We start from the raw sequence: 57,671 nt of genomic DNA, 5'->3' as shown, positions 1-57,671 counted from the left end.
TGCAGGATGCCTACAATCCAATCGTCGCATCCGTGTCGAGCGTGGTTATTTTCATATCAGTCCTTCTGATTGTCATCCTTGAAAAAATTCAAGGTGTAGGCAAAGTTTTTGGCGGTTCGCATCATACAAACGGTTAAAAAACGGTATATATGATGTGACATACGATCATGCTGGCAAAGTTATGATTTTTTCGAAGAAAACTCATGTGTACATTCCATTCAAATGGGCCAAACACCTTTTCGCAGCCAATAACGGCGCCGTTAGGACAGGGACAGAGGGATTAACCTGCTTTGCGATATGTTCCATACTATATTGTGAAAGCAAAATCACTTCTGTCTTTCCATCCAATTGTTCCACCATCTTTTTAACCCGATCGTCATGTTCCTTTCTTTTTCCTTGTGATAATAAATGGATGATACCGGGATCAACCAATGATTCGATCATACAGTCCGGATTCTTATTTAATAGGTAGTTCTGAAGGGCGATCGGCGTTTCTTTTACGGTGGAAACCAGGCCAATGCGAGTATAGCGAAGAGCTTCATCAAGCATGGCCTCATCTGAACGAAATAACTTTACAGAGTATAAAGGCTGTAAAATTGCAGTGATGTCATTAAAGGCAGAGCAAGTAAGTTGGATGCATGAAACATCAGAATCAAAAGCTAAATTCACTAATGCAGAAAAGCGGCGGATGATTTCAGGAGTTAACTTGCCGCTCTTTTCCATCAAGGAGAGAAGAGACGTGTCCATGAAATGAAGGAGTTCAATGTTCGGTGCAACGGTCTGAAAGGCAATTTCAATTGGTTTTAGTGCAGTTGTGGTTGCATGAATCAGTGCGATTTTCAAAAAAAAACCTCCTTTTCTTTCATCATTATATCTAGCAGAATCTTAAAATGCCATTATATTACATACGGATAGACCTTTTCCAAATTTCTATTAAGAAAGGAAGTGGGAAGCATGGAGAAAGAAGCCTTGGTCGATCTTCGACAGGTAATTCCAGGTGACAGAATGTTTCTTGATTTGGCAGAAAGGTATTGTTATAGCTATGACGCTTCTTTTGGGGAATATTTACCCGAAATCGTCATCCAGCCCAAAAACGCGGAGGAAATCAGTGAAGTGGTTAAATTGGCTAATACTCACAAAATACCTGTTTATCCTAGAGGATCAGGAACCTCGCTAAGCGGCGGCCCTTTACCTGTTAAAGGGGGGATGGTTCTTGATATGACCCTTTTGCGGGATAAATTGATCATTGATCGGGAAAATATGCTTGCCATAGTCTCTCCAGGGGTGATTACGGCAGATATTCATAAAAAGGCTGAAGAAGCTGGCTTATTCTATCCGCCGGATCCAAGCAGTTCCAATGTAGCCACTATAGGCGGGAATCTATTAGAAAACTCCAGCGGGCCAAAGGGATTGAAATACGGAACGACAAAAGAATACGTGATAGGTCTGGAGGTGGTCACCCCGACGGGAGAAATCATTCGTACTGGCGGAAAGACCGTAAAAAATGTAACTGGGTATGATTTGACCCGATTGATTGTAGGATCGGAAGGTACTCTGGGCATCGTAACTGAGGCAATCATCCGCTTAATACCAAAACCTCAATCTAAACAAACATTTGTCGCCCACTTCAATCATTTGATAGACTCTGGACATGCAATTACCAGCATTTTATCATCAGGAATTCTACCCTCTGCCCTGGAATTAATGGATAATGCGTGCATCCGTGCTGTTGAAAGCTACCATCCTTCCGGGTTGCCTCTTCAGGCAGAAGCCATTCTGATCATAGAAATAGATGGACACCCATTGGCGATTGAGGAAGAAATCAATAAATGCGCCGATATATGCAGGGCAGAGGGTGCTTCCTACGTCAAGATAGCGGAGACAGAGGAAGAGCGCCAAACGATTTGGAGGGCGCGTAAATTGGTTTCCCCGGCCATTACACAAATGGGCCCTACAAAAATTTCCGAAGACGCGACCGTTCCACGTAGTCAAATACCGGCAATGATGGAGAGATTAAACAATATCCGGGAGAAATACGGGTTGAACTTGGTTGTATTCGGTCATGCAGGGGATGGGAATTTACATCCGAACATCATTACTGATAAACGAAATATTACGGAAATGAAAAAAGTGGAGCTTGCTGTCAGTGAAATTTTTGAAGCGGCAATCGAATTAGGCGGAACACTCTCAGGGGAACATGGAATCGGTACTTTAAAGTCACCATATATGGAAATGGAATTAGGAATTACTGGAGTGAATATGATGAAAAAAATTAAAGAAGTATGGGATCCCAATAATATCCTGAATCCAGGGAAGATTTTTCCTGATAAGGGACAGACAAGGGTCGTGTTGGTTCCATGAATCTACCCGCCAAACCGAATGAGTCAAATGCTGCGGTCCAAAATTTATATTCAGATGCCTATGATTGGACAAACCAATGCGTAAAATGCGGATACTGTTTACCGGCATGCCCTACATATGAATCAATGGGTGTGGAATCCGCCTCTCCACGCGGTCGTATCAATCTAGTGAAAATGGCAGCCGAAGGAAAAATAGATTTCCAAAAAGATTTAGCTGAACCAATCGACTTATGCTTAGGCTGTCGTGCTTGTGAAACAGCATGTCCTGTTGGTGTGCCATACGGACATATACTGGAAGCAGCTAAAGAAGCCATTGAAAACTCCCCGTCAGCAAACAAAAAAAACAAAATGACAAGAATCAAAAAACTGGCATTGGTTCATCTTTTTCCATATCCAAAACGAATGAACAGGATTGGAAGTGCAGTGCAGCTCTATCAAAAAACCGGCTTATCCAAGCTTATCCGTTCATCAAATATATTGCAGAAGGTTTCCCCTGCCCTTGCACATTTAGAACAGGCACTTCCAGTCATCGAGACTTCTTCCAAACGTATCCCGCCAGGTACGATTATGCCGGCAAAAGGGGAAATGAAATTAAAAGTGGCATTTTTTACTGGGTGTATCATGGATTCCATGATGTCACGAATTAACCGTCTTTCCATTGAGCTGCTTACCATAGCAGGTTGTGAGGTCATTCTCCCTGAAAATCAGAATTGCTGCGGTGCTCTGCATTCCCATCAAGGTGAAACAAAACAAGCGAAAGCATTGGCAAAGAGGAATATCCAAACCTTCATGCAAACGGATGCTGATGTAATCGTAAATAACGCAGGAGGCTGCGGTGCTTCGCTTCTTGAATATGGACATCTATTGGCAGAGGATCAAGAATGGGCTGCGGCTGCAAGGGCTTTCTCGGAAAAATCAAAAGATATCAGTCAAATTCTTCATCAATTGGGACCGCTCCCCTTCACTGAAGGATGGCAAGGCATCGTTTCCTATCAAGATTCATGTCATTTACGCAATGTACAAAAGGTCCAAAAGGAACCTCGTTTATTATTGCAATCCATACCAGGAGTTTCCTATGTCGAAATGGAAGGGTTTGACCGTTGCTGTGCATCTGGAGGCATTTACAATCTTCTCCACTTTGATGAATCCATGAAAATTCTTGATGAGAAAATGAAGAATCTTAACGAAACGAAAGCAACTACCATTGTTACGGTTAACCCAGGATGCCAAATGCAAATGAGCATTGGCATCCAAAGGGAGGGAGCGGCGAACCAAATGAACAGTTTGCACCTTGTTGAAGTACTTGCCAAGGCTTGCGGCTTGGATTGACAAAAAGGGATACTTCAAACTTCATAGGACATTACTTCGTCAGTATTTCCTGCACTTATGGGAAAATACTGACGTTTTTGTTTTAGGCTCTTTTCGTAAAGATTGTTGTTTTTAAAGCGAAACTATTTTAGGTTGATTGGAGCGGAAGTGCGAGACTCCTGCGGGAGCAGCGGGACAGGTAAGACCCCACAGGCGTTTACGCCGAGGAGGCTCACCGCCCGCACCAAGGAAAGCGAGCACCTGGAGGGGAAATCAACCACACTGCACTACTTCGTAAATAGCAACAAAGTATGCAAAAACAGCCTTGTTTTAAATGATGAAGACGTAAAAATCTTTGCAGTCAATAATGCAGTGCCATATGTATAATTAAAAGGATATCGGTGCCGGTTCGTAAATGAAAAAACCGTTCAATTATCTGAACGGAATGTGTGAGTAAATGAATTTAAATTCCTGTTTTTATCCCAAAACCGATTAAAATTAAGCCAGTTGATTTTTGGAATGCTTTCTGGAATTTGGAATTGTTCATCCATTTTTTTGCGTAATCAATTAGATAAACAAGAAATAGAAACCACAGTACAGCGAGCAAGGTTAAGATGAAGGCTAATATAATCAATTGCTGGTTTACATTTCCGTTTAAATCGATAAATTGTGGCATGATTGTTATATAAACTAAAACGGTCTTTGGATTAAGAATATTATTAAGTAATGCTTGCATGAAGGAATCTTTATTGTGCCGGTTTGAATACTTAACAGGTGTATTTGCTTGTGCTTGAATTTCTTTTAAGGAAAAAACGCTTTTAGCAAAAAAACTTTTTATCCCTAAGTAAATTAAGTAGGCGGCTCCCAAATATTTGATTGTACTGAAAAGAATCACAGACTTTGCAATGACAACAGATAGTCCAAGAATGGCTATAAGCGTCCAAAAAGAAAGTCCCGTTGCCATTCCGAGAACGGTATAACGTCCCGCTTTCGGACCATGGCTAAGCGTATTTTTCACTAAGAGCATTGTATCTGCTCCCGGTATAATAACCATCATTGCCACGATTGAAATGTATGTAAGTAAGCTGTCCAAACTAATTCCCCCTCCCGTTTTCATAGTGGTTACTAAAGTAACTACTTAGTAAGTATATTAGATGAAAATGGAAAACGTCAACAGATTTTGCTAAAATATTAGTTACAAAGGTAGCGACTAAGGTTGTGTTGGAGGGTTTATGAAAGAAACCATTTTAGAAACATTAAAAAATCTGAATTTCACCGAATATGAAGCGAAAGCATATCTTGCCTTATTGGAAGAATCGCCATTAACAGGCTATGCAGTAGCAAAAAACTCCGGTGTACCACGTTCAAGAATATATGAAATTCTGGATAGTCTCGCCATACGCGGAGATATTCTGGTCAGTCCTGGAAACACACCACAGTATACTCCTGTTCCTGCAAAGGAGCTAATAAAAAACCGTCGGATGAAAGCGGAAGAGAATTTTGAACTGGCAGAAAAATCATTAGCGGAGTTCGAACGGTCTGCAAATGATCGTGAAAATATCTGGAATATCATGGGGCGCAATGAAATACTTGATAAGGTTAAAGCTTGTATATTATCTGCTAAAAAAAGAATACTCTTAGAGATTTGGGAAGACGAATTCGAAGAATTAGAACCTGAACTAAGACAGGCCGCAAATGGTGGGGTCAATGTAACAATTATTGCCTACGGGGAAATCGTCTGTGATTTTGCAAATGTTTACCTCCATTATATGGGTTATGAAATTACAGAAGAGTATGGTGGACGATGGCTTGTTATCAGTGGAGATGATTCAGAAGTAGTCGCAGGTATAGTCTCTCTTGGTAAAGATAGCCGTGCAGCATGGACCATGCATGTAGGTTTAGTGATGCCCATTACAGAAGTCATGATTCATGATTTGTATCTCATGGAAATCATGGAGAAACATAGGGAACTTTTAGAAGAAAGTTTTGGTGTAAACCTCGTCAATTTACGTAAAAAATTTTCTATTCATCCAGATAATAAAAAACATTACGTGGACTAGATTTGTACATGTTCAATAATAAAAGCATCCTTCAAAGCGGCATGAATCCAGGCAGGATTTATGCCTTTTAAAGTTGAAGTTAATAGGCGCAGGTAAATTGAAGACAAACAAAGCATCTCGTCCCGGAACCCGGGTGTTTGACGATACGGCAGATAAATTTAACTATATTAAAATATGGAAAAGGGTATAATGAAGAAGGAATAAGCCATTTTGGTAATGGGATTATCATATCGGATTACATGTTTGATATCCGGATCACTAAGACAGAAGGAGAAATGATTCATTTGAATAACAAGGAAACAACGGGTATCGAGTTACCTGCCAACTATGAGGAATTAAAAAAGTCTGCCAATCGCAAATCTAATTGGAGAGAACGTTTAGATGCAATCGAAGAATTGGGTCAAGCAAAAAATAAACAAGTAATCGACATTCTCACACATATCATGAATAATGATTCTGTATATAAAGTTCAAGAGGCAGCCTACCGTCAATTGAAAGGTTTAGGCGAAGATGTGCAATTGCCAGCAAGGAAAAAGGGCGAGTTGATCAAAGGTTTGACCAAAATCTTAGTGAGGATCAAGAAGAGTTTACCTGAAAATCACACATATCACGAATTCAAAGACAAACTCCAGAAGATGAGAATGGATATATATGATACATATGAGGGTGAAAAAGGAGCAGACTTTGATAAATGGCTTGAAAATACGTGGTCAGCTTTATCGAAAAGATAAAAGTTTTTAGAAAAATAAGCAATATGGATACAGGAGCAAAGTTTTTGCTCCTTTTTCTTATGTGTAAAACAAAGTTTTAGCTATGGTATGCTAATATATTTAATAGAGGAAGTATTTGGCTGTTTGCTTTAATTTGAAAACCGATAACTACATACGAATTCAGGGGAGAAAAGATGACAGATTATATTGAACTTTGGAAACAGGCAATGACAGATCATACAGGGAAGATACCTAACAGGCTAAAAGATGATGCTGCAGAAGAAGCTTTTTGGGCTTCCAAGGTCGCAGCGAAAAAACAACATAAAGCGGACCCTTATGCAAAAATTGTGCAGCAAGAGTTATTGGCATTATTAAAACAGGATGATCATGTTTTGGAAATCGGCCCTGGATGGGGCAATTATACATTTGATATTGCAAAAGAAGTCAGGAAGCTAACTTGTATAGATAGTTCCAAAAGCATTATCAGTTTTTTGGAAGCCCAGGCAAACGAAAAAGGTTTCGAAAACATGGAGTTAATTCATGATAAGTGGGAAAGTGATAACAAAAAAGTCAAATATGATGTAGTATTTGGTTTTAATTGTTATTACCGAATGAGTGAAATCGGTCATACCTTATTAAAAATGAATGATTCTGCAGCTCGTTTAGCGATAGTAGGTATGACAACCGGACCAGAAAAACCTCATTATATGGAATTGAAGCAACGAGGATATACGATCAATTTAAGGAGACGGGATTACATACACATCTTGAATGTTTTGTATCAACTTGGTATACTGGCGGACTGTAAGATCGTTAAATTGAAAAGTAAAAAAATCTATTCCACTTATGAAGAAGCAATCCGAGATAATACAACAAAAATTCTTGATGAACATTTTTCCTATGATGAAGTAAAAACGATCCTAAATAAATATGTGGTGGAAAAAGAAGGAGTTTTCGAATACGAATATCCGTTTCATGCAGCTTTGATGTATTGGAATCCAAGGTTAAATTAATAATTTTAGTACCTTTTTCTCTGGCCCTTCAGGAAAAAGGTATTTTTTCGGTGGGATATTCGCAAAATAATAGTAACAAGGCTACAAATAAGTTGAAAAAAACGGAGTGTGGATGATAATGAAAGAAATATCCGAAAAGAGATTTTGTGAAACTTGTAAAAAAGAGACAGTTCATACAGTAACTGAAGATGCATTGGAAATAGAATATTCATGTAATGAGTGCGGTAAGCACCAAGATATTTTCAAGACATTTTTTTAGATACACAAATTTCACTTGAAAATGGTCAGTAAAGTGAAGAAGTATCCAAATCACTCGCGAAAAATACCCAATATTTGTTAATTCTGAAAGCAATAAACTACAAATGCCATTAGTCTCAATCTAATGTACTAGGAATTTTAAAATACATACAATGGTATACAAAAAAATAGAACTTTATTTTTAATCAGTGAATCGTTGTAAATTTAAAGCTCGAGGACTCATGATAGAAGGATTTCTTTCACCATCGTAAAAAAGTGTTTTTACTAAGGAAGGATTCCCTTTTATTATGTGAAAAGATGCTTGATGTATTATAAAAGGGACTCAGATTTCAAATGTTCTATAATTTCTTCCAACGGAATGCAATATGTGATATATTGCATATTATATATACCTGTATTTTAAGGAGGTAAAGCAGTTGAAGCATTCAAATTCTTCACAAAAAATTATACGTACGTCTGTACGTGAAGAAGCATACATGATATTGCGGGATTGGATTGTCCAGGGAATCCTGACGCCAGGCCAACAATTACGCGACAAAGAATTAGCCGAACAATTGGGAGTAAGCAGAACCCCTATTAGAGAAGCACTTTTAAGGCTTGAGGATGAGGGATTTGTCGAGACCAAGCCGAGCCGTTCAACTATTGTTTCACCTATTCGATTCGAAGGGGGATTAAACATATATTCCCTTGTTTGGACACTGGAAAAGCTGGCTATGGAACAGGCTTTTGATTTCATTGAAGAAAGACACTTAATGGAAATGGAAGCCATCAATCATGAAGTTAAAAACGCAATCGACGAGGGAAATCAAATAGTGGCCGTCCAGAAAGATAATGACTTTCATTCCATTTACATCAATCTTTCTACAAATGATGAGTTGAAGCGGATTTTATCGGGACTCAAACAAAAACTTATACGAATGGAACTGTTTTATTTCAATCAGGTAAGTGATGTTCACATTTCCGTTGATGAGCATGATCAGATCATACAGGCTATTAGGGGGGGAAATCTCACTATGGTGCTTAAGGAGATAGAAAAGAATTGGAAAGAAAGTTACTTTAGAATACAAGCCCATACGGAACGTGTAAAAAGTGGGAAAGAAAAAAATGAATAATGATACTTTAGTTGCTATATCACCTTCAAGAAATAAAGGGATTGCACTGGTACTGACTGGCGCTGCGTTATGGGGAGTGTCAGGAACGGCAGCTCAATATCTATTTCAGCAGCAAGGTTTCAGTCCTGAGTGGCTCACTGTTGTACGCTTGTTGCTTTCTGGAATCATCTTATTGGGGATCGCTTATAAGAATGAAAGACTGAAAGTTTTTGAGATTTGGAAAACTAAAAATGATGCGCTTCAAATTATCCTTTTTGCCATTTTTGGAATGCTCGCAGTTCAATACACATATTTTGCAGCAATTGAACATGGCAACGCAGCCACTGCTACTGTCCTTCAATACTTGGCCCCGGCACTGATCACTTGTTATTTAGCCATTTGCTCCAAACGTTTGCCAAGCATTACGGTGAGCGTAGCTGTGATCATAGCGATTTTAGGCACTTTTTTACTTGTGACGGGAGGAAGCATACGTACACTGTCCATTTCCGGGTGGGCAGTATTTTGGGGAGTAACATCAGCCTTTGCCTTGGCATTCTATACATTGCAGCCTTTCAAACTCCTTTCAAGATGGGGTTCAATGATTGTTGTCGGTTGGGGCATGTTGATTGGAGGCATATGCTTTAGCATGATCCATCCCCCATGGGCATTTGAAGGCAAATGGACGTTACCATCATTTTCAGCGGTTTTATTCATCATCATTTTCGGTACGATCATTGCTTTTTATTTTTATTTGGAAAGTACAAAATTCATCTCGGCTTCAGAGGTAAGTTTATTGGCTTCCGTTGAGCCATTATCCGCAACCTTAATATCCGTTTTCTGGCTGAATGTAACATTCGGTTTCGCCGAGTGGCTCGGCACACTCTGCATTATAAGCACCATTACGATACTATCCATCGTAAAGAACAAGTAAGGTCATTGTAAACCGGGGAAAATCTGCAGGAGTTTATTTTTACTTGGCGATTAAAACCATAGTCTACCTGTTAGGGGATAGCTCGAATATTAACGAAAGCTAAATTAGCATGAGTTATATCCATACACTTCTTTAAAAAGCAATTACACTGCATGTGTATTGCTTTTTTTGTATCGCTTGCCGAAGAAAAGGAATCCTCAGCAACAAATGGGACGAGGGCTGAGGTCGTTCAACAAATGGAAAAAGAACTATTTGAATTGTATAGAGATCCTGAACTGAATGTTAAACCGACTCAACTAGAAAAGCCCGGTGGAGCGTATTACAGAGAAGCGGCCTGCAGCCTCATCAATTCGATTTACAATGATAAGCGGGATATTCAGCCAGTCAATACACATAATAACGGAGCGATAGCGAGTATTCCAGATGAATCAGCCATTGAAATTAACTGTGTGATCACCAAAGAAGGCCCTAGACCAATCGCCATAGGCGACCTGCCTGTAGCAGTCCGGGGGTTGGTCCAGCAAATTAAATCATTTGAAAGAATGGCTGCTGAAGCGGCTGTCACAGGAGATTATCATAAAGCTTTGGTAGCGATGACGATAAACCTTTTAGTACCATCAGACACCATCGCAAAAAAAAAGCTGGATGAAATGCTCGAAGCGCATAAAGAAGACCTGCCGCAATTTTTCAATGAAGTGAAATCATGACTTAATTCAATGAATGCAGAATGGGCATATTAAATAGCAATTGGCTTTAAGACTAAAATAGATCACCCCTTGTCAGCTTTCAATCAGGGTGTGATCTATTTTATTGACCTGCAATTTATTCAAAACTTTTATCGATTAAGGCTGTTGTCGAGATGGTCTTACAATAAACTCATTAACGGTAGCATCTAGAATCGCCCTTTCAAGTCTGTATCAGCAATTGTTTGAGTTAATTCTGTTGTGATAGCTCCTGGAGAAACAATCGACACCCGAACAATACTTCCAACCACAGCTTCCTCTTGACGTAACGTTTCACTATCATATTTACAGCTGCTTTCGTTGCGCTTTAAACAGCTCCAATTAAATTTATCGTTTACATCAGGAGGCAGGTAATGCAAAAAAATACAAAGATAACTGTTTACCTTATACAACGGATGACAAAGCCTCAAAGAAGGAAAAATCCCACAGAAAATTGAAAGATCTGGGTGGCTAGATAAGTCTTAAGAAACCACCAAAATTAATTAGGCGATAGGGCAGGGGGGGATAGTAACTTTAAAATTACTTATCTCATATGTGTCGAATCTTTATGTGTACCCGGTATGAACTTCTGTTTGGCGGTACAATGCTATGGGAGTTGGGATATAGATATACGCAGCCAGAAAGAAAAAGTAATTCGATGATCAAGTTGTTCACATGGTGATGATGGCAAAGTGTGCAATGAAAAATATTCAATCTCTTAAACAAAGTAGAAATACAAAAAGAGCAACTCGGATTAAAGTTGCCCTTTGTATCTTACCCTTGGTCTAATGTACAAACAATGGGTGAAATGTAATTGAGATTGAGAAGGGTTACCGTATATCTATATAATGTTGCAGAACCTTTGACGGGAAGAATTTGAGGGGCAATGGTCGTAAGGATACGATAATGGCAGGGGGCATAGTTAAGTTCCGTTGTGCTTGCTTTAAACAGTTGTACATCGCTTTACCTCCAACTGAATTGGCAGAGTGAATAGTAATGCGATTAGCAAATAGTTTTTCTTTCACCATCTCTTGAACAAGCATAAAACCATTCCTGGTTTTATTTAATAAATCATGATCCAAAGAGAGATGTTCAATATCAAAGTTTTGCAATAGCTCTAAACATTCGTCAATAGTCTCGACTAACACATAGCCATCGGGTGCTTTCCGATAGTCATCCAAAAAAACGCTGATTTTCTCCATTTCCTTCACTCCTTTGCTTATGCAAGTGTGACTAAGAAAAGTCAATTAAAACCAAGAAAATATGGTTTTATCTATTAAGTCTAACACAACAAGGTAAGAAGGGGGGATATTCGACGTTTAATACTACTATACGACAGCCTTTTTTAGATCGTCGTGCTACTTCAACTAATGGATCTTTACTATAAGAAGGAATTGTTACTGAGCAATACCTTGTGAAATATAGTACAAAACATCCGCTTACAAGTTAATGATTGTAATAATTTGGGTAAAAGGTAATATCTTGATTAAAAGGAGAAGTGATATGTTACATCCAGACGAGATTTACCTTATATTAAGGGACAAAACGCTGCTGTTGGAGTTAAAGGAACAAATTAATGACAATCATATTTCCTACTTATCAATGATTAATGAAGAGCTTTCATTGATTGATAATGCTCTAAAAGTATGTAACATTGATTCCTACACTATGTCAAAAGGATAAAACCAACATTTACTTATATAGGGGATCAATTTTTTAACTATAATTAACCAGCTTAGCGCCCTCTGAGAAAGGCGCTTTTTTTATTGGGCAAAGTAGTATCAATTAATAGGCCAAGGTTAAAAAATCACTTAGTTGATAATTTTAGAGGTGTAGTTTCATATTGGGTTAATCATATTGCAAGCAGAACTTTATTTTTCACCTACAGCATTGTGAGGCTGGTCTTTTTTATTTGGATAAGCAGCAATTTTTGCATCTTCTCCAATGCTTTCAAGTGTAGCCGCAGCCATCTGCTCTCTAATGCGAATGATATGGGCATTCATTAGTTGCTTGGCTTTATCCGCGTCCTTTAATGCGATGGAATAGTAGATTTCTTTATGTTCTTGAAGCGTTTCTTGAAAATGACCTGGTTTTGCGAAACGATGCCGTCTGGTGGCACGAATCGTATTTTTCATTTGGTCACTTAAAGTATGAACCAATCCAGCATATATGGAATTATTTGTGGCTTGTGCAATACTATGGTGAAAAAGCAGATCTGCTCGCAAGCCTAATTCTTCATCATGTTCCGAGCGTGCCATTTCTTCTAGAGCCTTAAGGATATTTTGTAAATCAAGAGAGTTTGCTCTCTGCGCAGCAAGAAAAGCACACTCCGTTTCAATTACTCGACGGACTTCAAGCATTTCATAGACCATGTTGTCCTCAGATTTAATGATTGAGGTGGATAGCTGTTCAATCAGGGATTGAACATCAGATTGTCTGATAAATGTTCCATCACCTGGTCTAATCTCAATGACTCCGTTTATCTCCAATACTCGAAGGGCTTCCCTGATTGATGTTCGACTCACTTTAAAAAGGTTCGATAATTCGCGTTCAGGCGGTAATTTATCTCCAGGTTTCAATTCACCGCTAATAAAAGATTCCTTAATTTGATTGAAGATGACTTCGTACACTTTGGGAGATTTAACTGGTATTGAATCCATTACTTTCTTCACATCCTTCCATGACAACCCTAACAACTTGCTGGTTCGACTATTAGTGAAATCATTCTAACAAGCATTCATTTATGAAGCAAGGGGATAATCCGCAATATTAAAATTAAAATAAATAACTGTTGAAAAAATCTGATATTTTAATTGGTTAGACCAATATTGTCAAAATATTATGGTCTAGATTCAGTCAAATTACGTTCACATGGCTATTAAAGATCGTTTGGGTTTTTGTTATAAGGATGGAAAATTAACTATAAATATTGAGAATAAAGCATATTTTTATGGAGAAAAGTATAAAACGGATAATTGTTGAAAAAGTCAAAAAATTTAGTATAATGAAAATTGGTTAGACCAATTATCCGGTAAATGGAAACGGTATCATATAAAGCCATTTAAGGAGGGGGAAACCATCTCTTGTTACTCAGTTGAAGAATAGAAGAAGAAACTAAATAAGTTTTTGATATGACAAAAACGGATGCTATAGCAGAAAGAAGGAGAATAGAATGGAAGCGGCTAGTGTAAATTTAATCAACGATTTAAAGCAAATCCTTTCGGGAAGCCAAGTAACGGAAAACCAGACAGTAAGAGAATTGCATGCCAGAGATGAATCCTATCATGCTGTAAGTCTTCCAGATATTGTTGTATTTCCGGAAACAGCACAGCAAGTTAGTGAAGTTGTGAAATTGGCAAATAAGTACAAAATCCCGATGGTTCCTTTTGGGTTGGGATCAAGCCTCGAGGGACATGTCATACCATACAACCATGGCATAACAATTGATTTTTCACTAATGAATAAAATCCTGGAAGTGCGTGAAAACGATTTTCTCGTAAAAGTTCAGCCTGGCGTAACGCGTTCGCAACTAAACAAAGAATTGAAAAAATACGGTTTGTTTTTTTCCGTTGACCCGGGAGCTGATGCTACTCTTGGCGGAATGGCGGCAACAAATGCCAGTGGAACGACATCAGTTAAATATGGTGTGATGCGTGATCAAGTCCGTGATCTTGAAGTGGTACTTGCAGATGGTTCGATTATACATACTGGCAATTTGGCGGCTAAATCGTCATCAGGCTACCATCTAAACGGCCTTTTTGTTGGATCAGAGGGAACGCTTGGCTGCTTTACGGAATTGACGTTAAGAGTTTACGGAATTCCTGAGCACGTTATGGCGGCAAGGGCATCATTTCCGACATTGACCCATGCGGTGGAAGCTGTTGTATCCATTTTGCAGTCAGGTGTTCCAATAGCAAGGGTGGAACTTGTCGATGAACCCTCGATGAAGCAGGTTAACCTTTATAGTGATACAAGCTATAACGAAGCGCCTACACTATTTTTGGAGTTTCATGGCAATGAAGCCGGGTTAAAGCAAGACATAGAGTTCACTAAGGAAATAGTAGCTGAACATAATTGTTTCGATATTGAATTTGAAACAGATAATGCTGCCAGGAACCGCCTATGGGAAGCTCGCCATAATCTTGCTTATGCTTATATTCATGGCAATCCTGGAAAAAAACTGATGGTGACTGATGTCTGCCTTCCGATTTCAGAGCTGTCCGGTGCCATTCACCATGCAAGGGAAGCTATTGATTTCCTTGGCCTTACCGGTGGGATCGTCGGCCATGTAGGCGACGGGAACTATCACGTACTTTTAATGATTGATAACAATAATCAAGAAGAGATTAAAAGAGCAGAACAGCTAAATGAACAAATTGTCCTGTATGCCTTAGAACGTAAGGGAACATGTACTGGCGAACATGGTGTTGGGGTCGGTAAACAAAAATATCAGGAAAAAGAACATGGGAACTCATTGTTTGTGATGGAAAAAATCAAAGTGGCCCTTGATCCAAATAATTTATTAAATCCCAATAAAATATTAATGCTAGAAAGAGTGTGATGGAATGAAAGTATTAGAAGCATTAAGCGCAGTAGCCGGAAAATATTTTGCTGTTTGGGTTATCTTAATATCCGTCATTGCTTTTATATTTCCTGAGCCATTTTTGGGATTGGGGGGATTCATTACAATATTGCTTGGCGTTGTCATGTTTGGAATGGGGCTCACTTTGAAAGCAGTTGATTTTAAAATCATCATTACTAAACCACTGCCCGTGATAATTGGAGTTTGCGCCCAGTTTATCATTATGCCATCTGTAGCATTCCTTATTGCTAAACTCATGAATTTGCCAGCCGAATTAGCTGCAGGTCTGGTATTGCTTGGCTGTGTACCAGGTGGAACAGCCTCTAACGTGATGGTATATCTTGCAAAAGGGAATGTACCTTTATCGATAGCTATGACTTCGGTATCAACTTTACTGGCTCCTATCATGACACCGCTGCTTCTGCTTTTGCTGGCAGGACAATGGATGCCTGTTGATTTTTTTGATATGTTTAAGTCCATTGTGCAAGTCATCCTTCTACCGATTGTTTTAGGATTGGCCATTAAGCGGTTTTTCCCAGTAGCAGTTGAAAAAAGCTTGACCGTTTTACCACTTATTTCGGTAGCAGCCATCATTACTATTGTAAGCGCAGTAGTCTCAGGCAACGCAGCTAGCATTGCTGCTTCCGGGTTCCTTATTTTTACTGCCGTGATGCTTCATAACGGATTTGGGTTACTTTTTGGTTACTTAGCAGCAAAAGTGCTTGGACTTGATGAAGTCAATAGAAGGGCGATTTCGATTGAAGTGGGCATGCAGAACTCTGGGTTAGGCGTTGCACTCGCCACTGCACATTTCGGTCCGCTGGCAGCACTTCCAAGCGTCCTGGCTGCTGCATGGCACAACATATCGGGACCAATTCTCGCGACTTACTGGTCAAAAAAACATGCTGGCGACAGTATAGAGGAAGCGCCAGTTCATCCAGTGGAGACCAAGCTTTAATTATTTGTAATTGAAAAAAAATCCCATGCTCCCAGCAGGGATTTTTTTATCTATAAATCCCAGCACTAAGTAAAGGTTTTAACCTTCCACTAACTGATTTTTACCAATTCGCTTAAACGCCTTTTGAAATATTGAAGCAGGTCATAAGAAATGTACGACATCGTAATTATTAGGAGTGTCTCAAATAGTTTTAAGAAAAGATTGTCAGATTTATGATCCATTCTTAGTGCCGATATAATTAAATCAAAAATATCGATGAAGACTACATGAACAATGTATATACCCAGGGCTCTTCCTCCTACTTTAGTAATGAACAAATCCTTCCCCAATGTTTTATTATTTAATGCAAATAAAAAAAGAAATGCAGTTAAAAAGATAGTAGAAATAAAATACTCCCCATGACTTCCCGATAATATCTTTTCTAATAAGTATCCTTCTACCACTTGGATAGTAAAGAAGATTAAAATTAAAGATAAATTGGTTTTGGCTGTTATTGCTCCCGACTTTTTAAAGAATTTATCTTCCGCAAAGAAGAATCCCAAAGTTGTATAAAAAAGACCAATGAATAAAGCATCCCGTGTACTCAGAGGAAGATCATAGAACACCGAATACGATTGTCCGAAAAGACCTAACAAGTTGAATATTAAGCTAATGGGTAAAAGAAGCCATGCTTTTTTTAACTTAAAAAAACCGAATAGAATGATAACACTCCAAATTAATGCGGTTAAAAACCACAATTGGTATCCGCTAGTCCCAGTTCCGTAATATAAAAGGTCAAGAAAAGAAAAATGATTAATGTATTGAGCAAATTCCTTTGGTACATCGGCAGCATCTTTATAAAGAATTAGAACATCATACATCATATAAAAGAAGAGCCAGCACAAATACAGTTTCAAGATTTTTATAATATACCTTTTAAAATAATCAAAGGAATCCCTTTTATGGATCATCTTTTGACCGAACAAATAACCAGATGCAGTAAAGAAGAATGGCACCGCAAACCTTGAGAGGTTATCGAGAATAAATAGACCAATTTGGCTATCCCTAGGGAATACATGAATGACTACAACAGAAAATATGGCAAAAAATTTAATAAAGTCAATCGCGTTATTTCTTTCCATTTGCTCACCCTTTTCATAACACTTTTACTATCATTGGTTATTCCCTATATTATGTACACCAAAGAAAAATTTATTTTTCTCTTTCTGATTCCAATTACAAGATACTGTAAGACTTAATTAATGAACAGCTAATCGTTCAGGAGGGTGGACTGTTTGTAGTAGTAGCTTCACTATACAGATAGTAATCATTTGAATGCCTATGTTCTTGTTAATCTGGCCCTTACAGAAGAAACCCCTGTAATCAAGCCTTTTGACTAAGGGAAATGGGAGACTTTCTGATTACAACTTGCAAATTGATATTTAATTATCATCGCTTGGAGCACTGCACACATGCTGGAGCATAAGTCCTGCTGATCTATTAAAAACATTTAATTTTTGCTGCTCTAAAAGAATGCTTAATAGTTTTGGTAAGACAATGTGATGAAGGGGGAGGAGGTGTTCTTATTTTCTACTTTCTCTATTAACTTGCTCCCATATTAAATTCACTAATTCTTTGCGTCTCATTCAAGTAATTTAAACATTAATTCATCATATTTAAAGCACCAATGCGACGTAGCTGTGTCTGTGTATTAATCATGATTGATGACCTGATTTTATACAAAACATCTTACATTGGACGATGTGAGTCCATCTAATTCCAATTTAATATAAACATGGTAAGTACAAGCAATTTTATGCATATAAAATTCGCATATATCAATAATAAAAAGGAACTTTTTAACTTTGGAAGGAGATGGTTTTATGAAAAAATTATTGCTGATGGGATTTATTTTATTATTTCCTCTAAACATGGTGGCCGGAACAACTAGCGCATACGCTAAGCCACAGGAACAACGTATTAGCCAATCTGAGGTAAACTTCGAAAATGAATTCAGGAGACTTTGGATTGATCATGTATTATGGACGAGTAATTATATAACAAGTGCAACCACCGCTGGAGCGGAGGATCAAACACAGGTATTGGCTAGACTTCTAAAGAATCAGGAGGATATTGGTAATGCTGTAAAGCCAGTATACGGAGAGAAAGCTGGGAACAAACTTACCGAACTGCTTAAGGAGCATATTGTAATTGCGGGGAAGATTGTAGATGCGGCTAAAAGCGGAAATGATGCCTTGGTGAAACAGCTAAACAAAGAATGGTATAGAAATGCTGATGAAATAGCAGCTTTCCTTAGCGGTGCCAACCCCTATTTAAAAAATGAAGATCTAAAAAATTTGCTGTATATACATCTGAAATTTGTGACAAATGATTTAACTGCAAGCTTAGCAAAAGATTGGAACGCAAGAATCGTTGCAATTGACGAAGGGGTCACACATATAATCCTAATGGCAGATACTATCACTGCGGGAGTTATAAAGCAGTTTCCGGATAAGTTTAAATAATAATCTTTAGAATCCTCCAGTAATCTGTTGGAGGATCTTTCATGTTGAGAGATGAAATGATTATGTTTATATAACTGGTTCAATCAAATGCGCGCTGTTGCGTAACTGCATTATTACACTGAACTGCACGGTTACTTTAAGTACATTCCTTGATCGCAGAGATAACAGTTCAAGGCAATATTTAAACATAATATGAAGAAGTTGCTTATTGAACAAACGGGGCATGTTATTTCAAGAAGGAATGAGACTTCGCTTAATTTACCTGTGTAAACAAAACCACCACGGTCATTAAGCATCTGAAAGTTATAAAAGGAAAAAGCCCACAACATTTAGGTTAGGGCTCTTTTTGCTCCTATTTACTGACTTTGGCAGCTAGTTGGCGATTTTTGTGACTACTAATGAGGGATACCTATATGTTACATTGGCAGACGCAGTAATAACTCTAATACTTAGCCTATCGTTTGCGGATAATTGAAGTTGGATTGTTCTTCCTATCGTGTTTCTAGTTTCAACTTGCGATGGTTGACCGCCTGGACCGCCTGAAATACGATTAAAGGATTCAAAAGTACTTTCAAGAACCGGGGTTGTGTCATTGATGAATAACCTGAACTGCACCTCGGTATTAAACGTCAAGTTAGAAGCATTAATCAATCTGGCTGTTAAATCCATGCTAATCTCATAAACCCCAGCAGTCAGAACCTCAATATCAGTATAAGGACCAGGACCGGGAGGAAAAGGAGCAGTTTCTAATAACGGCCCAGTAGTTGTAAAAACAACCTTCTGCCCCAGAGCCGGAGGACTTACCGTAGATACTGTGACAAAATTTCCAGACGGATCGTACAATGACCCATAAGCCAAAGCACCCCCTGGTCCTGGAGGTCCTGGAGGTCCTGGAAGTCCTTGAAACCCTTGAGGTCCTGGAGGTCCTTGAGGTCCTCGAGGACCTTGTTCACTATCCTTACATTTTTTATGATCGTTTTTATTGACGAAATCATCTTTTTTACACTTATAGGTCGTGTCAACAAATCTACGACCTTGAATTGGCTTATCTATTTTACTCACCCTTTTTCTCATTGTTCACTTTCCCAAAAAGTCGAGCAATGAAGATTTTTTTCTGTTTTTTCCGTTTCTCTTTCTGCTTTAATAAGTTTCTATTTCCTCTTTAGCAGAGGATACAAGGGGCCCTATACGTTTTACTGTAAGTGACAGAGATCTATAAGAAACACTTCCACTCACATTTTGAATAAACACAAACACTTTTTCGCCTGCATTTAATTCCACTTGGACGGTCTTACCTATAGTGTTAAACCAAAAAGGTTCTCCAGTTTGACATGTCGATCCTATTACGATTCCGAAAGAGGAACCTGGAATGGGCCCTATGACACTTCAGTTAATCGTGAATAATGAAGTGTCAAGTTCATTAGTAACCACAACAAGGTCGGCACTTATTTCATAGACACCACTTAGAGAGACAGTGATCTCATTTGTTTCCGGATTCGGGATTGTATTTAAACTGAATCCTCGGAAATCAAAATCTATATGACAAAATTCCCAAACGGATTGTACAATGATTAAGCCAAAGCACCCCCTGGTCCTTGAGATCCTGTTTTCCGTAGTGTGATTCTTTGCAACAATTATTATCGTGATCGGCCAAGTTAATCACTCCCTTTCTACACTATATATGCCGATATAAAAAAAAGGCTTGGATTTTTAGTTTGTTTTTTTAAAAATAAGGATCTATTTAAAGCTATATTGAATGGGCTATATTGAATGCGTACAATTAAGAATGATAGCTGAATAACGTTTGGGCAAGTTATTTTAAAGAAGAAGCTGGAATATCGATTTATCAACGTTATGTATATACTGAACATAAAAAACCTATAAATGTGCTTGTTGAAATACCATGAAAATTAACTTCTGAAAAAAAAGGAATACCGAAAAAGACGCAGTTCATTTGTAAAAGGGGAGAGCGTCTTATATATGGAATCGGATTGGTTAACTGAATTAAGAAGCCTCTGGTTCTGCCAATGTACCCGTGTAGCTTAAACTTTCAAGTCTTCCAAGCGAATTCCGAACAATGGATTGTTGCAACTGAGAAATATGATTTTCGTAAAAGAAAGTATTGTCGAATCCCGTTTCGCGTGGAAAATCATGGATTTATAAAACTGAATCACCCTGAGGTATATTTGAAAAAGTTTAGATTCATGAATAGGATATTTGTAAAGATTTGTGAATTATTTCGGGAATAAGGAAATGAATCAAATAATAAACGGTTCAACAAGGATATTTATCAATTAGATAATAATTTTAAAAAGAAAGTCTTGACAGGAATTTAGAATTAATCATAAAAGGAAAATAGAGAATCTAAAACATTCGTAAAAAAGATTTTCCGTATGGATGTCTATATGTCAAATGTAGTCGTTGTTAAAAATGTTTAATAGATGAGGGGTGGTAGACATTAAAGGAAAGAATCATTTTTATTAAACATTTTTCTAGTTTACATAATATATATTATAGGAAGTTGTATTTTTAATGTTTATTTTGTCTCATATCTTAAGAATACTTAACTTAGTGAGACGGGATACGGATTTTTTATATTTAATTTCATTGCCATTATTTATCTATAATTTTTTTATTAATTAGTCATTGTAAACTTATACTTTAAAACTTAAATAAAAATTGTTCCAATTATAATGATTGATCTTCAATTTAAAAATTCGGTCTAAATTCGCAATAAGATTTCTTGGATTTAAGCTAATTTCACATCAGTTACGGTCATTTAAATTTTCTTGATTTATATATTGATTTTTAATTTATCTGCTAATTGTTAACATATTTCGTTTTCAGTCATTTTTATGCTATAGATTGGATTATTCAATTAGTATTTATCATCCTTAGTCATTTCACTCTAAGGATCTCTAATTGCTTGGTTGTGGTAATTAAATCTATTTTATTATTTCCCTTCATGTATAAAACTGAAGCGCCCTCACTTTTACCCTTTTTCCATCCATTCGCTTTAAGGGCCATTGCATATCCATATGGAATGCCGTCTTCTTCAGAAGCCCTTGACCATTCATATCTATTCCCTTGTTCATTAAACTGAACCAATTCAGCATTTTTAGGTACAGGGAATTCATTTAAATCTTCTGTAGCTGTGTATAAAGAAATAGAAATTGAGTAATAAATGATTGCCCCTCCTATTAAAAAAGCAGCTAGGGTAAGTGCACAACTAATCTTTTTCTTCATATTGCTTCCCCTTTCCTTTCCTAAAGACCTATTCAAAGAATAGTTGTCTAATAACCTGTAGTAATCTAAATATCCCTGCTTCATTTACATAATTTGTCATTTTTATTATTCTTATATATAAATTAAATGGCCAAATGAGAAAAATCACGGGTTAACACTTATGAAAAGTTATATAAATATAATTTACCTCAATGATAATTCAAAAGGTTTTTTATCATGCAAGTTCCGCTTTCTACCTGAAATTGATGATAGCTCCTCCATTTAGCCACATAATTACAATATAAGCTTTCATAATTAACCTCATAGCAGCCTTTAGCATGAATAACCTTTAAAAATTGTTTTAAACTTAATGATGCTCAAACCGCCATCGAGTTTTGATGTAAAATAACAAGCATTGACCGCTTTCATTTGTGGAAACAAGAAGTGAATCAATAGGAAGCTGCCATGCGTAATAAGGCAAACCTTCAAATTAAATTTGTATAGAACCACACCTACTTTCAGCAATCAGTTCTTGTTTATCATGAGTGAAATAAAATCGTAAAAGTCGATTTTTACATTTTATATAAAAAGATTTAAAAGTTTCAGGAATCAAAAATGCCAGATAAAATAGAATGGTTTTAAGATCTCAAGCTTTGTTTGATTAAGCAGAATAATAATGTTATGTAAACACTCACGAAAGGTTAATTACCTTTTTGTTTTTTTTGCATTTGAAAGTTTTTATTAAGAAGTTGCTGAAAGTTAATTAGCAAGTAATTGATGGGCTTATGTAGCTTTTTTCTCTTGAATTGGCTTTTCGCGTTAGAGTTATAAATCATTCTTCTGTTATAAATAACGGTCATGCATTTTTGATAAAGTCTATTCTTGACCACCTATGGAACTTTATTTCTAATAGATAAAAGAAGGAACACGAAATCACTATTGATCGCATGTTCCAGTTAGATTATTTATGTTCGAATGGCTTCGATACGGCTTTGGATGAATTCGAACGAGTTTTTTGCTTCTTGGACGATTTGTTTGATCAGTTCATTGACGGTCAATATTTCTTTTATGAGTCCTACGGATTGACCGCATGACCAGATGCCTCCGTCTAAATTTCCTTCAAAGTATACTTTCTTGCTTCTTTGTCCCGTAATTAGCGGAATCAATTCCTCTATAGTGGCACCTTCATTTTCAAGTTTGTCCACTTCTTTACTGACGGCATTTAATGCTACACGCGAAGGACTGCCTATATTCCGTTGGATGACGACCGTATCCGTTTCATTGGCCGATACCATCCACTGCTTCACGTTTTCATGAATCGGTGCTTCTTGCGTTGCCATAAAGCGAGTCCCCATGACGATACCTTCAGCACCGAGTGATAAGGCGCTGATAAGGCCCCTCCCATCCGAAAATCCCCCTCCAGCTATTACTGGTATATTTACAGAGTCAACGGCTCTAGGGAGCATGACAAGCGTTCCTACATCCCCCATGCCTGGATGTCCGCCTGTTTCATTCCCGACAATAATAATCGCATCGACTCCTAATTTCTCTGCAGACACAGCGTTTTTGATGTTCGCTACCTTATGTAACACGGTAAAGCCGTGCTCTTTAAGTCTGGGCATTAAACTTTCTGGGCTTCGGCCACTCGTTTCAACAATTTTCACATCTTCCTCAATTAAAATATCGATGAACTCATCATTCGGGGTTGCCGTTTGACTTGGAAACAGGTTCAGGTTGACAGCAAAGGGTTTCTTGGTCAAAGTTTTCACTTTCCGTATTTCATCACGGAGACCCTCTGGTGTCACCTGTGTTTTCGAAGTGATGATACCAAGTCCCCCGGCTTCTGAAACAGCGGCTGCAAGCGGGGCCCGGCCAACTTGAAACATCCCACCGCAAATGATCGGATATTCAATCCCCAATAATTCAGTCATTCTCGTTTTCATTTGCCATCATACCCCTTTCATTTTTCAAGGATTTCTATAAGTCTGCTTTTCTTACATAATGTACACACGCATGTCTATATACCATACTTATGGAGCCGCTTGTAAAATGTACTTCTTGGAATATCCATCAGCTTTGCTGCAGCAGTGACATTTCCTCTTGATTTTTGTAATGCCTCTATCATTAGATTCCGTTGAATTTTTTCACGGATCGTCAGTTCATTTCCCTTGATGTCATTTTTACCCGGTTCTTCCCATGCAGGGAAATCATCATGCCGTGTAACGGGCTGGGAATGCATGGTATTCAACACTTTAACATAATCAAGAGGTCCTTCTGCTAGTAAGATGGTCAATCGCTGAAGTACATTCTGCAGTTCTCTAATATTGCCTGGCCAATTGTACTCCTTTAAACGGTTCAATAATTCTTCAGTTAATGGAATATTCCAATTATTATTCGAACACAGGTAGTTGACTAGATAAGGAATATCTTCAATCCTTTCCCTTAAGGGAGGTACATGAATGGGGTAAACGTTCAGCCGATAGTATAAATCCTTACGAAAAGACCCTTCATTGACAAGCTCTTCAAGATTACGGTGTGTTGCAGTGATAATGCGAATATCCAATGATATGCTTTTTGTACCGCCGATCGGAACGATTTTTCTTTCCTGAAGAACACGCAGTAAGGCAACCTGCATCGCTGAAGGGATTTCACCGATTTCATCGAGAAAAATGGTCCCTCCATTTGCCTGCTCGAACTTCCCTTTGTGCCCTTGCCGTTTAGCCCCTGTAAAAGCGCCATCAACATATCCGAATAGTTCACTTTCCATTAAATCCTTAGGTATGGCTCCGCAATTTATCGTGACGAATGGTCCTTTTTTGCGGATGCTATTTTCATGTATAGCTTTGGCAATGAGCTCTTTCCCGACACCTGTTTCACCGGATATATACACATTCGCTTCTGTCGGTGCAACAAGCTTCACTTTACGTAATGTGTTATGAAAGGATTCACTAATCCCTCTTTCCCCTTCGAAGGCAAATCGTTCTGAAGGCATGGAAGCAGGAAATAGCCTATTGGCTTCACGACCATGATTCTCCGATAGGAATAAACACTTACCGGAAATCCTATTATCCTCTTTGGATAGAAGCGGATTTTCCTTTACGATTCGATATCCATGATTTAACAGATCGGCCAACGACATACCGATGGATTGAGGAATTTTTTTGCGAACCTGTTTACTGGCGGAGATTATCATTTGTTTATGATTACATACGATAAAAGGCAAATCTGGATAGGTTTCTGCAAGTTCTATCGAGTGCTGGGTCAGTGCCAGCTCCTTTTTATAGGAACGCATTCCCATTTCCTGTTCGATCGTATACGCCAAATTGGCTACCATCCCCAGCATGGAGGGATGAAAATATTCTACTGGACATGATATATCCAAAACTCCCAATATCTTACCGTCTTCATTTAATATGGGCATGGCAGAGCAACTCCATTTGTGCGAGGCAATCGAATAGTGTTCGGTACCTTGGATCATTACGGCTTCACCCGTTTTCAAAGCTGTTCCAATTGCGTTCGTTCCGACCTCACCCTCCGTCCAGCATACACCCTCCACAAAATTTATTTTTCCTGCCTCATCGAGGATTTTCTCGTTTCCGGAAAGTGAAAGGACATATCCATCCGGATCGACCAATAAAGCCATCATTCCAGATTCTTTTATCGATTGATTCATCCTGGATAATTGGGGTGATGCCACTTCTAATAGGAAGGAGTTTTTTTCTCTTTGAATGTCCAATAATTCATCCGTCAAAATGTGTTTGCCTTTATTAAGGTATGGGTTGACTTGATCTTTTTTGCAGCGATACCAGGATTCCATTATTCGCTTGTTCAGACGATTTGAATCGAGAACCCCTTCACTGACAAAGCGTTCCCATATACGTAGATAACAACTGGTGGATAGCATATAATCCTCCTCTAATCATTTGGTTTGAACCTTCATTTGACCAGTCAATCTAGAGGAAAAATACCATGGAGTAATAAAATAGGATGTTTTTCGAGGTCTTTTTAATTATAGTAGATTATGTATTCGCTTACAATATTTAGATTGAGTTTGCAAAAAAAGCATCATGTGATCATTCACATGATGCTTCTCTATTTACCAATATAGCTTATGAAAAAATAACTCCTCCATCAATCATGATGGATTGCCCTGTCATATAATCCGAATCCGGTGAAGCAAGGTAAGAGACGAATTTCGCCACATCTTCTGGGGTTTCGGAGCGTCCCAAGGTTATGGAATCTGTGAACTTTTTAAATGTTTCCCCTTTAGCAAGATTCATATAAGGACCCATTTTTTCATCGATTAAATCCCACATTTGCGTCCCGACAATTCCTGGACAGTATGCATTCACCGTAATGCCGAACTGGGCCAATTCCTGTGCTGCCGCTTGTGTAATTCCCCTAACGGCAAATTTTGTGGCCGAGTATGTACCTAGTAAACTAAACCCTTTATAACTGGCAATGCTGGCAGCACTTATGATTTTCCCGCCTTCTTTCTTTTTCATTTGTTCTGCCGCGGCTTGCAGGCAAAAGAGGACACCATTTACATTTATATTGAAAATCTGTTCAAGATCTTCTTGAGTTACTTCCAATAGAGGCTTTATTTGAGCAATTCCTGCATTTGAAACCATAACATCCAGTTGTCCAAAACGTTCCACAACTTGATTAACCATTTCGAATACTTCCCGTCTATTGCTTACATCCGCTTTAACGGCAAAGCTTTCACGTCCAAGTTCCCTTATCTCATTCACGACCGATTCAGCCGTATCCAGTTTGACATCGTTAATGACCACATTCAATCCATCTTGAGCTAATCTTAATGCAATGGCACGTCCGATACCACGACCTGCACCAGTGACGACTGCCGTCCGTTGACCGCTAGCCATACAAAATCCCCCTTCAGTAAAAAAACTTATTTATTTTAGGAATGCACAGCTTGACCGACTACATTTAAAAGAGCTTCATGTATGGATTCCGACAAGGTTGGATGCGCCGCCACTAAATCTTCCAACATATCTGCCGTTATTTCTGCATGCAGCATGATCGTTCCTTGTCCAATCAATTCTGTTGCATGCTGACCGACAATGGAAAAACCTAGAATTTCATTATATTGTGGGTTCACTAGGACTTTGACCTTTCCTGCCGGTTTATTGGAAAGGGCAGCTTTCCCATTTGCCGAAAAAGCGAATTCACCAACTTTAATTTCACCATATTTTTGACGCGCTTCTTTTTCGGTCAAGCCTACACTGGCAATCTCCGGGGAGGTATAAATGCAGCGAGGGATTGCCCGGTAATTCACTTGTGCAAATTGACCGCAGGCATTCAGGGCCGCCACCCGTCCTTCATGAAAAGCTACATGGGCAAGTTGGATGCCTCCTATCACATCACCGCAGGCATAAATCGTTGGATTGCTTGTTTGCATTCGATCATCCACCGAGATGCCAAGTCGGGAAAAATCAATATCGTTTTCCTCTAAGCCTACTCCGCTCACTCTTGGTCTTCTCCCTATAGATACGAGTACATAATCAGCATGCATTTCTTCCAATTTGCCATCGCCATTCTCTAAATATACCGTTTTACTGGTTGCATTGATGTTTTTGACAGCTGTAGAGGTATGGACCGTAACGCCTTGGTTTTTCAATTCTTCATGCAGAATGCTCGTGGTATCCTCATCTTCCCCTGGAAGCAGCTTTTCCCCCATTTCGATAACGGTAACCTTGGTGCCCATCCTGCTATAAATGCTGGCAAATTCACATCCGATGACGCCGCCTCCGACTATTATCAGGGAATCGGGAATGGCAGGAAGTGACATGGCATGACCACTGTGGATGATCCATTCACCATCAAACGGCGCAAAAGGTAGTGGAATCGGTTCAGACCCCGTTGAAATGATGATCTTACTCGCATCAATCACTTCATTTTCATTTCCGTTCTCGATCCGCAGTCGATTGCTTGAAAGGATAGATGCCCTGCCCTGTATAACTTTTATTTTATTCTTACCCATTAAATATCGAATGCCGTTCACAAGTTTAGAAATGACCTCTCTTTTTCGGTCCTGTACGGTATCCCAATCGACTTCAATCGAATTGAGGGAAAGGCGAATTCCCATTTGCCCGGCATTTTTCACCAAGTCATACGTATCGGCACTTTTCAATAATGACTTCGTTGGCATGCAGCCTTCGTTTAAACAGGTTCCGCCCAATGGCCCATCGACTACCAATATGACCTCCTTATCCTGCTGGGCAGCAGTGATTGCCGCTACATACCCTGCAGGACCACCGCCTATAATAACTATACGATTCAAGACTTTCCCTCCTTTTCTATAAAATAACGGTGATCGGCTCTTCTAAATACCGTTTTAGTGTTTGTAAAAAGGCAGCAGCGGGTGCCCCGTCCAGTACACGGTGATCAAAAGTTAAACTGAGTGGCAAGATCGTTCTCCTCTCCAATTCTTCGCCAATATAAAGCGGGGTATCATAAGCAGTGCCAATTCCGAGTATCCCCGTTTCCGGTGTATTGAGAATCGGCGTAAAATGCTCAACGCCATATGCCCCGAGGTTACTGATAGTAAAAGTGGAACCTTGCATGTCTTCAATTGGCAATTGACCGTCACGTGCACACCGGGCCAACTCCTTCCCCTTATTCGATAACTGTCTTAGGGTACAATTTTCGGCATTTCTTATGACGGGAACAACTAGTCCATTCTCCAAGGCCACCGCTAATCCAAGATGGATAGACTCATACAAAATGATGTTATCTTCAATATAGGCACTATTCATTTTAGGGTGCTCTTTAAGTGAAAGCACGGCAGCCTTGGCAACAAAGTCCGTTATAGTCAATTTTGTTGATTCATATTTTTGCAGCGTTTCTGTAGCCTGTTTTTGCAAAATGACTAGATCAGTGACATCAACTTTCAGCGTTAGCGTTAATTGGGCACTGCTTTGCAAGCTCTCTTTCATACGTTTGGCAATGATGTTCCTCATTCCCTTAACAGGAATCTGCTGCTGACTCTCTATAGCAGGTTTTGGCGGAACTATTCTTTCTTCTGTATTTACCGGGATGGAATCCCTTTTCTCCATTACTTTCTGGACATCTTCTTTAGTGATTCTTCCTCCTGGCCCGGTGCCTTGAATTCTCTCAATGTCAAGATTCGCTGCCTGTGCCATTTTTCGTGCAACCGGAGTGATCATCAATCGATCTCCTATTGGCAAAGTGGGGGACTCTTTTGTTTTCGGCTTTTCTTGTTCATCAATTTTCAACTGGGTCTCTACAGCAACAGGTTCATCGATCTTTATTTTTTCATTCGGATCTCCGATATGACAGATAACGGTTCCTGGAGGTACTCCTTGCCCTTCTTGAACAGCTATATTCAGAATCGTACCTTCCGCTGGAGATTCAATATCCATTTCTATTTTCTCTGAATTGATGCTGGCTATTGCTTCACCTTTTTGGACTGGATCCCCAACAGCCTTACTCCATAACGAAACAGTGCCTTCTTTCATTGCCATGCCCAATTTCGGCATTACCACTTCGACAGCCATATCTAATTTCTCCCTTCATAATGGTTTGTTTTATCCATCATTGGTTTTGTTGCTCCAACCTTTGCAGTTCTATGCGAAAAAGCTGGAGCATGCATCTGGATTTATTTACACTCCTAGAATGGAAGGTTCCCCTAATAATTCTGAAACGGCTTGTATCACTTTTTCTGATGTAGGAAGGTAAATATCTTCAAGCGGTGGAGAAAAAGGGACAGGTGTATGTGGTGCCGTAATCCTCTTGATTGGCGCATCGAGCGTATCAAACCCCTTATCCGCCACCAGTGCGGCAATATCCGTTGCGACACTGCATCTTGGGTTCGCTTCATCGATCACGATCAAACGATTTGTTTTTTCCACAGAGGAGAGAATCGATTCTTCATCCAGTGGTGACAAGCTCCGCGGGTCGACAATCTCAACTTCAATTCCTTTAGCTGTGAGTTTTTCAGCAGCCTCTATCGCGGTGTGAACTTGTTTACCGATGGCAACGATCGTCAAATCCGAGCCTTTCCTTTTCATTTCGGCTTTGCCGATTGGGATTGTATAGTAGCCTTCCGGAACCTCTCCAACCATGTTGTATAGTGTTTTATCTTCAAAAAAGATGACAGGGTCATTATCTTCAATGGCTGAAAGTAAAAGCCCTTTTGCGTCATAGGGGGATGAGGGAACGACGACCTTCAATCCTGGAATGCTGGTGAACAAGGCATAAAGGCTTTGTGAATGCTGTGCTGCAGCCCTGAACCCTGCGCCATGCATCGTACGGATCGTCACGGGAACCTGTGCTTTACCGCCAAACATATAGCGGAATTTCGCACCTTGATTCAATACTTCATCCAAACAGCTGCCAATGAAATCGTTGAACATTAACTCGGCTATCGGTCGCAAGCCTGTCGAAGCGGCTGCCATTGCCGCTCCCATATATCCTGCTTCAGCAATGGGTGTGTCAAGAATTCTATCCCGGCCAAATTCTTGAACCAATCCTTTCGTGACACCTAAGACGCCACCCCATGCTTCGTCATCCTGCAAATGATCGACCTCTGCACCGCCGGCTACATCTTCTCCCATAAGGATGACATTCTCGTCTTTTCTCATTGCCATGGCCATTGCTTCATTTATTGCCTGCGACATACTGATTTTTCTACTCATCTCAATTCCTCCTTTTATGGTTTAATAAGATACATAAACATCGTTTAATAAATCAGACGCTTCTGGATATGGGCTCTCTTCACTGAACTTAACTGCTTGTTTAATAGATTCCTCAACGGCATTCTCAAGAGAAATCAGTTCTTTTTCCGCCAGCAGATTCTGATTCAGTAAGTAATTCCTAAATAGGGCAATCGCATCTTTCTCTTGTTTATGTTCCTTTTTTTCTTGTTCCTTTTTATATTTCTGTGCATCTCCCTCGAAGTGGCCATAATTACGATAAGTAACGCATTCGATCAATGATGGGCCTTCTCCCATGCGAGCCCTCTGAACGGCTTCTTCAGCAGCCTTATACACGGCCAATACATCTTTCCCATCCACCCGGACACCCGGGATATTGTAGCTTATCGCCCGATCGGCTATCGTTTTACAGCTAGAAGCATAGTTGAAAGGCGTGGCTTCTCCATACCCATTATTTTCAGCGATGAATATTACGGGCAGCTTCCAGATTGCCGCCAGATTTATCCCTTCATGGAATGTCCCATGATTATTGGCACCATCACCAAAAAAACATACACTAACATGATCGGTCTTTTTATACTTGGCAGTTAATGCTGCACCGCATGCGAGCGGAAAGCCTCCGCCGACTATCCCGTTTGCACCTAACATCCCCTTGTCCAAATCGGCAATATGCATTGAACCGCCTTTTCCTTTGCAAAGCCCGGTCACTTTCCCATAGATTTCAGCCATCATCCCGTTTAGGTCGCATTCTTTTGCAATACAGTGGCCATGCCCCCTGTGAGTGCTTGTAATGCTATCCTTTTCGGATAGGTGGGCACATACACCAACAGCAACCGCTTCTTCCCCTGCATATAAATGGACAAACCCAGGTAAAATCCCTTTTGCAAAAGATTCATGAACTTGGTCTTCGAATTTTCTGATCTCCAGCATTTTCTTGTACATCCAATAAGCCTTGTCCTGTGATAACTTCATTTCATTCGATTGAACCGTTTCCATTTTTCAGCCCCCAATCAGTAATAGCGAGTCAATCTTATATAGTGCAATTGCCGTGCCAAAAAGGGAGGCGGTAAAATTAGGACTTTAACTATTTTCAGCAGAAACAAAACGAGACAAAATGAGATTGGTGTCTCGTTTTGTCTCGTTTTGTTTAAAATATACGATCCGAATTCACTTATAACTGAAGTTCAAAGATGGTTTGAATGTGGAAAGCAGCCTGCTTAAGCTTAAGGAATAAGCTCTTTATACACCTTTTATTTAGGTTTCAGTATTTACTAACATTTAATTTTGTTAAATAGTTAGAGAGGAAGGACCTAGCTAGTAAACTATCAAGCTTAACGTAAATTTTTAAGCGCAGAGCTCCATGCAATTGTTTGATCTAGCATTGCATGGACATTAACAAGGTGTAAATCAGCTGGTTTAAACGTTTTGAAGTTTTCAAAGTCTGTAAATAGCGATAATGTTGGATTTACACGAACGTCCGCAATTAGTAATTCCCCTAATATGCCACGCAAATGTTCGGCTGCACGGGCTCCGCCAGTTGAACCATAGCTTACGATGCCCGCAGCTTTGTTGTTCCATTCATCACGTGCGGAATCAAGTGCGTTTTTTAATGCCCCTGTAATGCTGTGATTATATTCTTGTACGATAAACACAAAACCATCCAAGCTAGAGAGTTTTTCTGACCAAGCTAATAATCCTGGTTCTTTACCAGTGCCTTCTCCAAAAAACGGCAATTTGAAATCTGCGATATCGACGATTTCATAAGTTGCATCTTCTCGTTTATCTGCTATTTCTTTAACCCAATTTCCCACTTGCGGACTTACGCGTCCTATTCGTGTGCTTCCTAAGATAATTCCAATTTTTAATTTTTCCAATGTTTTCTCCTCCTCGTAAAAACTGACTGGCCAATTAATTGTTTTAAGAATATAACCATGATAAGATGATGGATTTACATATTTTCAATCTCTTCCACTAACGTGTAGTACCCACCTTCTGTATCTTCAATGAGATGCTTTATTTTGTTAAGATGTTCTCTGAATTCACTTTTTTCTAACCAATTTTTATGAAAATCAATACTCTCAAAGGTCGTTACCATAATTGCCTTATCATTATCTACAGAACGATGCCAACGGCTGCTGATCCAACCGGGAACACCTTGTGATCCCTTCTTGAAATTGAGCAGTTCTTCAGCTTGGATAGCAACCAAATCATCTAGTTTGCCTGGTTTAGCTGTAAATACATTAATCCATACTATTGTATTACTTGATTTCATATTCATAATCTCCTGTCTTCAATCTATTTTTAGTTCATTAAAAATTGGCATTTCCTTTACAATCACCATGGTATGTCAGCACTGACTGTCATTATACTTATTCAAAAACTAGGGAGTCAAAGCCCTAGTAAATGTTTGCACACTCTCCATGATAAATGCCTCCAGGGACACGGTTGGATAGTTCTCATCGGCATCCAGATTGTTCATAAAGGCACCAAAATTCATCATCATGAACGACAACGCCTGAAGCTCTGGGTCTGTGGGAATAAGCTTTCCTTTTTCATGCATCGTGTTAAAATAGTTTGTCAAAATATCCAATAACTGTCGGGGATGCTTTTGTGTTTTTTCTCTAAAACCAGGTAAATTGCCTTCCTCCTTGATACTTATCATAATCATTTTCCGGTTACGATTCATGATTTCATGATATGTTCGACTGATCAGTAGTAAATCTGAATGCAAATCCCACACGATTTGCTCTTCATTAAAAAGTTTGGTCATCTCTTCAGCATAATGATATCGGTCAAATGCCGTTTCTAAAAGATTTTGCTTGCTTCCAAACCGACGGAATAGTGTTTTTTCACTAAAACCTGCGGAACCAGCAATTTCCTGAGTAGAAACACCATTGTACCCTTTCTCTGCAATTAGATCGATTGCCGCCAACAGCAGCTTATCATCGGTACTAAGCTTATTACTGCTACTCATGCTCTCACTTCCTCCGAATGGACTGTCAGTACTTACTGACTTTCCATTTTATTCTATTCATCTGTTTTTAAATTGTCAAGAAAATATTTCCAACAGTACATTTTATTTTTAAGATTGAACGGGAAAAGGTGCACTATACGTATGAGAGTCATGGATGGCATATGGCATAACCTTCTAAAATCAAAGACCAGTATCCAGAAATGGAGAAGTTGCTCGTTGGAGAATCATCTCTAAGTTCAATCAAGAGAAATTTAAAAAGACGGAGCTTTTTGCTCCTTCTCAGTTTGTAGACAAAAGGGGTCTATTTAAAAATTAAAACAAAGTTGATTGGAACGGAAGGTACGAGACTCCTCCGGGAAAAGCGAGTCCAGGGGAGACCCCAGAGGCGCAATGGCGCAGAGGGCGGACCGCCCGCGGAAAGCGAGTGCCTTGAGTGGAAATCAACGTATAAATTACACAAAACACTAAAAAAACTGTAGATAAACTCGATATTCATCGAGATTGTCTACAGTTTGAGATGAAGCTTTTTGCTCCGCCTGAATTCTAGAATATTTTTTTCTCATTCAACTCGAGTGCCAATTCTTTAAAAAACTGTAGCGATTCTGGATTTCCCATGGAGTCTGCATTCACTACTTTATCAAACTCGAAACCTAATAATACTTTACGTATCGGGACTTCCATTTTCTTTCCGTTCAACGTTTTAGGAATTTGTCCAACGACATGGATTTGGTCAGGGATAAAGCGAGGGGATACATGCCCCCTGATTTGTTCCTTGATTTTTGCCGTCAATGGAGCATCCAGACTTTCCCCGGGCTTAAGGACTACGAACAACAGCAGTGAGGAACCGCGGCCAAGCACTTCCCTATCAATGACTAGGCTTTCCATTACCTCGTCTATCGCTTCGACGACCCGGTAGATATCGCTAGTTCCCATCCGTACACCAGAACGATTGATGGTCGAGTCGGAACGTCCATAAATGATACAGCTGCCCTTGTCATCGATCTTTATCCAATCACCATGTTTCCATATGCCAGGATACGTATCGAAATAACTCTCGTAGTATCTTTTCCCATCTTGATCATTCCAGAAATAAAGCGGCATGGACGGCATCGGTTTCGTAATGACCAATTCACCGACTTCATTAATCAATGTTTGACCATGCTCATCAAAGGCTTCCGCACAAACACCCAATGCCCTTCCTTGTATCTCTCCGATCCTCACGGGCAATGTTGGAACACCGCCCACAAATCCGGCACATACATCGGTCCCGCCACTGGATGAACTGAGCCAGATATCCTTCTTGACATTTTCATACACCCATTTATAACCGTCTCCAGATAATGGAGCTCCAGTTGAAAAAAGAGCCCTCAATTTCGATAAATCATATTTTCCCAGGGGCTTGTTTCCTAACTTCATGGAATTCGTAAGGAATGGTGCACTTGTTCCAAAGAAAGTCATGCCTGTATCTTGCGCCAATTCCCAAAGAACATCCATATTCGGAAAAGAAGGGCTGCCGTCATAAAGGACGATGGTCCCTTCATTAAGCAAACCACCCATAAGGAGATTCCACATCATCCAGCCTGTCGTCGTAAACCAGAATACGGTATCCTCGGAAGTCATGCCTTGATGGATTCTTGTTGATTTGAAATGCTCTAACAATATACCGCCATGCCCTTGTACAATCGGTTTTGGCATCCCGGTTGTACCTGATGAATAGAGAATCCAAAGCGGATGATCGAAAGGAACACTTTCAAAAGATAATTCCGCCTTTTCTTTTAATAGGTCATCCCAAGGAACTGTATCTGCCAGATTCACTTCCAAAATCTTTTTTTCTATGTAAGGAACCAGCACGGTATGCTTGACAGTGACCAATTCCTGTTTAAGCTGGGAGACGACTGATGTTTTATCATATACATTTCCATTGTACTGATATCCATCAACCGCCAGTAATACAACTGGTTCAATCTGTTTGAAACGATCTATGACGCTTCTTGCCCCAAAGTCAGGTGAACAACTGGACCAGATGGCACCTATGCTCACTGTTGCCAAGAAAGCTATCACCGCTTCGGGTATGTTTGGCATATAGGCAACAACACGGTCACCTGATTTCACACCAAGTTTCCTTAATGAATGGGCGACAGATGCCACTTTTTCTTTCAGCTCTTTCCAGCTAACCTCTTGCTGCCTGATATGTTCGGAACGAAAAAAAATCGCCGTTTTCTCTTCTTGATCATTCAATAATGCATTTTCAGCGTAATTAAGCCTTGCCCCCTCGAACCATTTCGCACCTGGCATGGATTGCTCCGCTAAAACCCTGTCATATGTCCTGCCGGCTTTTACATCACAATAATCCCAAATTGAAGCCCAAAATTGCTCAAGTTCATCTACCGACCATTTCCATAATTCATGATAGTCATGAAATGTTAAACCTTTCTTTTCTTTTAACCAATTCACATATTGAGTCAATACCGTTTGCTCGATTTGTTCCTTTGTCGGTTCCCAAATGATTTGTCCATCTGTAAGCGATTTCATGCAATCATCTCCCTTAGGTATCAAATGCGTCATTGAATCATTTCATAATATTGGTAGTTTACTTAAATTGTAATCTATGAGTTTCAAAACTGTCAATTTACACTAAACTCAATTAGGCTCGTATTGATGTATGGGCAGGTTAATGGAGAAACATGTCCCTTTCCCTTGCACACTTGACACATGTACCGTACCATCCATGCTTTTGATAACGCTATATGAAACCATCATGCCCAACCCCGTCCCTTTATTTTTTGTCGTGAAGTAAGGCTCACCTAAACGGTATATCTGTTCCTGTGTCATTCCAATTCCCTGATCTTGGATTTTAATTTGGATGGTGGAGGCAGCGCGAATTAAATCTATGTATATTTCGCCAGCATGGTCCATCGATTCTATGCCATTCTTTAGGATATTGAACAAGCACTGCTGGAATTTCTTCCTTTCCCCCATGATAGAATAAGCTCCATCTTCGATTAGTGATAACTTCAATTCTGTTCCATTATTGTTAGCAAGGGGTTTTATGCTGTTCACGACATGCTGAATTTCCTCCGATACCCTTAATCGCTCCGTGTTTTCAGGGCTTATGGAAGCAAATGTCAAATAGTCATTAATGACATCCGTGGCCCGATCCAATTCCTTCAGTGCAATATTTGCATATCTGACCTTTGTATGGGAAGAAACGTCTTCGCTTAACATTTGTATATATCCCCTGGTAACTGTAAGGGGATTTCTGACTTCATGAGATATGCTAGCAGCCAGATGACTAACGATTTGCAATTTTTCCGCTTTCACTAATTTTTCGAGAACCTGAAAATTAGTGAGGATGACCTCCCATAGTAAGATTACAACAACAATTCCAATGACTTGGATCGTGAAGTATTGTTTCCATAGACTTATGCCGATAGTAAGTTCAAATACTACTGTTGAAATAAACTGCGTGAGAATATGTACAATGAAGATTAATGATATACCGATGATAATTTTTTTACTGACAGAGAGTTTCAAATAGTATTTAGATATAAAAAACAAGGAAACACCCACTAGTGGAAAAGTGATGCATGATATATAAAATCCATTATCACCCCCTGATAAATAGCGGATAACAAGAGTGATGACTATCAATATGATTCCTAACCGATAGCCTCCATATAAACCGCCTAACAGAAAAGGGATCCATCTAAGGTCCCAAACAAAATCCTCTTCTATAACAACGGGAAATAGCATGCATAGAACAAGTGAAAGAATAGGGAAAATCGATAGGAAGGATCCTTTTAATGCATCTAAACGGTATACGTACTTCACTAGATAGCTCATTTGCAATAAAAAGATCGGAAAAAGGATAAGTAAAAAGTTAATCAGTAAATCTTTGGTCATAAGATTCATTTTTACACCGAACTTTCGATATTTTTCGAAGATTTAGACAGGCATATCAATCATATCAAGATAGATAATGATAAGCTAGTTAAATTATTATGAGGTAAATAAAAGTTACCTCTTCCGCCATCCAGGAAAGAATTTGAGGTAATGTTATATAAAAAATACCCGTTCTTAAAGAACGGGTATTTTTTTCATATTGGTAAAACTGTTGAATTTTCTAAGAGAACAATTTTCAATTAGTATTAATGGGGAGATGTAAACTCTATTGATTAAATTATCGACTGATGGGTAAAAAGGATCAGTCCACTGAATATCGAAAATTTTTCTTTCAGAAAAGCGTCATATACAGAAACCCTTTTTAGATATAGAAGTGAGATGTTACAGTTCATTCACTCTTCTGGTTCTTGAATGTTTTCCCATCATGATAATAAAGTTCAGAACCTAGATGAACATTGTCATTTTCTTTCAATTTATGAATAAGCTCTTTACTTTTTGTTTTATCCATTTCTTTATACCAGGTTCCTAGTGGATATAGAATAGCGATCGGACCATGCTTGCATTGGCCGTTGCATAATGTTTTTGTTGTGTGAATCTCCTTTTGTAGTTCTAAGTTTTTCAATTCCCCCCTAATCGTCTCTGTTACTTCTTCTGCTCCATTTTTCGTGCATGTTTTCCCGTTGCAAATTAATAGATGTTTGCTAACCCCATCTAAGTTCATATAAATTCCCCATTTCCTTTTTATTTGACCTCTATAGCAAATCGATAGCTATTGACTTTATCATAAAACTTAAATTGATCCTCATATTTTTATCGACCTCAAACTCTATCGGACTAACCTGATGACAAGGTTTCCGGGTTTACTATCAACAAACGCATTATAAGAGTATTCAGGCAGGTCGAATTTCAGAGAATAAACGCCATTTCCTTTTTCCACAGGATGTATGGAAACAATGGTAAACTATACCCCGGTAAAGTATATGTTACTCTAAAAGAAATCGTGCTACAATTCGCACGTTCTTTTTTTAATGTTATGGTACATGTCTGGATTAAATTCCACTTCAACGGTTCTTTTCTCTACACTACCTTCAATCGGTTTATTGCACTTGCCATAAAACACAAAAAAGCCAAGCGCCGTTTCAGGGACTTTCTAATCCTATTTTCTCCCGAATTCCAGAAAAAATATAGGTTCTATAAGTGACAGAGAATTGGAATATGGTTTAGCGGCACAAAATAAGAAAAATGAAGAAAAACTCTGTTGAGACTCATCTCCACAGAGTTTACTTCAAATCATCAGTTAGCTTTCAACTAGGGTGGCAGGGCACCTTCCCTTTGATTATGTGTGAATAGTACTTTTCGTGCCTCCTTATTTTGCAATTGAATCCATATAAATGTTTTGTTCTAGTTTTTCCCCACACTCTAGAAGTCTTACATGTGTACGGAAAAAAGACTACACCTAATCATGCCCTTAAAACGAAAACACAAATTTATGTTAGAAAAAGAACAGGAAAAAACACTGAAACGATCATTTCAGTGCCATCAAAAAATATTTGAATAAGAATTAATAAAGAGCTGATTTTGCGAGCGTGGTGATTGTCGCATCATCCATCGGAGGATTATGGAGTCCTGCGCGTACATCCCTATAGTAGCGTTGCAGGGGATTGTTTCTTTGTAAACTTTTGGCTCCGACGACTCTCATCGCTTTATCGACGATGGAGATCGATTTGTTGACGACCGATAACTTAACTGCCCCCAATTGCTTCGATAATTCATCATGATCTTCAGGCTGCCGCACCCATTTTTCTGCGACAGAGTAGAGGAAATGGTGTGCTTCACCCAATTCCAGTTCCATCTCCCCAATTGTACGTTGCACATTCGGAAGGTCCCTGATTGGTCCTGGCAAGCTATTCGGAGAATAGGTTTTCGCAAATTCGACTGCGTAATTTCTGGCAGCCACTGCGATTCCCAAGTAGCAAGCCGGTATATGTAATAGCCACGCTTCAGGTTTTCTTTTTTCACCAGGATTGCTTTTCATGACATAATACTTTTCAGGCAGGCTGACATCATTTAACACCAGATCATGACTTCCTGTCCCCTGCATGGAAATCATATCCCAAGTTTCTTCTATACTTACACCCTTTACATCACGATGAACTAAAAATGTGCCAAGTCGCTCATCCTCGGGAACCCATGCCGTTACGAGAAAAATATCAAGGACAGGAGAGAGTGTAGTAAAAGTCTTTCTGCCATTCAAATTCCATTGATTACCCTTTTTGATCGCGATGGTTTCCGGGCGGCCTCCGCGCGTCGGACTCCCCGTTCCAGCCTCAGATGCTGCCGTATTGATTAGTGCACCTTTCGACACTTCATCATACAATTCTTTCATGACTCCTTTTTCCCAAGGTCTCTTCTCCGATAAGGAAAGTACCGTTCCGACATGCCAGCCTATTCCTAAGGCTGTTGGGCCGCAATATTGAGCTATTTTTTCTTGGCATAGGAGAAAATCATATAAGGAACCGCCATATCCGCCATGCTCTTTAGCTAAAGTTAATTGGGGGTATCCGAATTCCTTTAACTCCTGAATGTTTTCATAAGGAAATCCCTTTGAATCATCAAGTGCCTCAGATCGGTCGGTAAAGGACTGAATCGCCGCCTCTAATTTTTGTATATATTCTTTTTGCTTCTGTGATTGAAAAAACGACATGAAGATCATCCCTCCTCTAGTAAACAAAAATCTTGAACCATCCAGCTGAAGAAACAGAACGGCTAACTCCACTTTATCATATCACCTTAGTGTAGTTTATGGTTCAAATCTCAGATTAAGAGTCAATGTCTTCATTTTTATATTCTTTGTTCGCGTTCTTGTATGCCTCCTTCGCCTGATCAATATTCTTGTTTTCGAGAAAGTAAGCTATCGCGGCTTGCCCGATTCCATAAGTGACGGCACCCGCTACCGCACCGGAAACGACTAGACCAGCTCCTGGAATGAAACGGACTGCAGCCCTGACACCTTCCCTGACAAGGAGTCCGATGCCAACATTGATTCCTAACGCTGCAATGAATTCACTTGCCGTTTTCGTATTGATTTCTTTATCCGCGATAAAACCAATCACCACAATCATCAAACCCTGAATGCCGGTCAAAATGGGGAAATCGGCAAAAGGTATTGGCTCTGCACCTATTAAACCTGCGATTGCCGTAAACGTTCCAACTATCGTCCGTGCGAATTTTTTCTTTACGAATTGGCTCTGCATCGCTTTGGCTGTCTTCAGCTTCGCTTCACTGGGTAAGGCCTCAATTAAGTAATCAGAAAGCAAATCTATGTTCCAACGCATATCATATTCAATATTTCCGTTTTCATCAAAATCAATATACGAACAAGTAGGGATAATGTTCAAAAGTGGTATTTCACTATCTTTAAATCGTTTTGACATCAAAGCGATGGCTTCATCAATATTCTTTTTTTTCTTAGGATTGGCATCAAAAGGTACTTGTTTATAATGTGGCGGATCTAGTTCATCCACTTGTGTGACCACACAGATGACAGGTACCTCATAATGGTGATTCTCTTTAACGATCTTGCGCAGCTTATTCAATTCTTGTAAATCTTCTTCAATACGTGAATCCGCTTCTTTTGCTTTAATCAAGAAAAGAAACACATCAGGCTGTTCTTCAGTCACCGCTTTTATCAATTCATCCAATGGTGTATCTTCCTCGAACTCTTCCGTAGGAGCTTCACTCTCACCCAGCCCGCGTGAGTCCAGCAAACGAATTTTGGGTTCGGCATCACTCGGGTACCATAACCATTTACCCTTACCCGTTCCAGATTTAACGGAACTGACATATTGCCGTTCCTGACCAAACATCGCATTGATCAGTGAGGATTTTCCAGACCCTCTTCTACCGACAAGAGCAATTCGCGGTTCCCTTGCATCAACAGTCATCGTTTTCAGCTGTAAGAGCTGGTCGAGCATTTTGGTCTTTTTCGATTGTGAAATTGGGAGCTTATCTACCTGGCCTTTAATGAAACTGAATATGCTTCCCATTTCATCTTGTTTTTCCGCCATCACTCATTCCCCCTTTTTAAGAAGTGTATTAAGTAACATTTACCCTTGAACGATTCAATTTAAGCATGTAACTTCATTCTCCTTGCAAATTAAGGGGCTCCATTTTGGTCTAATCATTTAACTCTTTTCTTTTAAGAACATAACGACACTGGCCATGTATTTTTGAATTTCCTGGACTTGAAAGGCCGCAGAATCCGCAATCTGTTTGTAATGATGCTGTCCTTCATCGGTTATTCGTAAATACCGTTTAGTTCGTTTTTCACTTTCCCACCTGCCGACAAGCAGGCCGTTCTCTTCCATTTCATGAGATAAATCGTATAAATAGCCATTTGAAGCGATCCAGCCGAACTGATTTTTAAGCAGATCGCCAATTTCCCCCATATAAATGGGTTTCTTAGTGAAAGCGGCTTTTAAAGTTACATAACGGACAAGGTCCTTCACCGATATTATTTTCGAGAAATAAGACCTGTATTCTTCTGGAAGCTCATTTACAACCGGTGGGTTTTCACCAGATCCCCTTAAATCGAACATGAAGCGATCAATGACCTTTTTCACTTCGGAAAACCGTTCCAGGAAATTTTCTTGATACCATATGTAAAGCTCTTTGCCTTTTTCCGTTATTTGATAATAATTTCTTCCCTTATTCGTATATAATGATAAATGATTGGATTCGACTAGCGTATTCGATATTTTACATAAATAGTCATAGCTATGCACTTTTCCAGTGAACGTATTTTTCAGGTCCTGATGAATCGCCCTTGGATAATTCGCTTTTATCCTCAAAGAGTGAAGTAAGAAAATCGTTAAAAATTCGCGCTGGCTCAACCCCACGGTTTCTACCGTCGCAGACAGTTTCTCCCCTTTCTTCACAGTCATTCCCCCCTTAATACTGTATATAATTAAATATTTCTTCCTTCCCCTTATTATCCTGTGCTGCCACATAATAGTAAAGTTTTTAATGCCAAACTGCCTAGTACTAATTTTTTGGATATGATCTATTGTGGGATAGGAGAATTCCGAATATTCTGTCGAGGTTTATTATGAAATAGTTTAAAACAAAAAAAGAAACGGCCTATGATAAGGTCGCTTCTTTTTTTGCTTACTGTTCCGTTAAAATGATCGGATCTTCTTTTGTAATGACGAGGGTATGTTCATATTGGGCGGAAAGCTTTCCATCTGCCGTTCTCGCCGTCCAGCCGTCTTGGTCCATTTTCATATGCCATGTTCCTGCATTCAGCATAGGCTCAATCGTGATGACCATGCCCTCTTTTAAACGGGCACCTTTACCTGGCTTACCATAATGTAATACGGTAGGGTCCTCATGCATGGTTTTGCCGATTCCATGTCCTGTAAAATCGCGGACAACAGAAAACTTTTCACCTTCTGCATAAGACTGGATTGCATGCCCAATGTCCCCGAGACGATTTCCTGCCCGTGCAACTTCAATGCCTCTATATAGAGCATTCTTGGTTACATCCATTAAGCGCTGAGCTTCTTCGGAAACTTCCCCGACTGCATATGTCCAAGCTGAATCCGCCAAACCTCCGTTAAGGTTCACCACCATATCGATCGTGACGATGTCTCCCTCTTTTAAGGCTTTCTTTTGCGGAAACCCGTGACAAATCACATCATTCACTGAAGCACATGTTGCATATTTATAACCGTTATAACCCTTTTGTTCAGGTGTAGCACCATGCTCTGCCAAGTATTGATCGACAAATTCCTCGATTTCCCAAGTCGTGATACCCGGTTTTATCATTTTTGCAATTTCTCTATGCGTCGCAGCAAGAAGTTTGCCTGCTTCATGCATCAAATTTATTTCTCGTTCACTTTTAATGGTTATCATGTAAAATCCTCTTTCGTTTTATAACTTATCTGCTTGAGACTCCTTATTTATCATATGCCTTTTTTTATATAAAAAGCAACCAAAAACCCGGTAAAAATCACCGGGTTGATTAATTCATGAAATTTTCTGTACCTGTAATTCTGATAAAATAAGCAAAATTACAAAACCCTAAAAGAGATCCAGCGATTACTTATTACGCGATTGAATATTCCAGGGGTGAATTAACTGGAACATGATAATTCCCCTGTGACTTATGGTCTTAATAATTCTATATAGGCCCGTGTGTATTAATTGGGTACAGTTTCCCATTCATTGCAAATGAAACTCTTCCTGTTTCCTCTGATACTACCAATACAAGGGCATCACTCCGTTCAGATAAACCCAAAGCAGAGCGGTGCCGTGTTCCCAGTTTCTTTCCCCCGGTTGACATGTCTGAAAGCGGAAGGACATTTGCTGCGGAAACAATCTGATTTTGACTAACCAAAACGGCACCATCATGCAGTGGATTTCCAGGAAAAAAAATCGATTCCAATAAAGAATGGGTTAACTCCGCTCCTATAGAAATACCGGGTTGAATCAATGAATCAAGGGGATCTCCCCGTTGAATCACAATCAACCCGCCATGTCTCAAATTCGATAAATTTTGAACGCAAGTTGATAATTCAGGATATTTGTCCGTAAATGGTGACAAATAACAGTTTAAATAAAATGTTGCTGCTTTCATATCAATGTATATGAATTTATCCTTTATTTTCTCGAAATTTCCAAGAAGACAATAATTTTCATCACCCATTGCTTCTAAGTTATCCTGTAATGCCGATATTACTTGGCGTATCTCCTCTTTTAACGTTTGTTTCATTGGTGAAAAATCACAATGTCCATTATTCACAGGCATGCACCTCCCTTTAATTATTTGACTCTTTTTTTGAATGGATCTTAATTCCCACTAAAAGACCATGCTTATTTTTCCTAGCTCTATTTATCCCTTTTTAATAATTATGAATGTACTTAAAGTTTGTCTTCACGATAATTAATTATTCATCTTTACTATAAATCAGCAGTGACTTCACATTTTTTTATGTCATATGGACAAGGTAATAGAATAGATATATTAATGACCTGTTGATAGATATCCTATAATAAGAGGTGGTATTAGATGCCTTATGTAACAGTATTAGACCAAGGAACGTTTGAAGTTGAAATGGGAAAAAAATTAGTATTGGCATTGGAAGATAACGGGATAAATATTCTCCACCGATGCGGTGGGAAAGCTAAGTGTACAACTTGTAGAGTGGAAATATTGGCAGGTGATTTTTTGGAGGTTACACATAAAGAAAAAAAGGTCTTTGAGGAAAAAGGAATGGAAGATCATTTGCGTTTATCTTGTCAAATTTACGTGAATGGAGACATAACCATTCGGCCGATCAAGACGGTTGAGAACTCTGGACTTCCTGCTGGACCAAGGCCTGAAGACTAAATGTTTCATAAAGAGTGTAGTTTGATCAAAAAACATCAAAACGACTAAAAATATTTTTTCTAGTCGTTTTGATGTTTTTTATCTTTAGCTAAATGATTTACTTCTTTTCCATGACCGCAAAGTAATTATCTTCATTATCAGCAAAATTGAAGACTCTTCCAGATGGCATATTTACAAGTTCTCCCACTTTGATATTCTTCTCCGAAAAGTCTTTATATAATTCATCAAGATTATCCGAGTAAAACATTAATGAAGGTGTAGCAAGATTTAATTCAGGCTGCATTTTAGCAATGAATTCCTTATTATGCAGGATGATGCTCGTTTGTGCATCCTTTGTTGGTGCTATTTCAATCCATCTTAACCCTTGGCCGTTATCTTCTTCAGAAATTACGCTAAATCCGAATTTTTCCTTCCAAAATTTCAATGACTCATCTTGGTTATTAACATATAACATAATTTGACCGACTTTATTAATCATTGGCTTCTCTCCCTTTCTGCTGGTTCCGTTATTAATTGAATCATTTATGTATAAGCATCATGCTGGTTGGGAAAATATAACTGATTAAATCGTATATTAAATGACAGATTTAATCAATATATACAAAAATTGAATTTTTCCTCTTTTGGGAAGGTTTTTGAAAACCAACACAATTGTTTATGCGGATATCTCTTACGAACTTTGCTTAATTGTTTCTTCTACATATTCCAAGAAATCTGTATGTGCCGGATTCCCTTCCAGATGTTGAGCTACCACAGTCAATGGCATTATAACTCTATCTCTCTTTTTGGAGTAAAGAACCGTCTCTGTTTTAATGCCCCTATTCACTTCATCAAGTGCAGAAGAAAAATGATATACAGAATCATATTCATACCATTTTATAATCTTGATTTATATTCCTTTTTATAACTTCTCCAATATACGCACCTATCCGAACCACAAAATTATCAAAATGATTATTTAAAAGTTCCCTACCCATTTGAGTAGTGCTTAATCTTTTCGTATAAGCATCTATATAACGAATGCTTTCAATAGTAATATCTAAATTTCTCTTTGTTAGGTTCTCTTGATCCCAAGTATCGACTGACACATCCTGATACATTAATTTCGCAATGCCTTTTAAATCATTTTTTATTAATTTAGTTTTATTTAATGAACCGAACATATGACATTTCCCCTTTTTACTTAATCTATTGGTTAATTATATATTAATGGAATTGCTCCATTGTTTATTAAAAAAAGCTATGCAATCTTTATATACAGAAATTTGCAGGACTTTTCTATTTTTCACAGAACTTCTATACAGAGTATTTCTCAAAGGAGAGTGAAAATGGTGGTTCTATCGAAAGAGGGTTTGTTAAATATATTGGAAGGCAACAGGAGCTTGACGTTGCGGGTGGTTGAAGCTTTCCCTGAAAAGGAATTGTTTCATTATACACCGGCCGGGAAGCTTCGCCCTTTCGCAGAGATGGTTAAAGAAATCATGAACATTGAAACTGCATATATGCGTGGAATTGCACTGGGTGTTTGGGAGTTTCCAGATTCCTTTGCCGGAATTTCCACCAAAGAAGAACTTGTATCTGCATGCGAAACAGTAAGGGATGAGACGAGGAAATTGTGGGAGGAAATGACCGAGGAAACGCTTGAAGTGGTTGAAAAAGATCCTTTTTTCGGTCCCTCACAAAGCCACTTTGATAGACTTCAATATGCCTTGGAAAATGAGATCCACCATAGGGGACAGGGTTATATTTATCTTAGAACCCTTGGAATTGAACCACCGGAATTTTTCGTAAGGTAATCATGCATTAAGTAATAAATTGGGAGCATTGAAAAATAAATAAGAAAATAGGAGTGAGATACATGTCAGTTGATGCATATCTTAATTTTAATGGGAATTGTCGACAAGCAGTAGAGTTCTACGCAGAGGTTTTTGGAACGGAACAACCAAATATCATGACCTTTGGGGAAACACCGCCTAATCCGGAATTTCCCCTTCCAGAAGAAGCGAAAGATTTAGTCATGCATACAAGGCTTACTATTAATGGTAGCAATATCATGTTTTCAGATACTTTTCCTGGTATGCCTTTTGTAGAAGGAAATAATATCAGCCTGGCATATGTCGGTAATGATGTGGAGGAAATTAAATCGATCTTTAACAAACTAAGTGAAGGCGGCACGGTTGGTCTAGAGCTGCAGGAAACATTCTGGAGTAAAATTTACGGTCAGTTAACCGATAAATTCGGAATCAAATGGCAATTTAACTTCGAAAGCTGAGAAACGGAATTTGGATATAGGACTTTTCACGGTTGAAAAGTTTCTATATCCTTTTGTATTTCCATCACCATGAGAAGGATATTGTAACAAGCAAAGGATTAAGGGGATTAGTTAAATGATCGGTTGGAAAACACAAAACACAACCTAACTTTACAGCATTATCTTGGTTCAGGATAAAAGGTGTATAGTGAAAGGGTACTTTCCAGGTATTTAATCTTATCTTATCGAATCAATACTCATTTCCTGACCATAATAGCAAGGATGAAAACAATAAAGGAGAAAAATCATGAAAAACAAAATTCAAAAAATCACAACTAACCTTTGGTTTGATTCACAAGCCGAAGAGGCGGCGAAGTTCTACACATCCATCTTTGAAAATTCTAAGATCGGAAGAATCACCAGCTATGGAAATGAAGGAAACCAAATCCATGGAAAGACAATGGGTTCTGTGATGACCGTGGAATTTGAATTGGAAGGACAAAAATTCGTAGCATTGAATGGCGGTCCTCAATTCAAATTCACAGAGGCAATATCATTTATCATCCATTGCGAGGATCAAAAAGAATTGGACTATTATTGGGGGAAACTCTCGGAAGGCGGAGATGAAAAGGCGCAAGTGTGCGGTTGGCTGAAAGATCAATTTGGTGTGTCATGGCAAATAATCCCAGAAAGTCTAACCGAGATGGTGAACGACTCCAATCCTGAAAAATCGGAAAGAATGATGAAGGCGTTGCTCCAAATGAAGAAAATTGACATTAAAACTTTAGAGCAGGCGTATCAAGGATAAGTTCCAATAAACAACATTCTGATTAGGCAGAAGAGTGAACGATTTTGGTATAGTTAAAGCCTAATTTCCTTGTGAAATTAGGTTTTGATATTTACCAAAGTAGAAAAGAAACAAATGGCATAATGATCTAGATGGTTTTTAAGGGAGAAATAAAATGATGGACAAAATATATACAACACCACTTCAACTTGGCAATGAAATAATTGAAAGAAAAATCCGCTATGACTCTTTAGTTGTAGAACATACCTGCATGCTATTAAACGCACAAAATCATCATGTCGTGCTTTTTCATGAAATCCTGGATGCGTTCACGATGAAAGCGGGTCCCATAGAATTAAACATACCCATTGGAAGTTATACGATAGCTTATTATTGGAAAGACCGCCCTTATAATTTATACATTTGGAGAGATAATGAAGGCAATTATTTAGGTTCCTATTTCAATATTGTAAAAAATACATATATGGCGGATAAGTTGTTATCCTTTGAGGATTTGATCATTGATATCATGGTGCTTCCGGATGGGTCACATTTTATTTTGGACGAGGAAGAGTTACCTGTGCCCTTAGAGCAATTTGAGAGTGGTTCTGTTAAACAAGCCTTAAACTCTTTACTTGATTCCATTGATATCCTTCTTTCACAAATCATTGAGGAATCCGGGAAACTCTATAAACATAACGATCTCCTTCCATGGTTGAACAATAAATGACAATCGTTTTGATTCTTTGAACTCCGCAAAAGAGGTAGCATTACCATGAAAAAAAGCCTACTTCATTCAGTAGGCTTTTTGTTCCCCTCACTCACCATCAGCTTGAGCCGATAAACTGTTACCAAGCTCCTCAATGTTCTTAGATACCTTTGCACTGTATGAGTAGTCACCGTAGCAATATGGGTACCGAAAATTATCCTTGTCCCCGCCGCAATCATAGAGCCTGGGGTTCTTTTCGACCTGAAGCATGGAGAACTTCTTCGCAAGCTCTTCATTATGCTTGCCCCCTTCATTCGCCACGAAATCAATATAACCAATACCCATGTTATATGCTTGAATGATCGTGGCAAAATCCACACCCTTTTCATTGCCATATTCATTGATCCTCTTAAAATGTTTCACCCCATACTTAATGCTTTCCGTTGGATCTGTGATTGTATTTGGATCAAGACCCGCTGACTCAGATGCCTGCATTGGGTCACCGCCCCTTCCTCGGCTTTCCTGCTGCATCAAAGCAATCAATGTCGAAGTATGCTCCTCAAGTCCGTATTTAGCCAACTCCCCTTGAAGGAGTGAGCTATACTTTTTTACGTTCGCGAAAGAATCAAGCGTATTTACTGATGTGGAAACATTTTCGGGATAGGGGGTTTTCATGATCTCCTTAATGAGCAAAAATCCAAAAATCAGGATGAAAATGGTAAAAACTTTCTTTGATTTCTTACGTTTCTTCTTCTTCACATTCCCTCTCCGATATCTCTAAGTTAATATATTTATATCTTAACAAATAGTAAGACTAATAACTATTTAGAATACCCAATAAAACGTTTTGCAAATGAGATTACCATGCATATTTTATCAAGCAATGAGACACCCTATTGGTTGGAGGTGATATGTATGGACAAGAAGAATGAAAAAGAAGCAATCCTTGATGATAAAAAGAAAAAATATAGAAACGAGTTTGGGGCAGATCCGGATGAACAAGAAATGAATGGTCTGTATGGTATGTTGGAAACTGAATATGAAGATAAGCTTCATGATAAAGAAAAGTAACGATTGGTTTCTTTAATGTTTGTTAAGCGCCTTAATATGGCATTTTTTATGAGTTCCGTTACTATTCTAATGGTTCACATCGTTTCATAATGTACTGATTTTTAAAATTTGAATTCATTTGGTCATAAAATAAAAGGATACGATTAAAAAGGGAGTGACCTAATACTGTCACTCCCTTTACACGTTTAGTATTGTGAAGACTGTCCGCCATCAATCGGAATGACAGCCCCGTTGATGAACTCCGATTCCCCTGATAATAGGAAGGCGACTAAACGGCCGACCTCTTCTGGTTTACCAAAGCGTTTCTTAGGATTCACACTGACGAAATCCGCCATTGCTTCTTCCCAATTTCCCCCGCCTATTTGCCTGAATGAACCTTCTACCATTGCCGTTAAGATAACTCCTGGTGCAATGGCATTTATGCTGATTCCATATTGACCATATTCTATGGCAGCTGTTTTCGTTAACCCTGCAACAGCATGCTTACTCGCAACGTAAGCACTTTGGTTAAGCACAGCACGAATTCCACCTACGGAAGCCACGTTCACCACTGCCCCTGATCCTTGTTCTTTCATGATTGGCAGAATGTATTTCATACCATAGAACACACCATTGATATTGATGTCCGTCACTTTGTTGAAAACTTTGCTATCGTATTCAGCCATAGGGGCTTGTTTACCTTCGATACCCGCATTATTATAAAATGCATCGATTCTGCCATATTTGCTGACTGTTTGGTCTACATAGTTCTTTACTGCTTCTTCATCCGATACATCTGCAGTGACCAGAAGCACGTCCGATTTTGGTGCAATTTCCAAGATTAATTTTTTTGTCACTTCCAAAGATGCATCGTTTAAATCAACTAATGAAAGTTTAGCCCCTTCTTTAGCCAATTCCAATGCGGCTGCTTGTCCTAGCCCTGATCCTGCCCCAGTAATGATTACAACTTTGTCATCGAATCGTTCGCTCATTTGTCAAAACTCCCTTTTTTAAGTTATCTCGAAAATCCTTTGATTATTATTATCCTTTAAAGCTTAAGAATCCATCATCAACAGGGATGACTTGTCCATTAATGGCGTCCGCTTTTTCAGAGAACAAGAACGTTACAACTTCAGCAACTTTTTCTGGCTGAATCAATTTTTTCCTCATATGAAGTTGTGCCAAACTGTCCAGGAACTCTTGATCTTCACCAATGATCGGCGTTTCGATGAAACCTGGTGCAACGCCGACAACACGAATCCCATATTGCGCAAGTTCAATGGCACCGGATTTAGTCATGGCGATGACTGCAGCTTTTGCAGCATGGTAATTAAAGCTGCCAATTGAAACCATCGTCCCATATATAGATGCTGTATTAACGATCGTTGCCCCAGTTACACCAAGCTCGACCATCTTCCTTGCTGCATAATACATGCCATAATATACGCCGTGTTGGTCAACATCAACGACTCTGTGGTATGATTCTGGATCCATTTCCAAAAATGGTTTTACTAGTCCAATTCCAGCGTTGTTGAATATGCCATTGATGGTGCCATGATTGGCAATTGCTGCTTCGACCATCGCTTCCACTTCTTCCGCTTTAGCTACGTCCACTTTCACAAAAGATGCCGTGCCTCCCTTTTGTTGAATAGATTCAGCCGTTTCCTTAGCGGCAACTTCATTATAATCAGCCGCTACGACAATAGCTCCCTGTTCAGCTAATTTATATGCCGTTTCCTTACCAATTCCGCTGCCCGCTCCTGTAATTATTATGACTTTTCCTTTTAAACTCATGTATGGGTCCCCCTTTAATAAAGTTTTTTGCTTGTCAGATTAAAATGGCCCCTCCGTCGATTACAAGTTCTTGACCCGTAATGTGGCTGGAAAGATCGGATACTAAGTACATCATTAGATTTGCAACTTCCTGAGGCTCAGCATACCGGCCATCCGGAGTCGTTGCTTCCAACTGTTTTCTAGCCGTTTCTGCTGCCGCGGAATCACCTTGGCCAAATCCGCTTTCAATCGACCGCATCATAGCCGTGTTGACGACACCTGGGCAGACCGCATTCACCCTGACACCATGTGGAGCAACTTCGACACCAGCTGTTTTCGTCATTCCAAGAACCGCATGTTTACTTGCGCCATACGCCACCATGTTTGGCGTTGCCAGTAAACCCGCTCCAGAAGCTGTATTCACGACTGCCCCGCTTTTTTGTTCAATCATATGGGGCAATACATGTTTTAAGCCCAAGAAAACGCCGCGAACATTTATTGACACTAATTGATCGAAAACCTCAGTAGGATAATCGGTTAGAGGCATTATTTTGCCTTCCCACCCGGCATTATTCAAGAAAATATCGATTTTGCCATAGGAATCTATCGTTTTTTGAACATAATTTTTAATATCGGCTTCCTTTGTAACATCGGCTTTTACAAATTTCGCTTCGCCGCCGTTTTCTTTGATTTTATTTACCGTTAGCAAGCCAGCCTCTTCGGAAAGGTCTACAACAACCACTTTGGCTCCATTTTCTGAAAGTGTAATAGACGCTGCCCGGCCGATACCCCCGCCGCCGCCGGTAACAATTGCTACTTTTTCTGTAAAATCGAATGCTTGCATAATATTCTCCCTTTCTCCCTTTAATATTGCTGAAGATATTCTTGTTTGAATACGATTACATCATATCATTAATTTTGTCGATTGTCGACAATTTGGTTTTAGAGTCAAAGACTCTACATCACTCCACGACTCAAGGCTTCATGAATTTCATTTTTTGCTTTAACGAAATCATCTTCTAGAATGGCCTCAATGGACATTTTTAATCTGAAATGGAAGTTTTCCATCGTTTCCGTATTCCATTGACTTTGGGCAAAAACCATGAGGATATGACTGGCTTCTTCAAAAAATCTTGATAATGCTTTATTATTTGCGATTGAAAAAATATAGCGAAATATCTGTGTTGCCCTTTTTTGATACTCGATTACATTCCTATTTTCACACTCATCGGTTGCACTTTCCAAATGCCTTTGTAATGATTGCTTATTTTCTGCATGCCACTTCCCTTGGGAAAAATCAATGCCCATCTGGATCAACCCGATCGTAACATCATTATATTCAATGATTTCCTTTTGTGAAAATGGCTTGACGATCGTTCCCCGCCGCGGCATCCTCTCAACAATACCGTCAACCTGCAATAAATAAAGGGCTTCGCGTACGGGAGCACGGCTAGTGTTCAATTCTTTGGAAATATCTTCTTCGACGATTTTCTCTCCAGCTTCTATTTCACCTTCAATGATTTTTTTTAAAATGTGTTTAGCGATTTGTTGTGGTAACGATTCTCCAAAATAAATGCCATCTGTCAAATTGGAAGCATTTCCAAACATCTTTCAGCACTCCTATACTTCTATAATTAATTTTAGTTCTTCTAGTATAACATAAGGATAAGAATTAACTTCCTTTATAAATCACATCCATTAAGGAAAGCACATATAAAGAGCCCGTTTAAAGAAAGGGCTCCATGAGGTACTTTTTTATTCGACTAGCCTCGGTTTCGCTGGATCACAATTTGGCTTTTCCATGTCTGTCGATTCAGCGAGTTTCGTTAAATAATAACATTCTTCACGCCACATATGATCGGCCATTAATGGCGAAAAAGTTCCAAGAGCCTGCGCACTGAGGTCAAGCTCCTCCAATTCAAGCAGGAAGTGCTGGAAGAATTTAATTTCCAATGTAACGTCCTCATTCATTTTTTCCAACGCTGGGAATGTTGACAGATTAGTTCGTAAAAATCCAGCCATTTCAACAGCTTTTAAATAAAAATCATTAAAATGTTTTTTATATTGCTCACTTTTCTCTTTTAATCTTTTTTCAACATCATCCAAATTGGATGATATTGTACCTGCATGCCCTGCTGCATCTAGCAGCCAAAGCAAATGATGATGAAGTTCATGAAAAATCGGCGGCATTTGATTTGCATTGAAATATTTCAATAATCTTAAATATTCTTCTAATTCGTTCACCATATGATTAATGAATGAAGGTGAAAGATGTATTTTAATTTTACCTACCAGATGCTCTTTTAAAAGACATAGCTTAAACTCCCGAAATCTTAATGTTTCTTGTTCTGCTGTGGCAGTAAGTTGCGAAATTTCTTCCGAATTGGCTTTACCAAGGAGAGTATCAAAAATTTGAATGAATTCTGAGGCAATTTCAATGTATTCCACTTCGACCGGAGCTAAAGACTCGTGGATGAACCTGGCATGGTCTCCTAAGATTTGCAGCCAAAACCGATGCTCGAATCTTGCTGTTTTCTCCAAAAACTCGTTCATTTGCTCTCCCCCATAATATAAAGTAAAAGAAACACACTTATTATTTTTATTCCTTTAAGGAAATACTTATGAACAAAAAATGAACAAAGGTCAGCAAATTTTTATTAAATGATCATCATTCATTACGGAAAGAGAAAGGGGCCCTGCACCCCTCTGCTCATCAACTTATACTAACCAAGCAGCATTTGAATGCTTCCTCACTTGCTATATCATATAATCCTATCGTAGCGATCAGATTTTTTGCTCCAAATGATGTATAACAAAGTGTCAGCTTATATGTTAGGGTGGATTCCAAAAGAATATCTCCTCAAAATATCGGGATACAAAAAACGAGCCCTTGAATATTTGGCTCGCCTTCATAAGAAAATTAATAATTTGGGTCATGTACGTCAGCTTCCATATCGATTTCCATATCCATTAGGGCTGAGCTCATGCTTTTTCCGTGTCTATCCAAAGCAAGTGATTTTGTGACTCCTCCGCCTAGAGCGTTTTGCATGACAAAGTTCAATGCGCCAATTTTCGGCAGTTCATACCTAACCACATCACCCTTCACTATTTCGTGAAAGTAATCCTTAACCTTTGCTGCAGTTACCTGTTTTTTTACTTTCTCAAAATCCTCCATACGATAGACGATGACGGAAATATTTGAAATATTTCCTTTATCCCCTGTTCTAGAGTGAGCGACTTGCTTGAGTTTCAATCTTGTCTACCTCCTCGTACGTTACGTCGATTGTAATATCTTCGCTAGGAATAAGAATTGAAGCAATGGATACAACCTCTTGGACATTAACCCGAACACCACCGCCTCCAGCAGGCCCATTAGTATATAAAGCTTCCACCTCTTGGCCGATTAAGTTAGCGCCTACTTTATCAGCTGTCCTGGCTGCAACCCTTAATCGTACCTCCGATAGTTTTTCTTTGTTATACAACGGTTCCGATATAGAAGATCCATATAGCGAATTAGAACCAATATGATCGAATCTAATTTCTTGAATCTCAATATTTGCCTGAATTAACCGGTGTCTCACTACTTCTTCCGCCAGTCTTGACCTTCCCAAACAACCCGAACCTCCGTAACTGATTTCTGCTTCAACTATGTATCCGTCCAAATAGCCGATGCTCGTTTTATAGTAACCGCTCTTCTCTTTTCCAGACACTCCCTTAATATGCACTTGGTTTGTTTCCTTTTCTATCACTTCTATTTGAGAAAAATCAGCGATAACATCCGGAGTAAGATATCGGGTTGGGTCATGAATTTCATATACAACCTGTTCCTTTACGGTAGCAGCCGTAACCATGCCTCCCGAAACCTCAAGCTTGGTTAAAAGAAAGTTCCCATTTTCCTGTACTTCGGCGATCGGATAACCGACATTCCATAAGTCAGGAACATCCTTATACCCCGGATCTGCGAAATAACCACCGGTCACTTGGGCTCCACATTCTAGTAAATGACCAGCGGCTGTCCCCTTACCAAGAAGCTCATAGTCTGTATCCTGCCAACCAAATTCATGTTTAAGTGGTGCAACTACTAATGAAGGATCAGATACCCGGCCCGTAATTACAATATCTGCACCTTCTCGCAAAGCGGAAACAATTCCTAAAATTCCGATATAGGCATTTGCAGAAATGATGGAAGACTTCACCTCTTTCAAGGGGACTCCGGTTTCTATTATTGTGCAATCCATGTACTTCCCAATGTTCGGATATACATCATCTCCACTTACAGCTGCTATTTTTAAATGTCCGATGCCTTTTTCCTCTGCTAATTGCTTAACGATCTTAGCGGCTGCGAGAGGGTTTGCTGCTCCCATATTGGTGATTAATGTGACATCATTCTCGATGCACAGTGATAAGACTTTTTCCATACGATACTTCAATAAATGGTTGTACCCCTTATCAGGATTTTTCATTTTCTCCTGCTGAGCAAGGGCTATTGTCCTTTCTGCTAAACATTCAAAGATGATATAATCCAAATTTCCTTTTTGAATTAATTCCATCGCAGGCTCAATTCGATCGCCTGCATATCCTGCACCCGAACCAATTCTAATCTTCTTCATAATAACTTCCTCCCTTCAAGCTCCAGTAGAATCACGAGCGATACTTGATCGTCAAGCTTGATATAAATTAACTGATTGAAGGGTACGCTTAGCACGTTCTACAATAGGAAGATCAATCATTTTCCCTTTAAGCTGCAAAACGCCTTCCCCTTTGACTAATGCCTGTTCGAACGCACTTACAATTCTTTCTGCTTCCTCGATTTCTTCAGGACTTGGGGTAAAGACCTGGTTTACAAGATCGACCTGATCGGGATGAATGATTAATTTCCCTTGAAATCCAAGCTCCTTAACAAGCTGGGTTTCGGCTAGAAAGCCTTTATGATCTTTTATATCAACAAAAACCGTGTCTATAGGTGGTCCAACTCCCGCAGCCCTGGAAGTAACAACCAATTGAGATCTTGCATAGAGCAATTCATGGGCATTCTTCGTTATGGTTGCATTTATATCGAATGCATAGTCCATGGAACCGAAAGCAAGCTGCTGAACTCTCTGACTAGCAGAAGCGATTTCAAAAGAATTATATAATCCTAAAGCAGACTCTATTAAAGGTACAATTTTTATTTGGCCCTTATTTAGATTCCTTTTTGATTCCCTTTCAACTAATAAATGATCCAAAGACCTAATTTCTTCTTTTGTCTCAACTTTCGGTAATACAATTCCTGTCAAACCGAGATCAATTAGATCAAGTAAGTCATCGTAAAAATATGGTGTGTGAAATCCATTTATTCTGATGTAATTTTCCTTTTCCTGATTCGCCTTGATATATTTCCTCACTAAATCTCTTGCATCTTTTTTTCCTTCTGGAGAAACAGCATCTTCTAAATCATAAATGAATACATCGGCACATAATTGCTGCACTTTCTTTAATTTCTTTTCATCAGACCCAGGAATGAACATCCATGTCCGAGTAATCATAACTTCACCCCTTTTCATTTTTCCATCATTAGGGAATGACTTATATTTTTCCGATGATTTCGTTTTCAAATCCAAACTCCTTTAGGATGGACTCTGTATGCTCGCCAACATCCGGTATAGGATTCATGACCGGCTCCAAATCATCGAAAGTAACAGGAGGGATGAGTGCATTTAATTTTCCAGCAGGAGAATCGACTTCTCGCCAACGTCCCCGGACCTTCAATTGTGGATGATTGATGAATTCCTCTACCGTATTTAAATGGGCATTCGCAATTTTTGCTTTTTCAAGTTTTTCAATTATCTCACTCGAGTTCATTTTTTGAAAAACAGCGTCAATCATTTCCTTGAGAATACCGCTATTGGAAACGCGGAATACATTACTATGAAACCTTCTATCTGTAATTAATTCAGATTTTTCTAACACTTGTGTGCAAAAGCTTTCCCACTCCCGCTCATTTTGAATGCCCAAGAATACTAATTTTCCATCCCCTGCTAGGAACGGGCCATAAGGATAAATCGTTGCGTGATTTGCCCCCGTTCGCTTCGGATCCGTCCCACCATACCCAGAATAGTATAGTGGATATCCCATCCATTCTCCCAGCGCCTCAAGCATTGAAACCTCCATCACCTTTCCTTTACCTGTCCTAAAACGAGAAATAAGTGCAGTTAATATACCAGAGTACGCATACATACCTGCTGCAATATCCGCAATCGATATGCCTGTTTTCGATGGAGTGTCTTCTGTACCAGTAATGGAAACGACACCTGCCTCACATTGAATGAGTAAATCGTATGCCTTTTTATCCATATAAGGACCGAACGTACCATAACCAGAAATTCCGCAAATCACAAGTTGAGGATATTTTTCTTTGAGGACAGAGGCACTAA

At 39.1% G+C, this 57,671-nt stretch carries 55 protein-coding genes and 1 pseudogene (2 of these 56 cut by a window edge); 19 read left to right on the top strand and 37 right to left on the bottom strand.

From position 1 onward, the window contains the following. Positions 1 to 137: the final stretch of an ABC transporter permease gene (locus tag OTG27_RS11880; RefSeq protein WP_095678476.1), read on the top strand. It extends 670 nt beyond the left edge of the window; only the last 137 of its 807 coding nucleotides appear in the window; its start codon lies beyond the left edge, outside the window; it ends in the stop codon at positions 135 to 137. A 64-nt stretch (positions 138 to 201) separates the two neighbouring features. On the opposite strand, the gene OTG27_RS11875 is transcribed toward OTG27_RS11880, so the two are convergent. Next, entirely contained in the window at positions 202 to 843 is a 642-nt protein-coding gene (locus OTG27_RS11875; RefSeq protein WP_268937032.1) for a hypothetical protein, read from the bottom strand. A gap of 111 nt (positions 844 to 954) precedes the next feature. Here OTG27_RS11875 and OTG27_RS11870 point away from each other — a divergent pair, with 111 nt between their 5' ends. Continuing rightward, the gene (locus tag OTG27_RS11870) at positions 955 to 2,361 is read left to right on the top strand and encodes an FAD-binding oxidoreductase (RefSeq protein ID WP_268937031.1); all 1,407 of its coding nucleotides are present in this window, start codon (positions 955 to 957) and stop codon (positions 2,359 to 2,361) included. Then, the gene (locus OTG27_RS11865; RefSeq protein ID WP_268937030.1) at positions 2,358 to 3,689 is read left to right on the top strand and encodes a (Fe-S)-binding protein; all 1,332 of its coding nucleotides are present in this window, start codon (positions 2,358 to 2,360) and stop codon (positions 3,687 to 3,689) included. Before OTG27_RS11870 ends, OTG27_RS11865 begins: the two co-directional genes overlap by 4 nt. Positions 3,690 to 4,131: 442 nt before the next feature. Here OTG27_RS11865 and OTG27_RS11860 read toward each other — a convergent pair whose 3' ends face one another. Continuing rightward, positions 4,132 to 4,761, bottom strand: coding sequence for a homoserine/threonine efflux transporter (locus OTG27_RS11860; RefSeq protein ID WP_098186777.1), 630 nt, complete (start codon positions 4,759 to 4,761; stop codon positions 4,132 to 4,134). Between the two features lie 139 nt (positions 4,762 to 4,900). Between OTG27_RS11860 and OTG27_RS11855 the strand changes: the two genes are divergently transcribed. The 6 genes and pseudogenes from OTG27_RS11855 to OTG27_RS11830 form a co-directional block, all read left to right on the top strand. Continuing rightward, on the top strand, positions 4,901 to 5,728 hold the full coding sequence (locus OTG27_RS11855) for a TrmB family transcriptional regulator (protein ID WP_034306726.1): 828 nt from the start codon (positions 4,901 to 4,903) through the stop codon (positions 5,726 to 5,728). Positions 5,729 to 6,003: 275 nt separating this feature from the next. Continuing rightward, positions 6,004 to 6,459 (top strand): HEAT repeat domain-containing protein, encoded by a 456-nt coding sequence (locus OTG27_RS11850; RefSeq protein ID WP_268937068.1) that lies wholly within the window; start codon positions 6,004 to 6,006, stop codon positions 6,457 to 6,459. Between the two features lie 173 nt (positions 6,460 to 6,632). After that, entirely contained in the window at positions 6,633 to 7,451 is an 819-nt protein-coding gene (locus OTG27_RS11845) for a methyltransferase domain-containing protein (protein ID WP_268937029.1), read from the top strand. Positions 7,452 to 8,125: 674 nt separating this feature from the next. Continuing rightward, the gene (locus OTG27_RS11840) at positions 8,126 to 8,821 is read left to right on the top strand and encodes a GntR family transcriptional regulator (protein ID WP_268937028.1); all 696 of its coding nucleotides are present in this window, start codon (positions 8,126 to 8,128) and stop codon (positions 8,819 to 8,821) included. Further along, a complete protein-coding gene (locus OTG27_RS11835) occupies positions 8,814 to 9,731 on the top strand; it encodes a DMT family transporter (RefSeq protein ID WP_268937027.1) in 918 nt (305 codons plus the stop codon). The genes OTG27_RS11840 and OTG27_RS11835 overlap by 8 nt, the downstream gene beginning before the upstream one ends. A gap of 176 nt (positions 9,732 to 9,907) precedes the next feature. Continuing rightward, positions 9,908 to 10,438 (top strand): annotated as a pseudogene (locus tag OTG27_RS11830) (family 4 glycosyl hydrolase); the annotation flags it as partial. 845 nt (positions 10,439 to 11,283) lie between these two features. Here the strand turns inward: OTG27_RS11830 and OTG27_RS11825 are convergent. Continuing rightward, positions 11,284 to 11,655, bottom strand: coding sequence for a cyclic-phosphate processing receiver domain-containing protein (locus OTG27_RS11825; protein WP_057277645.1), 372 nt, complete (start codon positions 11,653 to 11,655; stop codon positions 11,284 to 11,286). Positions 11,656 to 11,956: 301 nt separating this feature from the next. On the opposite strand from OTG27_RS11825, the gene OTG27_RS11820 reads away from it, so the two are divergent. Next, a complete protein-coding gene (locus OTG27_RS11820; RefSeq protein WP_268937026.1) occupies positions 11,957 to 12,136 on the top strand; it encodes a hypothetical protein in 180 nt (59 codons plus the stop codon). Between the two features lie 188 nt (positions 12,137 to 12,324). Here OTG27_RS11820 and OTG27_RS11815 read toward each other — a convergent pair whose 3' ends face one another. Next, a complete protein-coding gene (locus OTG27_RS11815) occupies positions 12,325 to 13,113 on the bottom strand; it encodes a FadR/GntR family transcriptional regulator (protein WP_268937025.1) in 789 nt (262 codons plus the stop codon). A 512-nt stretch (positions 13,114 to 13,625) separates the two neighbouring features. Between OTG27_RS11815 and OTG27_RS11810 the strand changes: the two genes are divergently transcribed. Both OTG27_RS11810 and OTG27_RS11805 read left to right on the top strand, forming a co-directional pair. Beyond that, a complete protein-coding gene (locus tag OTG27_RS11810; protein ID WP_268937024.1) occupies positions 13,626 to 15,014 on the top strand; it encodes an FAD-binding oxidoreductase in 1,389 nt (462 codons plus the stop codon). Between the two features lie 4 nt (positions 15,015 to 15,018). Continuing rightward, positions 15,019 to 15,993 carry a bile acid:sodium symporter family protein gene (locus tag OTG27_RS11805; protein ID WP_268937023.1) on the top strand — a complete coding sequence of 325 codons (975 nt, stop codon included), beginning with the start codon at positions 15,019 to 15,021 and terminating at the stop codon, positions 15,991 to 15,993. Positions 15,994 to 16,082: 89 nt separating this feature from the next. On the opposite strand, the gene OTG27_RS11800 is transcribed toward OTG27_RS11805, so the two are convergent. Beyond that, positions 16,083 to 17,114, bottom strand: coding sequence for an acyltransferase (locus OTG27_RS11800; RefSeq protein WP_268937022.1), 1,032 nt, complete (start codon positions 17,112 to 17,114; stop codon positions 16,083 to 16,085). Between the two features lie 741 nt (positions 17,115 to 17,855). On the opposite strand from OTG27_RS11800, the gene OTG27_RS11795 reads away from it, so the two are divergent. Next, on the top strand, positions 17,856 to 18,497 hold the full coding sequence (locus tag OTG27_RS11795; protein WP_268937021.1) for a glycosyltransferase: 642 nt from the start codon (positions 17,856 to 17,858) through the stop codon (positions 18,495 to 18,497). A gap of 372 nt (positions 18,498 to 18,869) precedes the next feature. On the opposite strand, the gene OTG27_RS11790 is transcribed toward OTG27_RS11795, so the two are convergent. From OTG27_RS11790 to cdaS, 20 genes are all read right to left on the bottom strand, one after another. Further along, positions 18,870 to 19,559: an exosporium leader peptide gene (locus OTG27_RS11790; protein WP_268937020.1), complete on the bottom strand. Its 690-nt coding sequence runs from the start codon at positions 19,557 to 19,559 to the stop codon at positions 18,870 to 18,872. Between the two features lie 1,836 nt (positions 19,560 to 21,395). Next, the gene (locus OTG27_RS11785) at positions 21,396 to 21,743 is read right to left on the bottom strand and encodes a hypothetical protein (RefSeq protein ID WP_268937019.1); all 348 of its coding nucleotides are present in this window, start codon (positions 21,741 to 21,743) and stop codon (positions 21,396 to 21,398) included. Positions 21,744 to 22,687: 944 nt separating this feature from the next. After that, the gene (locus tag OTG27_RS11780; protein ID WP_268937018.1) at positions 22,688 to 23,665 is read right to left on the bottom strand and encodes an NAD(P)H-dependent flavin oxidoreductase; all 978 of its coding nucleotides are present in this window, start codon (positions 23,663 to 23,665) and stop codon (positions 22,688 to 22,690) included. Between the two features lie 74 nt (positions 23,666 to 23,739). Beyond that, positions 23,740 to 25,626 (bottom strand): sigma-54-dependent Fis family transcriptional regulator, encoded by a 1,887-nt coding sequence (locus tag OTG27_RS11775; protein WP_268937017.1) that lies wholly within the window; start codon positions 25,624 to 25,626, stop codon positions 23,740 to 23,742. A 205-nt stretch (positions 25,627 to 25,831) separates the two neighbouring features. After that, complete coding sequence (locus OTG27_RS11770) at positions 25,832 to 26,608, bottom strand: acetoin reductase (RefSeq protein WP_268937016.1); 777 nt, start codon at positions 26,606 to 26,608, stop codon at positions 25,832 to 25,834. A 35-nt stretch (positions 26,609 to 26,643) separates the two neighbouring features. Next, positions 26,644 to 28,026 (bottom strand): dihydrolipoyl dehydrogenase, encoded by a 1,383-nt coding sequence (gene lpdA, locus OTG27_RS11765; RefSeq protein WP_268937015.1) that lies wholly within the window; start codon positions 28,024 to 28,026, stop codon positions 26,644 to 26,646. Between the two features lie 16 nt (positions 28,027 to 28,042). Continuing rightward, positions 28,043 to 29,263, bottom strand: coding sequence for a dihydrolipoamide acetyltransferase family protein (locus tag OTG27_RS11760; protein WP_268937014.1), 1,221 nt, complete (start codon positions 29,261 to 29,263; stop codon positions 28,043 to 28,045). 105 nt (positions 29,264 to 29,368) lie between these two features. After that, complete coding sequence (locus tag OTG27_RS11755; protein ID WP_268937013.1) at positions 29,369 to 30,403, bottom strand: alpha-ketoacid dehydrogenase subunit beta; 1,035 nt, start codon at positions 30,401 to 30,403, stop codon at positions 29,369 to 29,371. Positions 30,404 to 30,424: 21 nt separating this feature from the next. Beyond that, on the bottom strand, positions 30,425 to 31,417 hold the full coding sequence (locus OTG27_RS11750; protein ID WP_268937012.1) for a thiamine pyrophosphate-dependent dehydrogenase E1 component subunit alpha: 993 nt from the start codon (positions 31,415 to 31,417) through the stop codon (positions 30,425 to 30,427). A 335-nt stretch (positions 31,418 to 31,752) separates the two neighbouring features. Further along, a complete protein-coding gene (locus tag OTG27_RS11745) occupies positions 31,753 to 32,295 on the bottom strand; it encodes an NADPH-dependent FMN reductase (RefSeq protein ID WP_268937011.1) in 543 nt (180 codons plus the stop codon). Between the two features lie 74 nt (positions 32,296 to 32,369). Next, complete coding sequence (locus OTG27_RS11740; RefSeq protein WP_268937010.1) at positions 32,370 to 32,693, bottom strand: antibiotic biosynthesis monooxygenase family protein; 324 nt, start codon at positions 32,691 to 32,693, stop codon at positions 32,370 to 32,372. Positions 32,694 to 32,801: 108 nt separating this feature from the next. Further along, positions 32,802 to 33,395, bottom strand: coding sequence for a TetR/AcrR family transcriptional regulator (locus OTG27_RS11735; RefSeq protein ID WP_098865816.1), 594 nt, complete (start codon positions 33,393 to 33,395; stop codon positions 32,802 to 32,804). A 543-nt stretch (positions 33,396 to 33,938) separates the two neighbouring features. Further along, positions 33,939 to 35,927 carry an acetoacetate--CoA ligase gene (locus OTG27_RS11730; RefSeq protein ID WP_268937009.1) on the bottom strand — a complete coding sequence of 663 codons (1,989 nt, stop codon included), beginning with the start codon at positions 35,925 to 35,927 and terminating at the stop codon, positions 33,939 to 33,941. A 108-nt stretch (positions 35,928 to 36,035) separates the two neighbouring features. Beyond that, positions 36,036 to 37,298 (bottom strand): sensor histidine kinase, encoded by a 1,263-nt coding sequence (locus OTG27_RS11725; RefSeq protein ID WP_268937008.1) that lies wholly within the window; start codon positions 37,296 to 37,298, stop codon positions 36,036 to 36,038. A gap of 388 nt (positions 37,299 to 37,686) precedes the next feature. Next, positions 37,687 to 38,019 carry a (2Fe-2S) ferredoxin domain-containing protein gene (locus tag OTG27_RS11720; RefSeq protein WP_268565679.1) on the bottom strand — a complete coding sequence of 111 codons (333 nt, stop codon included), beginning with the start codon at positions 38,017 to 38,019 and terminating at the stop codon, positions 37,687 to 37,689. Between the two features lie 840 nt (positions 38,020 to 38,859). Continuing rightward, positions 38,860 to 40,002 carry an acyl-CoA dehydrogenase family protein gene (locus OTG27_RS11715; protein WP_098865811.1) on the bottom strand — a complete coding sequence of 381 codons (1,143 nt, stop codon included), beginning with the start codon at positions 40,000 to 40,002 and terminating at the stop codon, positions 38,860 to 38,862. Positions 40,003 to 40,117: 115 nt separating this feature from the next. Further along, complete coding sequence (locus tag OTG27_RS11710) at positions 40,118 to 41,365, bottom strand: GTPase family protein (protein ID WP_268937007.1); 1,248 nt, start codon at positions 41,363 to 41,365, stop codon at positions 40,118 to 40,120. Between the two features lie 117 nt (positions 41,366 to 41,482). After that, positions 41,483 to 42,235 carry a PadR family transcriptional regulator gene (locus OTG27_RS26585; protein WP_052137416.1) on the bottom strand — a complete coding sequence of 251 codons (753 nt, stop codon included), beginning with the start codon at positions 42,233 to 42,235 and terminating at the stop codon, positions 41,483 to 41,485. A 229-nt stretch (positions 42,236 to 42,464) separates the two neighbouring features. Further along, the gene (map, locus tag OTG27_RS11700) at positions 42,465 to 43,211 is read right to left on the bottom strand and encodes a type I methionyl aminopeptidase (protein ID WP_063576246.1); all 747 of its coding nucleotides are present in this window, start codon (positions 43,209 to 43,211) and stop codon (positions 42,465 to 42,467) included. Between the two features lie 268 nt (positions 43,212 to 43,479). Continuing rightward, complete coding sequence (gene cdaS / locus OTG27_RS11695; RefSeq protein ID WP_218013318.1) at positions 43,480 to 44,100, bottom strand: sporulation-specific diadenylate cyclase CdaS; 621 nt, start codon at positions 44,098 to 44,100, stop codon at positions 43,480 to 43,482. 267 nt (positions 44,101 to 44,367) lie between these two features. Here cdaS and OTG27_RS11690 point away from each other — a divergent pair, with 267 nt between their 5' ends. After that, positions 44,368 to 44,688, top strand: a complete 321-nt coding sequence (locus tag OTG27_RS11690; RefSeq protein ID WP_095678412.1) for a 2Fe-2S iron-sulfur cluster-binding protein — start codon at positions 44,368 to 44,370, stop codon at positions 44,686 to 44,688. Positions 44,689 to 44,785: 97 nt separating this feature from the next. Here the strand turns inward: OTG27_RS11690 and OTG27_RS11685 are convergent, their stop codons facing one another. Together OTG27_RS11685 and OTG27_RS11680 are read right to left on the bottom strand one after the other, a co-directional pair. Continuing rightward, the gene (locus OTG27_RS11685; protein WP_268937006.1) at positions 44,786 to 45,166 is read right to left on the bottom strand and encodes a VOC family protein; all 381 of its coding nucleotides are present in this window, start codon (positions 45,164 to 45,166) and stop codon (positions 44,786 to 44,788) included. Between the two features lie 388 nt (positions 45,167 to 45,554). Next, on the bottom strand, positions 45,555 to 45,851 hold the full coding sequence (locus OTG27_RS11680; RefSeq protein WP_268937005.1) for a hypothetical protein: 297 nt from the start codon (positions 45,849 to 45,851) through the stop codon (positions 45,555 to 45,557). A gap of 165 nt (positions 45,852 to 46,016) precedes the next feature. Here OTG27_RS11680 and OTG27_RS11675 point away from each other — a divergent pair, with 165 nt between their 5' ends. The 4 genes from OTG27_RS11675 (at position 46,017) to OTG27_RS11660 (ending at position 48,456) form a co-directional block, all read left to right on the top strand. Next, positions 46,017 to 46,484 carry a DinB family protein gene (locus tag OTG27_RS11675; protein ID WP_063576249.1) on the top strand — a complete coding sequence of 156 codons (468 nt, stop codon included), beginning with the start codon at positions 46,017 to 46,019 and terminating at the stop codon, positions 46,482 to 46,484. A gap of 62 nt (positions 46,485 to 46,546) precedes the next feature. Further along, a complete protein-coding gene (locus OTG27_RS11670; protein WP_057277670.1) occupies positions 46,547 to 46,960 on the top strand; it encodes a VOC family protein in 414 nt (137 codons plus the stop codon). A 286-nt stretch (positions 46,961 to 47,246) separates the two neighbouring features. Beyond that, the gene (locus tag OTG27_RS11665; RefSeq protein ID WP_098865806.1) at positions 47,247 to 47,747 is read left to right on the top strand and encodes a VOC family protein; all 501 of its coding nucleotides are present in this window, start codon (positions 47,247 to 47,249) and stop codon (positions 47,745 to 47,747) included. 157 nt (positions 47,748 to 47,904) lie between these two features. Next, a complete protein-coding gene (locus OTG27_RS11660; protein ID WP_268937067.1) occupies positions 47,905 to 48,456 on the top strand; it encodes a ribonuclease FAU-1 family protein in 552 nt (183 codons plus the stop codon). Between the two features lie 87 nt (positions 48,457 to 48,543). Here the strand turns inward: OTG27_RS11660 and OTG27_RS11655 are convergent, their stop codons facing one another. Continuing rightward, positions 48,544 to 49,194: a lysozyme family protein gene (locus OTG27_RS11655; RefSeq protein ID WP_268937004.1), complete on the bottom strand. Its 651-nt coding sequence runs from the start codon at positions 49,192 to 49,194 to the stop codon at positions 48,544 to 48,546. Between the two features lie 156 nt (positions 49,195 to 49,350). Between OTG27_RS11655 and OTG27_RS11650 the strand changes: the two genes are divergently transcribed. Beyond that, positions 49,351 to 49,506, top strand: a complete 156-nt coding sequence (locus OTG27_RS11650; RefSeq protein ID WP_268937003.1) for a DUF4021 domain-containing protein — start codon at positions 49,351 to 49,353, stop codon at positions 49,504 to 49,506. Between the two features lie 185 nt (positions 49,507 to 49,691). Here OTG27_RS11650 and OTG27_RS11645 read toward each other — a convergent pair whose 3' ends face one another. The 9 genes from OTG27_RS11645 to OTG27_RS11605 all read right to left on the bottom strand — a co-directional run. Continuing rightward, positions 49,692 to 50,477: a glucose 1-dehydrogenase gene (locus OTG27_RS11645; RefSeq protein WP_268937002.1), complete on the bottom strand. Its 786-nt coding sequence runs from the start codon at positions 50,475 to 50,477 to the stop codon at positions 49,692 to 49,694. Positions 50,478 to 50,526: 49 nt separating this feature from the next. Further along, complete coding sequence (locus OTG27_RS11640) at positions 50,527 to 51,279, bottom strand: SDR family NAD(P)-dependent oxidoreductase (protein WP_268937001.1); 753 nt, start codon at positions 51,277 to 51,279, stop codon at positions 50,527 to 50,529. Between the two features lie 34 nt (positions 51,280 to 51,313). Then, positions 51,314 to 52,102, bottom strand: coding sequence for an SDR family NAD(P)-dependent oxidoreductase (locus tag OTG27_RS11635; RefSeq protein WP_268937000.1), 789 nt, complete (start codon positions 52,100 to 52,102; stop codon positions 51,314 to 51,316). A 113-nt stretch (positions 52,103 to 52,215) separates the two neighbouring features. Then, positions 52,216 to 52,866 (bottom strand): GntR family transcriptional regulator, encoded by a 651-nt coding sequence (locus OTG27_RS11630; RefSeq protein ID WP_098865803.1) that lies wholly within the window; start codon positions 52,864 to 52,866, stop codon positions 52,216 to 52,218. Between the two features lie 147 nt (positions 52,867 to 53,013). Then, positions 53,014 to 53,811, bottom strand: coding sequence for a DUF2935 domain-containing protein (locus OTG27_RS11625; protein ID WP_268936999.1), 798 nt, complete (start codon positions 53,809 to 53,811; stop codon positions 53,014 to 53,016). A gap of 367 nt (positions 53,812 to 54,178) precedes the next feature. Then, positions 54,179 to 54,511 carry an AtuA-related protein gene (locus OTG27_RS11620; RefSeq protein ID WP_053535000.1) on the bottom strand — a complete coding sequence of 111 codons (333 nt, stop codon included), beginning with the start codon at positions 54,509 to 54,511 and terminating at the stop codon, positions 54,179 to 54,181. Next, positions 54,483 to 55,868: an acyclic terpene utilization AtuA family protein gene (locus OTG27_RS11615; protein ID WP_268936998.1), complete on the bottom strand. Its 1,386-nt coding sequence runs from the start codon at positions 55,866 to 55,868 to the stop codon at positions 54,483 to 54,485. The genes OTG27_RS11620 and OTG27_RS11615 overlap by 29 nt, the downstream gene beginning before the upstream one ends. Positions 55,869 to 55,919: 51 nt before the next feature. After that, the gene (locus tag OTG27_RS11610) at positions 55,920 to 56,852 is read right to left on the bottom strand and encodes an HpcH/HpaI aldolase/citrate lyase family protein (RefSeq protein ID WP_268936997.1); all 933 of its coding nucleotides are present in this window, start codon (positions 56,850 to 56,852) and stop codon (positions 55,920 to 55,922) included. Continuing rightward, on the bottom strand, positions 56,824 to 57,671 hold the 3' portion of the coding sequence (locus tag OTG27_RS11605; RefSeq protein WP_268936996.1) for a CaiB/BaiF CoA transferase family protein. 313 nt of this gene lie beyond the right edge of the window; the window shows 848 of its 1,161 coding nt (coding positions 314-1,161); the start codon falls outside the window, past its right edge — the gene reads right to left on this strand; the stop codon is at positions 56,824 to 56,826. Before OTG27_RS11605 ends, OTG27_RS11610 begins: the two co-directional genes overlap by 29 nt.

The sequence above is a fragment of the Peribacillus sp. AS_2 genome (assembly GCF_026891895.1).
In the GTDB taxonomy this organism is placed as follows: Bacteria; Bacillota; Bacilli; order Bacillales; family DSM-1321; genus Peribacillus; species Peribacillus frigoritolerans.
This window is presented reverse-complemented; position numbering and strand designations above follow the sequence as displayed.

Coding starts and splice junctions, on each gene's coding strand:
- OTG27_RS11720 (WP_268565679.1), bottom strand. CDS start 38,019: ATGAACTTAGATGGGGTTAGCAAACATCTATTAATTTGCAACGGGAAA.
- OTG27_RS11735 (WP_098865816.1), bottom strand. CDS start 33,395: ATGAGTAGCAGTAATAAGCTTAGTACCGATGATAAGCTGCTGTTGGCG.
- OTG27_RS11665 (WP_098865806.1), top strand. CDS start 47,247: ATGAAAAACAAAATTCAAAAAATCACAACTAACCTTTGGTTTGATTCA.
- OTG27_RS11770 (WP_268937016.1), bottom strand. CDS start 26,608: ATGGCTAGCGGTCAACGGACGGCAGTCGTCACTGGTGCAGGTCGTGGT.
- OTG27_RS11870 (WP_268937031.1), top strand. CDS start 955: ATGGAGAAAGAAGCCTTGGTCGATCTTCGACAGGTAATTCCAGGTGAC.
- OTG27_RS11800 (WP_268937022.1), bottom strand. CDS start 17,114: ATGGAAAGAAATAACGCGATTGACTTTATTAAATTTTTTGCCATATTT.
- OTG27_RS11635 (WP_268937000.1), bottom strand. CDS start 52,102: ATGCAAGCATTCGATTTTACAGAAAAAGTAGCAATTGTTACCGGCGGC.
- OTG27_RS11645 (WP_268937002.1), bottom strand. CDS start 50,477: ATGAGCGAACGATTCGATGACAAAGTTGTAATCATTACTGGGGCAGGA.
- OTG27_RS11865 (WP_268937030.1), top strand. CDS start 2,358: ATGAATCTACCCGCCAAACCGAATGAGTCAAATGCTGCGGTCCAAAAT.
- OTG27_RS11775 (WP_268937017.1), bottom strand. CDS start 25,626: ATGCTATCCACCAGTTGTTATCTACGTATATGGGAACGCTTTGTCAGT.
- OTG27_RS11845 (WP_268937029.1), top strand. CDS start 6,633: ATGACAGATTATATTGAACTTTGGAAACAGGCAATGACAGATCATACA.
- OTG27_RS11690 (WP_095678412.1), top strand. CDS start 44,368: ATGCCTTATGTAACAGTATTAGACCAAGGAACGTTTGAAGTTGAAATG.
- OTG27_RS11750 (WP_268937012.1), bottom strand. CDS start 31,417: ATGGAAACGGTTCAATCGAATGAAATGAAGTTATCACAGGACAAGGCT.
- OTG27_RS11650 (WP_268937003.1), top strand. CDS start 49,351: ATGGACAAGAAGAATGAAAAAGAAGCAATCCTTGATGATAAAAAGAAA.
- OTG27_RS11760 (WP_268937014.1), bottom strand. CDS start 29,263: ATGGCTGTCGAAGTGGTAATGCCGAAATTGGGCATGGCAATGAAAGAA.
- OTG27_RS11850 (WP_268937068.1), top strand. CDS start 6,004: ATGATTCATTTGAATAACAAGGAAACAACGGGTATCGAGTTACCTGCC.
- OTG27_RS11615 (WP_268936998.1), bottom strand. CDS start 55,868: ATGAAGAAGATTAGAATTGGTTCGGGTGCAGGATATGCAGGCGATCGA.
- OTG27_RS11710 (WP_268937007.1), bottom strand. CDS start 41,365: ATGGCGGAAAAACAAGATGAAATGGGAAGCATATTCAGTTTCATTAAA.
- OTG27_RS11625 (WP_268936999.1), bottom strand. CDS start 53,811: ATGAACGAGTTTTTGGAGAAAACAGCAAGATTCGAGCATCGGTTTTGG.
- OTG27_RS11725 (WP_268937008.1), bottom strand. CDS start 37,298: ATGACCAAAGATTTACTGATTAACTTTTTACTTATCCTTTTTCCGATC.
- OTG27_RS11795 (WP_268937021.1), top strand. CDS start 17,856: ATGAAAAAATTATTGCTGATGGGATTTATTTTATTATTTCCTCTAAAC.
- OTG27_RS11730 (WP_268937009.1), bottom strand. CDS start 35,927: ATGAAATCGCTTACAGATGGACAAATCATTTGGGAACCGACAAAGGAA.
- OTG27_RS11785 (WP_268937019.1), bottom strand. CDS start 21,743: ATGAAGAAAAAGATTAGTTGTGCACTTACCCTAGCTGCTTTTTTAATA.
- OTG27_RS11630 (WP_098865803.1), bottom strand. CDS start 52,866: ATGTTTGGAAATGCTTCCAATTTGACAGATGGCATTTATTTTGGAGAA.
- OTG27_RS11780 (WP_268937018.1), bottom strand. CDS start 23,665: ATGAAAACGAGAATGACTGAATTATTGGGGATTGAATATCCGATCATT.
- OTG27_RS11680 (WP_268937005.1), bottom strand. CDS start 45,851: ATGTTCGGTTCATTAAATAAAACTAAATTAATAAAAAATGATTTAAAA.
- OTG27_RS11855 (WP_034306726.1), top strand. CDS start 4,901: ATGAAAGAAACCATTTTAGAAACATTAAAAAATCTGAATTTCACCGAA.
- OTG27_RS11810 (WP_268937024.1), top strand. CDS start 13,626: ATGGAAGCGGCTAGTGTAAATTTAATCAACGATTTAAAGCAAATCCTT.
- OTG27_RS11660 (WP_268937067.1), top strand. CDS start 47,905: ATGGACAAAATATATACAACACCACTTCAACTTGGCAATGAAATAATT.
- OTG27_RS11815 (WP_268937025.1), bottom strand. CDS start 13,113: ATGGATTCAATACCAGTTAAATCTCCCAAAGTGTACGAAGTCATCTTC.
- OTG27_RS11805 (WP_268937023.1), top strand. CDS start 15,019: ATGAAAGTATTAGAAGCATTAAGCGCAGTAGCCGGAAAATATTTTGCT.
- OTG27_RS11755 (WP_268937013.1), bottom strand. CDS start 30,403: ATGAGTAGAAAAATCAGTATGTCGCAGGCAATAAATGAAGCAATGGCC.
- OTG27_RS11640 (WP_268937001.1), bottom strand. CDS start 51,279: ATGAGTTTAAAAGGAAAAGTCATAATAATTACAGGAGCGGGCAGCGGA.
- OTG27_RS11825 (WP_057277645.1), bottom strand. CDS start 11,655: ATGGAGAAAATCAGCGTTTTTTTGGATGACTATCGGAAAGCACCCGAT.
- map (WP_063576246.1), bottom strand. CDS start 43,211: ATGATAACCATTAAAAGTGAACGAGAAATAAATTTGATGCATGAAGCA.
- OTG27_RS11675 (WP_063576249.1), top strand. CDS start 46,017: ATGGTGGTTCTATCGAAAGAGGGTTTGTTAAATATATTGGAAGGCAAC.
- OTG27_RS11835 (WP_268937027.1), top strand. CDS start 8,814: ATGAATAATGATACTTTAGTTGCTATATCACCTTCAAGAAATAAAGGG.
- OTG27_RS11715 (WP_098865811.1), bottom strand. CDS start 40,002: ATGTCGTTTTTTCAATCACAGAAGCAAAAAGAATATATACAAAAATTA.
- OTG27_RS11670 (WP_057277670.1), top strand. CDS start 46,547: ATGTCAGTTGATGCATATCTTAATTTTAATGGGAATTGTCGACAAGCA.
- OTG27_RS11685 (WP_268937006.1), bottom strand. CDS start 45,166: ATGATTAATAAAGTCGGTCAAATTATGTTATATGTTAATAACCAAGAT.
- OTG27_RS11740 (WP_268937010.1), bottom strand. CDS start 32,693: ATGAAATCAAGTAATACAATAGTATGGATTAATGTATTTACAGCTAAA.
- OTG27_RS11820 (WP_268937026.1), top strand. CDS start 11,957: ATGTTACATCCAGACGAGATTTACCTTATATTAAGGGACAAAACGCTG.